This is a genomic window from Streptococcus sp. 1453, from assembly GCF_013276955.1.
Lineage (GTDB): Bacteria > Bacillota > Bacilli > Lactobacillales > Streptococcaceae > Streptococcus.
In genome coordinates, this window is record NZ_VMLZ01000003.1 from 1 (window position 1) to 57,671 (window position 57,671).

General features: G+C 39.8%; 50 protein-coding genes, 1 tRNA gene and 2 pseudogenes (1 of these 53 running past the window's edge). 43 read left to right on the forward strand and 10 right to left on the reverse strand.

The genetic code is table 11. The features are described from left to right. From HW098_RS02000 to ftsY, 26 genes are all read left to right on the forward strand, one after another. On the forward strand, positions 1-1,205 hold a 1,205-nt coding region (locus HW098_RS02000; protein WP_176139122.1), incomplete at its 5' end, for a DUF1542 domain-containing protein. A gap of 211 nt (positions 1,206-1,416) precedes the next feature. Then, positions 1,417-2,265 carry a DNA-processing protein DprA gene (dprA, locus tag HW098_RS02005; protein WP_176139123.1) on the forward strand — a complete coding sequence of 283 codons (849 nt, stop codon included), beginning with the start codon at positions 1,417-1,419 and terminating at the stop codon, positions 2,263-2,265. Between the two features lie 596 nt (positions 2,266-2,861). Further along, positions 2,862-2,987, forward strand: coding sequence for a hypothetical protein (locus tag HW098_RS10710; RefSeq protein ID WP_002892731.1), 126 nt, complete (start codon positions 2,862-2,864; stop codon positions 2,985-2,987). A 52-nt stretch (positions 2,988-3,039) separates the two neighbouring features. Beyond that, positions 3,040-4,083 (forward strand): TIGR00341 family protein, encoded by a 1,044-nt coding sequence (locus HW098_RS02010; protein WP_176139124.1) that lies wholly within the window; start codon positions 3,040-3,042, stop codon positions 4,081-4,083. 166 nt (positions 4,084-4,249) lie between these two features. Next, entirely contained in the window at positions 4,250-6,337 is a 2,088-nt protein-coding gene (gene topA, locus HW098_RS02015; protein WP_176139125.1) for a type I DNA topoisomerase, read from the forward strand. 104 nt (positions 6,338-6,441) lie between these two features. Further along, on the forward strand, positions 6,442-6,801 hold the full coding sequence (locus HW098_RS02020) for a YbaN family protein (protein ID WP_173252891.1): 360 nt from the start codon (positions 6,442-6,444) through the stop codon (positions 6,799-6,801). Positions 6,802-6,891: 90 nt separating this feature from the next. Then, the gene (locus tag HW098_RS02025) at positions 6,892-7,524 is read left to right on the forward strand and encodes a copper homeostasis protein CutC (RefSeq protein ID WP_176139126.1); all 633 of its coding nucleotides are present in this window, start codon (positions 6,892-6,894) and stop codon (positions 7,522-7,524) included. A gap of 43 nt (positions 7,525-7,567) precedes the next feature. Continuing rightward, complete coding sequence (locus HW098_RS02030) at positions 7,568-8,221, forward strand: MmcQ/YjbR family DNA-binding protein (protein WP_176139127.1); 654 nt, start codon at positions 7,568-7,570, stop codon at positions 8,219-8,221. 317 nt (positions 8,222-8,538) lie between these two features. Then, entirely contained in the window at positions 8,539-10,101 is a 1,563-nt protein-coding gene (locus HW098_RS02035) for a 2-isopropylmalate synthase (protein ID WP_176139128.1), read from the forward strand. 11 nt (positions 10,102-10,112) lie between these two features. Continuing rightward, positions 10,113-11,150: a 3-isopropylmalate dehydrogenase gene (gene leuB / locus HW098_RS02040; RefSeq protein WP_176139129.1), complete on the forward strand. Its 1,038-nt coding sequence runs from the start codon at positions 10,113-10,115 to the stop codon at positions 11,148-11,150. Then, on the forward strand, positions 11,147-11,416 hold the full coding sequence (locus HW098_RS02045; protein ID WP_049539794.1) for a DUF1294 domain-containing protein: 270 nt from the start codon (positions 11,147-11,149) through the stop codon (positions 11,414-11,416). Before leuB ends, HW098_RS02045 begins: the two co-directional genes overlap by 4 nt. 3 nt (positions 11,417-11,419) lie before the next feature. Continuing rightward, positions 11,420-12,802: a 3-isopropylmalate dehydratase large subunit gene (gene leuC / locus HW098_RS02050; RefSeq protein ID WP_176139130.1), complete on the forward strand. Its 1,383-nt coding sequence runs from the start codon at positions 11,420-11,422 to the stop codon at positions 12,800-12,802. A gap of 9 nt (positions 12,803-12,811) precedes the next feature. Further along, a complete protein-coding gene (gene leuD / locus HW098_RS02055) occupies positions 12,812-13,405 on the forward strand; it encodes a 3-isopropylmalate dehydratase small subunit (protein ID WP_176139131.1) in 594 nt (197 codons plus the stop codon). Between the two features lie 27 nt (positions 13,406-13,432). Then, complete coding sequence (locus HW098_RS02060) at positions 13,433-14,212, forward strand: Sua5/YciO/YrdC/YwlC family protein (RefSeq protein WP_176139132.1); 780 nt, start codon at positions 13,433-13,435, stop codon at positions 14,210-14,212. A gap of 198 nt (positions 14,213-14,410) precedes the next feature. Next, complete coding sequence (locus HW098_RS02065) at positions 14,411-15,397, forward strand: GMP reductase (protein WP_176139133.1); 987 nt, start codon at positions 14,411-14,413, stop codon at positions 15,395-15,397. A 66-nt stretch (positions 15,398-15,463) separates the two neighbouring features. After that, positions 15,464-15,535: transfer RNA gene (locus HW098_RS02070), tRNA-Arg, on the forward strand. 326 nt (positions 15,536-15,861) lie between these two features. Continuing rightward, positions 15,862-21,288 carry an LPXTG cell wall anchor domain-containing protein gene (locus HW098_RS02075; protein ID WP_205403003.1) on the forward strand — a complete coding sequence of 1,809 codons (5,427 nt, stop codon included), beginning with the start codon at positions 15,862-15,864 and terminating at the stop codon, positions 21,286-21,288. Positions 21,289-21,608: 320 nt separating this feature from the next. Further along, a complete protein-coding gene (locus HW098_RS02080) occupies positions 21,609-22,940 on the forward strand; it encodes a glycosyltransferase (RefSeq protein ID WP_112443765.1) in 1,332 nt (443 codons plus the stop codon). 1 nt (position 22,941) lies between these two features. Continuing rightward, positions 22,942-24,297 (forward strand): sodium:solute symporter, encoded by a 1,356-nt coding sequence (locus tag HW098_RS02085; RefSeq protein WP_176139134.1) that lies wholly within the window; start codon positions 22,942-22,944, stop codon positions 24,295-24,297. Next, complete coding sequence (locus HW098_RS02090; protein ID WP_176139135.1) at positions 24,281-24,985, forward strand: acylneuraminate cytidylyltransferase family protein; 705 nt, start codon at positions 24,281-24,283, stop codon at positions 24,983-24,985. Before HW098_RS02085 ends, HW098_RS02090 begins: the two co-directional genes overlap by 17 nt. Further along, positions 24,982-25,860 (forward strand): glycosyltransferase family 52, encoded by an 879-nt coding sequence (locus tag HW098_RS02095; protein WP_176139136.1) that lies wholly within the window; start codon positions 24,982-24,984, stop codon positions 25,858-25,860. Before HW098_RS02090 ends, HW098_RS02095 begins: the two co-directional genes overlap by 4 nt. A 160-nt stretch (positions 25,861-26,020) precedes the next feature. Beyond that, positions 26,021-26,719 carry a ribonuclease III gene (gene rnc / locus HW098_RS02100; RefSeq protein ID WP_000661480.1) on the forward strand — a complete coding sequence of 233 codons (699 nt, stop codon included), beginning with the start codon at positions 26,021-26,023 and terminating at the stop codon, positions 26,717-26,719. Next, positions 26,710-30,249: a chromosome segregation protein SMC gene (gene smc, locus HW098_RS02105; RefSeq protein ID WP_176139137.1), complete on the forward strand. Its 3,540-nt coding sequence runs from the start codon at positions 26,710-26,712 to the stop codon at positions 30,247-30,249. Before rnc ends, smc begins: the two co-directional genes overlap by 10 nt. Then, positions 30,246-31,040, forward strand: coding sequence for an HAD family hydrolase (locus HW098_RS02110; RefSeq protein ID WP_176139138.1), 795 nt, complete (start codon positions 30,246-30,248; stop codon positions 31,038-31,040). Before smc ends, HW098_RS02110 begins: the two co-directional genes overlap by 4 nt. Next, entirely contained in the window at positions 31,040-31,858 is an 819-nt protein-coding gene (locus HW098_RS02115; protein WP_176139139.1) for a Cof-type HAD-IIB family hydrolase, read from the forward strand. The genes HW098_RS02110 and HW098_RS02115 overlap by 1 nt, the downstream gene beginning before the upstream one ends. Before the next feature lie 3 nt (positions 31,859-31,861). Next, the gene (gene ftsY / locus HW098_RS02120) at positions 31,862-33,151 is read left to right on the forward strand and encodes a signal recognition particle-docking protein FtsY (RefSeq protein ID WP_176139140.1); all 1,290 of its coding nucleotides are present in this window, start codon (positions 31,862-31,864) and stop codon (positions 33,149-33,151) included. A gap of 45 nt (positions 33,152-33,196) precedes the next feature. Here the strand turns inward: ftsY and zwf are convergent, their stop codons facing one another. The 3 genes from zwf to HW098_RS02135 all read right to left on the reverse strand — a co-directional run bounded on the left by zwf (position 33,197) and on the right by HW098_RS02135 (position 37,741). Further along, the gene (gene zwf / locus HW098_RS02125; RefSeq protein ID WP_055386919.1) at positions 33,197-34,684 is read right to left on the reverse strand and encodes a glucose-6-phosphate dehydrogenase; all 1,488 of its coding nucleotides are present in this window, start codon (positions 34,682-34,684) and stop codon (positions 33,197-33,199) included. Positions 34,685-34,835: 151 nt separating this feature from the next. Next, complete coding sequence (locus HW098_RS02130) at positions 34,836-35,576, reverse strand: amino acid ABC transporter ATP-binding protein (RefSeq protein ID WP_023936216.1); 741 nt, start codon at positions 35,574-35,576, stop codon at positions 34,836-34,838. Next, positions 35,576-37,741 carry an ABC transporter substrate-binding protein/permease gene (locus HW098_RS02135; protein ID WP_176139141.1) on the reverse strand — a complete coding sequence of 722 codons (2,166 nt, stop codon included), beginning with the start codon at positions 37,739-37,741 and terminating at the stop codon, positions 35,576-35,578. Before HW098_RS02135 ends, HW098_RS02130 begins: the two co-directional genes overlap by 1 nt. Before the next feature lie 172 nt (positions 37,742-37,913). On the opposite strand from HW098_RS02135, the gene HW098_RS02140 reads away from it, so the two are divergent. The 5 genes from HW098_RS02140 to HW098_RS02160 all read left to right on the forward strand — a co-directional run bounded on the left by HW098_RS02140 (position 37,914) and on the right by HW098_RS02160 (position 42,607). Further along, complete coding sequence (locus HW098_RS02140; RefSeq protein WP_176139142.1) at positions 37,914-38,867, forward strand: CPBP family intramembrane glutamic endopeptidase; 954 nt, start codon at positions 37,914-37,916, stop codon at positions 38,865-38,867. Between the two features lie 76 nt (positions 38,868-38,943). After that, positions 38,944-40,932, forward strand: coding sequence for an excinuclease ABC subunit UvrB (gene uvrB, locus HW098_RS02145; protein WP_176139143.1), 1,989 nt, complete (start codon positions 38,944-38,946; stop codon positions 40,930-40,932). Between the two features lie 9 nt (positions 40,933-40,941). Further along, positions 40,942-41,568, forward strand: coding sequence for an NAD(P)H-dependent oxidoreductase (locus tag HW098_RS02150; RefSeq protein ID WP_176139144.1), 627 nt, complete (start codon positions 40,942-40,944; stop codon positions 41,566-41,568). 14 nt (positions 41,569-41,582) lie between these two features. Continuing rightward, complete coding sequence (locus HW098_RS02155) at positions 41,583-42,071, forward strand: GNAT family N-acetyltransferase (RefSeq protein ID WP_176139145.1); 489 nt, start codon at positions 41,583-41,585, stop codon at positions 42,069-42,071. Between the two features lie 68 nt (positions 42,072-42,139). Further along, complete coding sequence (locus HW098_RS02160; RefSeq protein WP_042751248.1) at positions 42,140-42,607, forward strand: 8-oxo-dGTP diphosphatase; 468 nt, start codon at positions 42,140-42,142, stop codon at positions 42,605-42,607. On the opposite strand, the pseudogene HW098_RS02165 reads toward HW098_RS02160, so the two are convergent. Next, positions 42,604-42,672 (reverse strand): annotated as a pseudogene (locus HW098_RS02165) (DNA-binding transcriptional regulator); the annotation flags it as partial. The gene HW098_RS02160 and the pseudogene HW098_RS02165 overlap by 4 nt on opposite strands. Before the next feature lie 144 nt (positions 42,673-42,816). Here HW098_RS02165 and HW098_RS02170 point away from each other — a divergent pair. The 7 genes and pseudogenes from HW098_RS02170 to HW098_RS10420 all read left to right on the forward strand — a co-directional run. Beyond that, the gene (locus tag HW098_RS02170) at positions 42,817-43,791 is read left to right on the forward strand and encodes a LacI family DNA-binding transcriptional regulator (protein WP_000207600.1); all 975 of its coding nucleotides are present in this window, start codon (positions 42,817-42,819) and stop codon (positions 43,789-43,791) included. After that, on the forward strand, positions 43,791-44,702 hold the full coding sequence (gene rbsK / locus HW098_RS02175; RefSeq protein WP_176139146.1) for a ribokinase: 912 nt from the start codon (positions 43,791-43,793) through the stop codon (positions 44,700-44,702). The genes HW098_RS02170 and rbsK overlap by 1 nt, the downstream gene beginning before the upstream one ends. Next, positions 44,677-45,075, forward strand: coding sequence for a D-ribose pyranase (gene rbsD, locus HW098_RS02180; protein WP_000759835.1), 399 nt, complete (start codon positions 44,677-44,679; stop codon positions 45,073-45,075). Before rbsK ends, rbsD begins: the two co-directional genes overlap by 26 nt. A gap of 13 nt (positions 45,076-45,088) precedes the next feature. Continuing rightward, entirely contained in the window at positions 45,089-46,567 is a 1,479-nt protein-coding gene (locus tag HW098_RS02185) for a sugar ABC transporter ATP-binding protein (RefSeq protein WP_176139147.1), read from the forward strand. 1 nt (position 46,568) lies between these two features. Beyond that, positions 46,569-47,513 carry a ribose ABC transporter permease gene (rbsC, locus tag HW098_RS02190; RefSeq protein WP_004248623.1) on the forward strand — a complete coding sequence of 315 codons (945 nt, stop codon included), beginning with the start codon at positions 46,569-46,571 and terminating at the stop codon, positions 47,511-47,513. Positions 47,514-47,616: 103 nt separating this feature from the next. Beyond that, entirely contained in the window at positions 47,617-48,582 is a 966-nt protein-coding gene (locus tag HW098_RS02195; protein WP_049544192.1) for a substrate-binding domain-containing protein, read from the forward strand. Positions 48,583-48,795: 213 nt separating this feature from the next. After that, positions 48,796-48,903 (forward strand): annotated as a pseudogene (locus HW098_RS10420) (NUDIX hydrolase); the annotation flags it as partial. On the opposite strand, the gene HW098_RS02200 reads toward HW098_RS10420, so the two are convergent. From HW098_RS02200 to coaB, 5 genes are all read right to left on the reverse strand, one after another. Further along, positions 48,900-49,415 carry a transcription repressor NadR gene (locus HW098_RS02200; protein WP_176139148.1) on the reverse strand — a complete coding sequence of 172 codons (516 nt, stop codon included), beginning with the start codon at positions 49,413-49,415 and terminating at the stop codon, positions 48,900-48,902. The pseudogene HW098_RS10420 and the gene HW098_RS02200 overlap by 4 nt on opposite strands. A gap of 16 nt (positions 49,416-49,431) precedes the next feature. Further along, on the reverse strand, positions 49,432-49,959 hold the full coding sequence (locus HW098_RS02205) for an ECF transporter S component (RefSeq protein WP_176139149.1): 528 nt from the start codon (positions 49,957-49,959) through the stop codon (positions 49,432-49,434). 177 nt (positions 49,960-50,136) lie between these two features. Beyond that, a complete protein-coding gene (locus HW098_RS02210) occupies positions 50,137-50,700 on the reverse strand; it encodes an ECF transporter S component (RefSeq protein WP_000747412.1) in 564 nt (187 codons plus the stop codon). Then, positions 50,684-51,235, reverse strand: coding sequence for a phosphopantothenoylcysteine decarboxylase (gene coaC / locus HW098_RS02215; RefSeq protein ID WP_176139150.1), 552 nt, complete (start codon positions 51,233-51,235; stop codon positions 50,684-50,686). Before coaC ends, HW098_RS02210 begins: the two co-directional genes overlap by 17 nt. Positions 51,236-51,246: 11 nt before the next feature. Beyond that, a complete protein-coding gene (gene coaB / locus HW098_RS02220) occupies positions 51,247-51,936 on the reverse strand; it encodes a phosphopantothenate--cysteine ligase (RefSeq protein ID WP_176139151.1) in 690 nt (229 codons plus the stop codon). Between the two features lie 234 nt (positions 51,937-52,170). Between coaB and HW098_RS02225 the strand changes: the two genes are divergently transcribed. Further along, on the forward strand, positions 52,171-53,841 hold the full coding sequence (locus HW098_RS02225) for a formate--tetrahydrofolate ligase (RefSeq protein WP_176139152.1): 1,671 nt from the start codon (positions 52,171-52,173) through the stop codon (positions 53,839-53,841). Between the two features lie 118 nt (positions 53,842-53,959). Here HW098_RS02225 and HW098_RS10425 read toward each other — a convergent pair whose 3' ends face one another. Further along, the gene (locus HW098_RS10425) at positions 53,960-54,112 is read right to left on the reverse strand and encodes a chlorohydrolase (RefSeq protein WP_240149444.1); all 153 of its coding nucleotides are present in this window, start codon (positions 54,110-54,112) and stop codon (positions 53,960-53,962) included. An 84-nt stretch (positions 54,113-54,196) separates the two neighbouring features. Here HW098_RS10425 and mutY point away from each other — a divergent pair, with 84 nt between their 5' ends. The 4 genes in view from mutY to HW098_RS02250 are tightly spaced (at most 55 nt apart) and all read left to right on the forward strand, a layout consistent with a single transcriptional unit that may run on beyond the window. Then, on the forward strand, positions 54,197-55,372 hold the full coding sequence (gene mutY, locus HW098_RS02235; RefSeq protein WP_176139153.1) for an A/G-specific adenine glycosylase: 1,176 nt from the start codon (positions 54,197-54,199) through the stop codon (positions 55,370-55,372). Between the two features lie 55 nt (positions 55,373-55,427). Further along, on the forward strand, positions 55,428-56,132 hold the full coding sequence (gene yycF, locus HW098_RS02240) for a response regulator YycF (protein WP_176139154.1): 705 nt from the start codon (positions 55,428-55,430) through the stop codon (positions 56,130-56,132). After that, positions 56,125-57,474 carry a cell wall metabolism sensor histidine kinase VicK gene (vicK, locus tag HW098_RS02245; protein WP_176139155.1) on the forward strand — a complete coding sequence of 450 codons (1,350 nt, stop codon included), beginning with the start codon at positions 56,125-56,127 and terminating at the stop codon, positions 57,472-57,474. The genes yycF and vicK overlap by 8 nt, the downstream gene beginning before the upstream one ends. A gap of 1 nt (position 57,475) precedes the next feature. After that, on the forward strand, positions 57,476-57,671 hold the start of the coding sequence (locus HW098_RS02250; protein ID WP_054384038.1) for an MBL fold metallo-hydrolase. It continues 614 nt past the right edge of the window; 196 of the gene's 810 nt are visible here — the first part of the coding sequence; the start codon lies at positions 57,476-57,478; its stop codon lies off the right edge, out of view.

The window sequence follows — 57,671 nt, forward strand, 5'->3', positions numbered from 1 at the left end:
ACGAGAAGAAGGCTACGATTAATGGTATCCAACATCTTACGAAAGAGGAGAGGGATGCGGCAATCAACAAAGTTGAAGCAGCCTTACGTGATGCGAAATCTAAAGTTGATGCGGCAACCAATCAAACAGGTGTTGAACAAGCTAAGCAGAATGGTCTGACTGCGATTGATAGTGTTGATAATCCAACCCCAGCAACGCATACAGCAGCCTACGAAAAACTTGATCAAAAAGCTAATCTTACCCTTGCTCTTATTGACGAAAATGCGAATCTCTCTCTATTTGAAAAAGAGGAAGCTAAAAACCAAGTAAGACAGGTTCTTCAAGACGCGCTTAAGAGAATTGATCAAGCCAAAACACAAGATGAAATCGATCGAGCGAAGCAAGCAGCTTTATCTAGCATGGATCAGATTCTAGCCGAGGCTATTGCTAAAGCTAATAGTAGAAGACTGTCTGGCCAAGATAAGGATGGTAGTCAAACACCGGCTTCTCCTTCGGATACAGATCAGTCTGGGACAAGTCCTGTGAATCCGCCATCTGCTACAAGAAATCGAAGAACTCCTCCACGTCGCGCTCGTAGAAGCGTTGGATTTGTAGGGAATTCCCAAACAGGTACAAACCCATCGGCTGTGGACAAGTCAGAACTTCGTACTCTAGTAGAGGATCTGGAACGTCGCTTGCAAGACTTGGCAGGTCTATCTCCTGAAGTACTTGAAGAAGCACAGCGTATTTTGGGAGAGGCGCAAGCAGCTCTTGATAATGAAAACTTAACAGCTCAAGAATTGGCAGACCTCCTTGCTAAAGTTAGACAGGTTCTCAATTCTCTACAAACTGGCACATCAGCTGATAAGAGTCAGTCTGCGTCAAACTTAAATAAAGAAGCAGAAAGTACCAAGGAACCTACAAATGCGACAGATGTCCCTCTATATGGTGTCTTTGGAGCTGCAGTGCTCTCTCTTCTAGGAGCTCTCCTCTTTGCGTTGGCTCGTAAGAAAAATTCTCAACTAGATAAGCTTTTAAGAGAATTGAATCAACTTCTAGTTGAGCTAGAGGCTAGCGACAAGGATAAAAAAGTTCTAAACAAGGCTAAGAAATTAGCTGATGAAGCACGACTCTTTGTAGATAGCCATCAAAAAGATTCTCAAAAAGAAGCAGAACTAATTTCTGAAATCAAGACTGTTCTCAGTCAACTCAAAGAAGAAGTCTAGTTTTGAAGAAAACACTACTTTCAGGAACTGAGTGAGTAGCTTTGTAGCTATGATGAGGAAATAATAAAATCTCCAGATTAGGAACCGTCAATGAGTTCTCTAGTCTGGAGATTTTTCAATATACTTCATTATTGGGGGATTACAAATAGTCGGATGTTTTTTGATTTTTTTACGAATAAATAGATGACTAGAAAAAGAAATGGAGTTATTTATGAAAATCACAAACTATGAAATCTATAAGTTAAAAAAATCGGGTTTGACCAATCAACAGATTTTGACAGTCCTAGAATACGGTGAAAATGTTGATCAAGAACTGTTGTTAGGTGATATTGCAGATATATCAGGTTGCCGAAATCCAGCTGTTTTTATGGAACGTTATTTTCAGATAGATGATGCGCATTTGGAGAAGGAGTTTCAAAAATTTCCATCTTTCTCTATTTTAGATGACTGTTACCCTTGGGATTTGAGTGAAATATATGATGCGCCTGTACTTTTATTTTACAAGGGAAATCTTGACCTCTTGAAATTCCCGAAGGTAGCAGTCGTAGGAAGTCGTGCTTGTAGCAAACAGGGAGCTAAGTCAGTTGAAAAAATTATTCAAGGCTTGGAAAATGAACTGGTTATTGTCAGTGGCTTAGCCAAGGGTATCGATACAGCAGCTCATATGGCAGTTCTTCAAAATGGTGGAAAAACCATTGCAGTGATTGGAACAGGTCTGGATGTGTTTTATCCTAAAGCCAATAAACGCTTGCAAGACTACATCGGCAATGATCATCTGATTCTCAGTGAGTATGGACCTGGTGAACAACCTCTGAAATTTCATTTTCCTGCCCGTAATCGCATCATCGCTGGACTTTGCCGTGGTGTGATTGTAGCAGAGGCTAAGATGCGCTCAGGTAGTCTTATTACCTGTGAGAGGGCAATGGAAGAAGGACGCGATGTTTTTGCTATACCTGGTAGCATTTTAGATGGACTATCAGATGGTTGCCATCATTTGATTCAAGAAGGAGCAAAATTGGTCACCAGCGGGCAAGATGTGCTTGCAGAATTTGAATTTTAAAAATGACTTAAGCTAGAATTCTGAGAAAAAATCAATTTTTAATAGAAAATGAAGTAAATATTCCCACAATAAAACGCATAGTATCAGGTTTTTTCATCACTTGATCTTATGCGTTTTTTCTAAGTGAATCAGTAGAGTGGAGGACTTTTCCCAGAGGAAGGAAAGCAATTTAGTGTAATTGAGAAAGGAGAGTTGCTTGTGACTAATCTTGGTCAGCTTCCTGTCAGGGGGGCGTATCATCTAAAATCTTATCAGTAAGGAAAAATAAATTCTTCAAAAGTAGAGATTACAAGGCTTGTTTAAGAAAGAATTCAAAGACCTTGACAGATAAAAATAAAATGGTTATTATAAAAAATGGTCTGAAATTGATGATGATACTCTTCGAAAATCTTTTTACGTCAGTTCAGCTTTGCCTTGCTGTGTTTTGAGCAAGCTACGGTGAGATTTTGAGTTTGATTTTCATTTACTAGAAATGAAGTTGATGAGAGATAGCAATAGATAGTTGCGTCAGGATATGATGGAAAATGATAAAAATACCTCATGAGATTGGCATGTCAGACTACTAAAGCATTGAGTTTGTTAGAATTTTATACTCAATGAAAATCAAAGAGCAAACTAGGAAGCTAGCCGCAGGTTGCTCAAAGCACTGCTTTGAGGTTGTAGATAAGACTGACGAAGTCAGTTACATATATCTACGGCAAGGTGAAGCTGACGTGGTTTGAAGAGATTTTCGAAGAGTATTAGTGACTAGTTAGCTAGGAAAGGAAGATATTTGTGACAAATAATAAACTGTATTCGTTGGTAGAATTTAGAAATAAAATATATGAAGAATTAGAACTTTCCAGAAGTGATTTAGCGATTTTGCTATGTGCCATGCTTATCGCCTCTATCGGATTAAATATGGATTCGACTCCCGTGATTATTGGAGCCATGTTAATCTCTCCTTTGATGACACCTATTCTGGGAGTGGGGCTTTCTCTAGCTATATTTGATTTTAAATTGTTAAGAAAATCTTTTAAAATATTAGCTATTCAAATTCTTGCCAGTTTAATAGCTTCAACACTTTATTTTTATCTTTCTCCCATTTCGTATGCTAGTTCGGAGATTGTTGCTAGAACCTCTCCGACTATTTGGGATGTTCTCATTGCTTTTGTAGGAGGGATAGCTGGTATTATTGGTGCTAGGAAAAAAGAGACCAATAATATTGTCCCTGGTGTCGCTATTGCAACCGCCTTGATGCCTCCTCTTTGTACGGTAGGTTATGCTATTGCTTCTGCTAATCTAAAATTTATCATAGGCTCCTCTTACCTATTCCTCATCAATTGTAGCTTTATTGTCATTGCGACTTATATAGGTGTCAGGTTGATGATGGTTAAGAAGCACTATTTTAGAGATAATGAAGAAGATTATAAAATGCGCAGGATTTTGCTTTTAGTTGCTGTTTTGCTGATGATTCCGAGTTTCATCTCTGCAACGACTTTAGTCAGAGAAACGTTTAAAAAAGAGTCCCTTAATAAATTTATATCAGAGCAGTTTCAGGGACATAATATTTTGAAAAAAACCTATTCTAAAAAGAATCATACCCTAAAGCTAACCATTTCAGGAAATTATTTGACAGAAGAAGAGCTTGATATGATTTCCAGTAAGAGGGGGGACTATGGTTTAAGTGATGTTTCTGTTCAAGTTTCCCAATTGTCTGATTCAGAACAACTTAGCAAGGAAGAACTGGTAGAATATTTCTTCCAGTATATCAAGGATAAGGAAGCGAAAGAAAAGGAAAAAGCCAAGAAATTTGATACAGAGTCTGAGGAACAATAATTTCTTGAGAATAGCTGGTTTTTCTCGTGAGTCTTCTATGTATATCAAAGGAAGACTGAGGTCTTAAGTATAAAACTTTTCTTCTATTATAGTAGCTAAGTCTTGACAGTTATGGCAAAATGGTTTACACTTTATAAAGTTTATTACTTTGAAAAGGTGTGATACTGTGGCTACGGCAACAAAAAAGAAAAAATCAACAGTTAAAAAAAATCTAGTCATCGTGGAGTCGCCTGCTAAGGCGAAAACGATTGAAAAATATCTAGGCAGAAACTACAAGGTTTTAGCCAGTGTCGGGCATATACGTGATTTGAAGAAATCCAGTATGTCCGTCGATATTGAAAATAATTATGAACCGCAATATATCAATATCCGAGGAAAAGGTCCTCTTATCAATGACTTGAAAAAAGAAGCCAAAAAAGCTAATAAAGTCTTTCTCGCAAGTGACCCGGACCGTGAAGGAGAAGCGATTTCTTGGCATTTGTCCCATATTCTCAATTTGGATGAAAATGATGCCAACCGTGTGGTCTTCAATGAAATCACCAAGGATGCGGTCAAAAATGCTTTTAAAGAACCTCGCAAGATTGATATGGACTTGGTCAATGCCCAACAGGCTCGTCGTGTCCTAGACCGCTTGGTGGGCTATTCGATTTCGCCTATTTTGTGGAAAAAGGTCAAGAAGGGCTTGTCAGCAGGTCGCGTTCAGTCTATTGCGCTTAAGTTAATCATTGACCGTGAAAATGAAATCAATTCTTTCCAGCCAGAAGAATACTGGACAATTGATGCTGTCTTTAAAAAGGGAACCAAGCAATTTCAGGCTTCCTTCTATGGAGTAGATGGCAAAAAGCTGAAACTGACTAGTAATGACGAGGTCAAGGAAGTTATGTCTCGTCTGACTAGTAAAGACTTTTCAGTGGATCAGGTAGATAAGAAAGAGCGCAAGCGCAATGCTCCATTACCCTATACTACTTCATCTATGCAGATGGATGCTGCCAATAAAATTAACTTCCGTACTCGAAAGACCATGATGGTTGCCCAACAGCTCTATGAAGGGATCAATATCGGTTCTGGTGTGCAAGGTTTGATTACCTATATGCGTACCGATTCGACTCGTATCAGTCCAGTAGCGCAGAACGAAGCAGCAAGTTTCATTACGGACCGTTTTGGTAGCAAATATTCTAAGCATGGTAGCAAGGTCAAAAATGCATCAGGTGCTCAGGATGCCCATGAGGCTATTCGTCCGTCAAGTGTCTTTAATACACCGGAAAGCATCGCTAAGTATCTGGACAAGGATCAACTCAAGCTTTATACTCTTATTTGGAATCGTTTTGTAGCAAGCCAGATGACAGCTGCTGTCTTTGATACCATGGCCGTTAAATTGTCTCAAAATGGGGTTCAATTTGCTGCCAATGGTAGTCAGGTTAAGTTTGATGGTTATCTTGCCATTTATAATGATTCTGACAAGAATAAGATGTTACCGGACATGGCTGTTGGAGATGTGGTGAAACAGGTTAATAGCAAACCAGAGCAACATTTCACCCAACCGCCTGCTCGTTATTCTGAAGCGACACTGATCAAGACCTTGGAGGAAAATGGGGTTGGACGTCCGTCCACCTATGCGCCCACCATTGAAACTATTCAGAAACGTTATTATGTTCGCCTTGCAGCCAAACGTTTTGAACCGACAGAGTTGGGAGAAATTGTTAATAAGCTCATCGTTGAATATTTCCCAGATATCGTAAACGTGACCTTCACAGCTGAAATGGAAGGCAAACTGGATGATGTCGAAGTCGGAAAAGAGCAGTGGCAACGTGTCATTGATGCCTTTTACAAACCATTCTCTAAAGAGGTTGCCAAGGCTGAAGAAGAAATGGAGAAAATCCAAATCAAGGATGAACCAGCTGGATTTGATTGTGAAGTGTGTGGTAGCCCAATGGTCATTAAACTTGGTCGATTTGGTAAGTTCTACGCTTGTAGCAATTTTCCAGATTGCCGTCATACCCAAGCAATCGTGAAAGAGATTGGTGTTGAGTGTCCAAGTTGTCATCAGGGACAAATCATTGAGCGTAAAACAAAACGTAACCGCCTTTTCTATGGTTGCAATCGCTATCCAGACTGTGAATTTACATCTTGGGACAAGCCTGTTGGTCGTGACTGTCCAAAATGTGGCAACTTCCTCATGGAGAAAAAAGTCCGTGGTGGTGGCAAGCAGGTTGTTTGTAGCAAGGGTGACTACGAAGAAGAAAAGATTAAATAAGAAGAGAGTCCTGAAAGTGAATTTCAGGCTCTTTTGGTTGGAACTTGACAAAATTCATCATTTTATGCGAAACTAGAAGAAGATTATTTTAATTAGGAGTAGTTATGCGTCTTATCTATCTGATAATTGGTTTTTTATCACTGGCCTTGGCAATTGTTGGGGTTGTTTTACCCTTGTTGCCTACAACGCCTTTCCTTTTGTTGTCTATTGCTTGTTTCTCCAGAAGTTCCAAGCGTTTCGAAGATTGGCTTTATCATACCAAGCTCTATCAAGCATATGTTGCTGATTTTCGCGAGACTAGGTCTATTGCGCGTGAACGTAAGAAAAAAATCATCGTATCTATCTACATCTTGATGGGAATTTCCATTTATTTTGCCCCTCTTTTACCAGTCAAAATCGGTCTGGGAGCCTTGACCATCTTTATCACTTATTATCTCTTCAAGGTCATTCCGGACAAAGAATAAAAAATAGTAACAGTTTTCCTTGATATAAATGAAAGCATATTCACAACAATATGATATAATAAATTTAAAGTAATACTCAAGGAGAATCAAATGATTTACGAATTTTGTGCTGAAAATGTGACCTTGCTTGAAAAAGCTATGCAGGCTGGAGCTCGTCGAATCGAACTCTGTGATAATCTAGCAGTGGGAGGAACAACACCCAGCTATGGAGTGACCAAGGCGGCGGTTGAATTGGCAGCTAACTACGATACGACCATCATGACCATGATTCGTCCACGTGGTGGCGACTTTGTCTATAATGACCTAGAAATTGCAATCATGCTAGAAGACATTCGTTTGACTGCTCAGGCTGGAAGTCAAGGGGTTGTTTTTGGGGCTTTAACTGCTGATAAGAAGTTGGATAAAGCTAATCTTGAAAAGTTGATAGCTGCATCAAAAGGAATGGAAATTGTCTTCCACATGGCCTTTGATGAATTGAGCGAAGAAGACCAGTTGGAAGCTATTGACTGGCTCAGCCAAGCTGGTGTTACTCGTATCCTAACTCGTGCTGGTGTGTCTGGTGACTCCTTAGAAAAACGTTTTGCCCACTATCACAGAATTTTGGAGCATGCTAAAGGTAAAATTGAAATTCTACCAGGTGGGGGGATTGACTTGGACAACCGTCAAACCTTTATCGACCAGCTAGGCGTGACACAATTACATGGAACCAAGGTTGTCTTTTAAAAAATAGAAAGGAACTGCTAGCTTTTGGTAGCAGTTTTCACTTATGTTTGAAATTTTTAAATCCTATCAATTTAATCAAGAAAAGGCTCATGCTTATGGTTTTATAGAAAATAGTGGAGTTTGGACCTATAGTTGCCAGATTTTGCAGGGTGACTTTGTCATGACAGTCTCCATCACTACTGAAAATGTGCGTTTTCAGGTCTTTGATCAGGAAATGGGTGACCTCTATCCTCAAGTTCATATGGAAAGTATGACAGGAAGTTTTGTTGGAAATGTCCGTGAGGCTTGTCTGGAGATTCTCTACCAGATTCGGAAGGCTTGTTTTGATGTGCAAGATTTTGTCTGTCCTCAGACTAAGCGTATCATGGCTCAAGTTCAGGAAAAATATGGTAATCAGTTGGAATATCTGTGGGAGAAATCTCCTGATACGGCAGTGTTAAGACATGAAGGCAACAAAAAGTGGTATGCCGTCTTGATGAAAATCTCTTGGAATAAGTTGGAAAAGGGCAGAGAAGGACAAGTGGAAGCAGTCAATCTCAAGCATGACCAAGTAGCTGATTTGCTTTCAAAAAAGGGCATTTATCCAGCTTTTCATATGAACAAACGCTACTGGATTAGTGTGACGCTTGATGATACTTTGGTAGATGAAGAAGTACTGGAATTGATAGAAAGAAGTTGGAAGTTAACCTCTAAATAATGAAACATTTCAAGATTTTTTCAATAACTTTCAATTAGCAAAATATTCTCTACTGAAGAAATTTTCAGAAAATATTGGATTTTTTCTTGACAAGCGCTTTTGTCTATGCTAAAATACTAAACAAGATATCAAACGAAGGAGAAAGTCAAACATGAAAACAGCTAAGTTTAATCAATTTGCTTTGTTGTTGAGGTACTCGGGCTAGTGCAAAAAGCATTAGTCCTGTTTGGCTTACCAAGCGGGAGTAAATCAACATCTCGCTTGGGTTTCTGAGCGAGATGTTTTTTTAAAATCACATTTGGAAAAGGGGAAATCTTATGCGAACAGTTGAATTTCTAGATACCAGTCTTCGGGATGGAGAGCAGACACCCGGTGTTAACTTTTCAATCAAGGAAAAAATTGCCATAGCAAGACAGCTGGAGAAATGGGGCATTTCGGCCATTGAAGCTGGTTTTCCAGCGGCTAGCCCAGACTCATTTACGGCAGTGCAGGAGATTGCTAAGGCCTTGAAGAAAACAGCGGTGACTGGTTTGGCACGTTCGGTCAAGTCTGATATTGATGCTTGTTATGAAGCCCTCAAGGACGCCAAGTATCCACAAGTTCACGTCTTTATTGCTACCAGTCCGATTCATCGTAAGTATAAACTCAATAAGAGCAAGGAAGAGATTTTGGAAGCAATCAGTGAGCATGTTTCTTATGCCCGTTCTAAGTTTGAAGTGGTAGAATTCTCTCCAGAAGATGCAACTAGAACAGAGTTGGATTTCCTCTTGCAAGTTGTTCAAACAGCGGTTGATGCAGGTGCGACTTATATCAATATTCCTGATACGGTTGGATTTACCACGCCAGAGGAGTACGGAGCTATCTTCAAATACTTGATTGAGAATGTCAAGACGGATCGTCAGATCATCTATTCGCCTCACTGTCACGATGACCTTGGAATGGCAGTGGCTAATAGCCTTGCTGCTGTCAAGAATGGGGCAGGACGTGTTGAAGGAACTATCAACGGTATTGGTGAGAGAGCTGGAAATGCTGCTTTGGAAGAAATAGCAGTTGCTCTCAATATTCGCCAAGACTACTACCAAGCAGAAACCAGTATTGTCCTAAATGAGACCATCAATACGTCAGAAATGGTTTCTCGCTTCTCAGGAATTCCAGTTCCTAAAAACAAGGCCGTTGTTGGTGGCAATGCCTTTTCTCACGAATCTGGTATTCACCAAGATGGAGTCCTTAAAAATCCTCTTACTTATGAGATTATCACCCCTGAATTGGTCGGTGTCAAGAGTAATAGCCTCCCACTTGGAAAATTGTCTGGTCGCCATGCCTTTGTCGAGAAACTGAGAGAATTGGCCCTAGACTTTACAGAAGAGGACATCAAACCACTCTTCGCCAAGTTCAAGGCACTGGCCGACAAGAAACAAGAAATCACAGATGCAGATATTCGAGCGCTGGTCGCTGGAACTATGATTGAAAATCCAGAAGGATTCCACTTTGATGATTTACAACTGCAAACCCATGCGAATAATGACATCGAAGCACTCGTTAGCCTGGCTAATATGGATGGTGAGAAGGTCGAATTTAATGCGACAGGTCAAGGTTCCGTTGAAGCGATCTTTAACGCTATCGACAAGTTCTTTAATCAATCCGTCCGCTTGGTGTCCTATACCATTGATGCGGTAACAGATGGTATTGATGCCCAGGCTCGGGTCTTGGTCACTGTTGAAAACAGAGATACAGAAACCATCTTTAACGCAGCAGGTCTTGATTTCGATGTGTTGAAGGCTTCAGCAATTGCCTATATCAATGCCAATACCTTTGTTCAAAAAGAGAATGCTGGTGAAATGGGACGCAGTGTTTCTTACCGCGATATGCCTAGTGTGTAAAGGAGAAGGCTATGACAAAGAAAATAGTAGCTCTAGCAGGGGACGGAATTGGCCCAGAAATCATGGAGGCTGGTTTAGAAGTTCTGGAGGCTCTAGCTGAAAAAACAGATTTTGACTATGAGGTTGACAGACGACCCTTCGGAGGTGCAGGTATTGATGCAGCAGGGCATCCCTTACCTGATGAAACCCTCAAGGCATGTAGAGAAGCAGATGCCATTCTCCTAGCGGCTATCGGTAGTCCTCAGTATGATGGGGCAGCGATTCGGCCTGAACAAGGCTTGCTGGCTCTCCGTAAGAAACTCAATCTCTATGCTAATATTCGCCCTGTAAAAATCTTTGACAGTCTTAAGCATTTGTCACCACTCAAACCGGAACGAATTGCTGGTGTAGACTTTGTCGTGGTACGTGAGTTGACAGGTGGGATTTATTTTGGGGATCATATCCTTGAAGAAAGAAAAGCGCGTGATATCAACGACTATAGTTATGAGGAAGTGGAGCGGATTATTCGTAAGGCCTTTGAAATTGCAAGAAATCGCAGAAAAATCGTTACTAGCATCGATAAGCAAAATGTATTAGCTACATCAAAACTCTGGCGTAGAGTGGCTGAGGAGGTCGCACAGGATTTTCCAGATGTAACATTGGAACACCAATTGGTCGACTCAGCTGCTATGCTTATGATTACCAATCCTGCCAAGTTTGATGTTATCGTGACAGAGAATCTTTTCGGAGATATTCTCTCTGATGAATCAAGCGTTCTATCTGGCACGCTTGGCGTCATGCCATCAGCTAGTCATTCTGAAAAGGGTCCAAGCCTCTATGAGCCCATTCACGGTTCAGCACCTGATATTGCAGGTCAAGGAATTGCTAATCCTATTTCCATGATTTTATCAGTTGCCATGATGTTGAGAGACAGTTTTGGACGTTATGAGGATGCGGAACGTATCGAGCGTGCTGTTGAGGCAAGTTTAGCGGCTGGCATTTTAACGAGAGATATAGGTGGACAGGCTTCGACCAATGAAATGACGGAAGCTATTATTGCAAGGTTATGAAGTTAGACGAAAAAATTACTCTAGTCCTTTTGATTTGGAATGTCATGGTTTTCTTGATTTATGGTATTGACAAATCCAAGGCAAGGAGAAGAGCTTGGCGCATCCCAGAGAAAATCTTACTCATTTTAGCCTTTACTTGTGGTGGTTTTGGAGCTTGGTTAGCAGGAATTACTTTTCATCACAAGACTAGAAAATGGTACTTTAAGACAGTTTGGTTTCTCGGGATGGTGACCACACTAGTAGCCTTATATTTTATTTGGAGGTAATGGATGGCAGGAAAATCGATTTTTGATAAATTATGGGACCGTCATGTCATCACAGGAGAAGAGGGGCAGCCGCAACTCATGTATGTGGATCAGCACTATATTCATGAAGTGACCAGCCCTCAAGCCTTTCAAGGTTTGCGAGATGCAGGTCGCAGATTGAGACGACCAGACTTGACATTTGGAACCTTTGACCACAATGTTCCGACAGTCAATATCTACGATATTCGAGATGTGATTTCTAAGGCTCAAATTGATAAGCTTGCTGAAAATGTTGAGGAATTTGGGATTGAACATGCGGCCCACGGTTCTGAAAAACAGGGGATCGTTCACATGGTTGGTCCAGAAACAGGACGAACCCAACCAGGGAAATTTATCGTCTGTGGGGATAGCCATACAGCAACTCACGGTGCTTTCGGAGCTATCGCCTTTGGAATTGGGACCAGTGAGGTCGAACATGTCTTCGCTACCCAGACACTCTGGCAGGTCAAACCCAAGAAAATGCTGGTGGAATTTACAGGTGTTCCTCAAAAAGGAGTTTATTCCAAGGATTACATTTTAGCCTTGATTGCCAAGTACGGCGTTGCCTGTGGTGTTGGTTATGTCGTGGAATATCGGGGTCAAGCTATTGATGCACTGAGCATGGAAGAGCGAATGACCATCTGCAATATGTCCATCGAGTTTGGATCTAAGATGGGAATCATGAATCCGGACCAAACCACCTATGATTATCTCAAGGGTCGCGAGTGTGTTCCAGAGAATTTCGAAGAGGCTGTGGCGGATTGGAAAACAATTGTCAGTGATGAGGATGCCGTTTACGATAAGGTTATCCGGATGGATGTCTCAGACTTGGCTCCCATGGTGACTTGGGGCACCAATCCTGCTATGGGGGTTGACTTTGACAGTAGCTTCCCAGAAATTAAGGATATGAATGATGAGCGAGCCTACAATTACATGGACTTGGAGCCTGGTCAAAAGCCAGCTGATATTGAACTAGGCTATATCTTTATCGGTTCTTGTACCAATGCTCGTCTCAGTGACTTGCAACTAGCTGCTCGATTTGTTAAAGGAAAGAAGATTGCTCCTAACCTAACGGCTATCGTGGTTCCGGGCTCTCGTCCTGTCAAACGAGCTGCTGAGAAGTTGGGCTTGGACAAGGTCTTTCTAGATGCTGGTTTTGAGTGGAGAGACCCAGGTTGTTCTATGTGCCTAGGGATGAATCCTGACAAGGTACCTGATGGTGTTCACTGCGCCTCAACCAGCAATCGAAACTTTGAAGACAGGCAGGGATTTGGAGCTAAGACCCATCTCTGCAGTCCAGCCATGGCAGCTGCGGCAGCTATTGCAGGGCGCTTCGTAGATGTTCGACAAATGCCAGAAGCCCAGTAAGGAGAGGATATGGAGAAATTTACAGTTTATACAGGAACGACCGTTCCTCTCATGAATGATAACATCGACACCGACCAAATCCTACCCAAGCAGTTTCTCAAGTTAATTGATAAAAAAGGCTTTGGTAAGTACCTCATGTATGCTTGGCGTTATCTGGACGATCTCTATACTGAGGACCCAGACTTTGTATTTAACCGACCTGAATATCGCAAAGCCAGTATTCTCATTTCAGGGGATAACTTCGGCGCAGGGTCTTCGAGGGAACACGCAGCTTGGGCTCTAGCAGACTACGGTTTTAAAGTCGTGATTGCAGGGTCTTTTGGGGATATTCATTACAATAATGAACTCAATAATGGCATGTTGCCTATTGTTCAACCCAGAGAGGTTCGAGAGAAACTAGCCCAGCTACAACCGACTGACCAGATAACTGTGGACTTGGAACAACAGAAAATCATCTCACCAGTTGGAGAATTCACTTTCGAAATCGATAGCGAGTGGAAACACAAGCTCTTAAATGGTTTGGATGATATCGGAATTACCTTGCAGTACGAAGATTTGATTGCTGCTTATGAAAAACAACGACCAGCCTACTGGCAGGGTTAGAAGAAAAATAGAAAAGGAAATAGAACTATGACAAAACACATTCAATGGAACGGAACACTTTCACAAGAAGGCTATGACATTTTAAAAGGTGAGGGCGGATGTATCGTTTGCCCTACAAAAGTTGGTTACATCATCATGACCAGTGATAAGGCAGGACTCGAACGCAAGTTCGCAGCTAAAGAACGTAACCGTAATAAACCAGGTGTGGTTCTCTGTGGTAGCATGGATGAGCTTCGTGCTTTAGCACAACTCAACCCAGAAATTGAAGCCTTCTACCAAAAACATTGGGATGAAGATATTCTTCTTGGTTGTATCCTTCCTTGGAAACCAGAAGCCTTTGAAAAACTCAAAGCATACGGTGATGGCCGTGAAGAACTGATGACTGATGTGCGTGGTACTAGCTGTTTCGTTATCAAGTTTGGGAAAGCTGGTGAACAATTGGCTGCCAAACTTTGGGAAGAAGGCAAGATGGTTTATGCCTCATCAGCTAACCCATCTGGAAAAGGAAATCGTGGTAAGGTAGAGGGTATCGGAGAACGCATCGAAGGGGCAGTTGACCTTGTTATCGAGGCGGACGACTATGTGGCATCTATCCAGCCTGACAAAACGATTGAAACACGCTACGAGCAAGGTGTGATGGTCTCTATGGTCGATAAAGACGGTAAACTCATCCCAGAACAAGGAGGAGCACGTTCAACTTCACCAGCTCCAGTTGTAATCCGCAAAGGGCTTGACATTGATAAGATTATGATGCACCTGTCAGACTCCTTTAACTCATGGGACTACCGCCAAGGCGAGTATTATTAGGATAGAGAAGAAGTGGGGAGAAAATAATCTCTCCTTTCTTTTGTTATTTACACAATAAAATCCGAACAATATAATTTAATTTATAACGTTATTTGACAAAAACTGTACTTTAGTTTATAATAAATTAAGGAAACGTCGGAAAAGGCGTAGTGATGCGAGAGCATAGGTAGGTCATTACAAAAGAAACGAGACATCGATATGTTAAATGAATTTCCAATTTTCGATTACGAAGATATTCAATTGATTCCAAATAAATGTGTGATTAAAAGCCGTGCAGAAGCGGACACAAGTGTCACTCTAGGAAAGCACACCTTTAAACTACCTGTTGTGCCAGCTAATATGCAGACGATTTTGGATGAAAATGTAGCAGAGCAACTGGCTAAAGGTGGGTACTTCTACATTATGCACCGTTTTGATGAGGCAGGACGTATTCCTTTTATTAAACGCATGCACGATCAAGGGCTCATTGCTTCTATCTCTGTCGGCGTTAAGGACTATGAGTATGATTTTGTTAGCCAGCTCAAGGCTGATGCTCCTGAGTACATCACGATTGACATTGCTCATGGTCATGCGGATAGCGTGATTTCTATGATTCAACACATCAAGAAAGAATTGCCAGATACCTTTGTCATTGCTGGAAATGTGGGAACGCCAGAAGCTGTGCGTGAATTGGAAAATGCTGGTGCGGATGCCACTAAGGTCGGAATTGGTCCTGGTAAGGTTTGTATCACCAAGGTCAAGACTGGTTTTGGTACAGGTGGTTGGCAGTTGGCTGCTCTCCGTTGGTGTGCCAAGGCTGCCCGTAAACCGATTATCGCTGATGGAGGAATTCGTACTCACGGCGACATTGCCAAGTCTATCCGTTTCGGTGCCAGCATGGTCATGATTGGTTCCCTCTTTGCAGGACACGTCGAAAGTCCAGGAAAAACGATTGAAGTCGATGGTGAACAGTTCAAAGAGTACTATGGTTCAGCCTCACAATATCAAAAAGGTGCTTACAAAAATGTGGAAGGCAAACGTATCTTGCTTCCTGCTAAAGGTCATCTGCAAGACACTTTAACTGAGATGGAACAAGACCTTCAAAGTGCTATTTCCTATGCAGGTGGACGTCAGGTTGCTGACCTTAAACACGTTGATTATGTTATCGTGAAAAACTCGATCTGGAATGGGGATGCTTCCCACTAAGACGGGCCATCTGACCAGAAAAAAACTTGTTATTAGAGCAAATTTCTGTTATAATAAAACAAGTTTCCACCCTTAGTGTAATGGATATCACGTAAGATTCCGGTTCTTGAGATGGGGGTTCGATTCCCTCAGGGTGGATGTAAATAGCTCAGGAGTCTGAGTATAAATAGAACAAATCATAAAACACATCATATCATGTCTAGTAAAACCTTGATACGATGTGTTTTATTTTTTTATAATGCACAGATTTTCTAAATTCTTAACAATGTAATAAATGATTCAACAATCCTCTTTCTGATATTAGAAGTTAGTGGAAGTAATATACAGAAGAGATAAAATATTTTGTACGTCAAAGTTGTCTAATTATGAACAAAATGATATACTAAAATCAACAATTTAGATTTCTTTCTCAATAAGTTACTAGGTTGATATATATATATATATATATATGGAGGCTTGATATTTTGTCAAATAAAAAGGAAATTTTTTCCATTCGTAAATTAAAAAATGGTCGTTCAGACTCAGTAAAAATAGGTACTCTCGGACTCATTATGGGTGCTGCTATCGCTTTGTCTGTCAACACTCAGTCTGTAGAAGCTGCTATTATCGATAACAAAGATGGAACTACTACTATATTAAATAGCAAGGGTTCTATCACAGTAGATACAGCACATGTGAAAATTGAGAGTGATGATGATGATTCAAAAGATTTTGATCCTAATCCAAAACCGAATGAAACAGGTACAGATAAAATTACTAAAATAGGTAAGGTAGACTACAAATATGTATCAACTGATGGAACTGTTTTAGAAGAAGATCAAAATCAAGATGCAGGCTTTGAAAAACAAATTTCTGTAGATTATGAAGTATACGGAAAATATGGAAAAGTCTTCAAATCATTAACAGGTAACGAAATTACCGATACTGATTTAACCAAGGCAAAAGAGCACGGTGCCGTAGGAAAAGATACTATTGTAAAAAACAATACTACCTATCATAAGATTGGGGATCCAGCTGTAGAAATTACAGGTGATGGAGGAGGGGTATACTCTGACTCTACTCTTGGAAATGTGACTGCAAAACTAACTTCTGAAGGTCTTGTTCAAAATGATGGGAAAATTAACCACAGTGGGGTTAAACCAGGAGGTCGTAGCTGGATTGTCGAAGAAACTGGCAAGGGGACTTATGGCAAATATGTATTAGCCGATACACCAGCCACTACATCTGATAAATGGCTAGAAGATACATTCAAGGCAGGAGAAGCCACAGCAAAAGATTATACTTCTACGAATATCGCTGCAGATGGTGGTGTCAAGGAAGGTGATTATGTTTTCGTATTAGAAAAAAATACCTTTGTAACAGCTAGTCGGACTAACATTTCCTATACACAGGTTTATGATATGCAAATTCCTGAAGGTATAGATGATATGAAGGGATTTTATAGCTATATTTCGCAGCACAAAGATAATCCAGATACTGTTACTATCCCAGAAACGAAAACCCTTTTAAATAACTATGTGAAATATTTAAAAAGGTATAACTTGGCAGATACCGAAGCCAATTTTAAGAGTTTTTTTATTTTCGGGAACGGAGAAGACTCATATTCACAAGATATGGCTGCTAAAGTATTTCGAAGTAGTACTCTTGATTCCGAAAAACGCCCTGCAGATGATGTTGAATTCAGCGGTGATAATATTGACTTTCAAAACTTATCCATTGGAGGTGGCTATTTCGGCACAAATGCAACCGTTGGCCAGGGTTATTATGAAGACTATAGTTATACGATAAAATATACTCCTCTTAGAGCTTATCGTTTAGGTAGTGGTCATACTACTATCACTTACACTTATAGTCCAGAAGTAACGAGTAGAGTTGAAAAGAAAGGCTCGGTTACCGTACATTATCAAACAGAAGACGGGACAACTCTTAAAGATTCATATAATGATACTGTAGATGCGGTAGTAGAAGTTGAAACAAAAACTTACTATCTTGATGCCAATAATCAAGAAGTAGTTGTTAATACAAGCAAAAATACAGAAAACGTTACATATAATACTAAAGAAAACGATACTGAAAAGCCTCAAAGATTAGAAGCGAATGGTTCTGTTTACTATATAAAAGAGAATGGAACAAAAACTACGGTAAATGGTGTTCCCCAAACGTCACCAGCAGAAGAAGGTCCCGTTGTAGAAGGAACTACAGAAGTAACCTATGTTTATGAAAAAGCTGGATCAGTCATCGTTAACTACAAAACAGAAGATGGAACAGCTCTTACAGGTACAGTAGTTGGAGACGAAAGCAAAACTGTAGCTTCAGGTACGAAAGATGTTGATAATGGTAAACCAGGAGAACCATACAACACTGCAGATAACGGAATGAAACCAACTCGTGTTAAAACTGCAGAAGGGAAAGTATACAAATTGGTTGAAGGTTCAACTGAAGGTGAAGAAACAGGTACAGTAGTAGCTGGAGAAACGAAACAAGTAACATACGTTTATAAAGAAGTTACTGGCGACGTAGTCGTTCACTATGTTGACACAGAAGGTCACACAATCGCAGCTGATAAAGATGACCTTAAAGGTGCATCTCTAAGCGAAAAATATGATACTGCTGTTGATAACAAACCAGAAAAAATCACTGCAGAAGACGGAACTGTTTACTACATTACAAAAGCTGGTCTTAAAGACGGTTCTAAACCAGAAACTGGAGATGTTGTTGAAGGTACAACAGAAGTAACTTACGTTTATGAAAAAGCAGGTTCAGTTCTGGTTCATTACGTTGATACAGAAGGCAATCCACTCCAAGGAACCAATGAAAATCAACAACCAGTGACTCAAACGGTTACAGATACTGATAATGCCAAAGCCGGTTCAGACTACGATACACAAGATCATAAACCAGCAAGCATTACTACAGCAGAAGGTAAAGTTTATAAACTGGTTCCTCAAAGTACTAGAGGAAATGAAATAGGCAAGGTTGTCGCAGGCCAAACTCTTGAAGTGACCTATGTATACCAAGAAGCTAAAGGAAATGTCATCGTTAAATTCCAAGATACAGAAGGAAATCCTATTGCGGATGATGAAAATGATGAAACAAACGCTTCTCTTAATACAAACTACAACACGTCAGAACATAAGAAAGCGACTATCGTAAAAGATGGTGTCACTTACTATCTAACTGATAAAGCTCTCAAAGACGGCTCTAAACCAGAAGAAGGACCTGTTGTAGAAGGAACAACAGAAGTAACCTATGTCTATGAAAAAGCCGGTTCAGTAGTAGTTCATTATACAGATCAAGAAGGGAATCCAATATCAGGAACAGATCCAGAAGGAAATAATGTCCCTGAAACTAATAATGATACAACAGATGGCAGACCAGGTTCTGATTATGATACTTCTGACAACGGAATGAAACCAAACCGTATTAAAACTGCAGAAGGAAAAGTATACGAATTAGTACCTGCTTCTACAATCGGAGAAGAAACTGGTAAAGTAGTAGCTGGAGATACTGTAGAAGTAACATACGTTTATAAAGAAGTTAAAGGGAATGTAGTTGTTAAGTATGAAGACACAGAAGGTAACCCACTTGCTGCTGACGAACAAGATGAAACAGATGCTTCTCTAAACGTTAAATACGATACAGCTGACCACAAAAAAGATGAAATCACTAAAGATGGTGTTAAATACTACCTAACAGCTAAAGCACTTAAAGACGGTTCTAAAGAAACTGGAGATGTTGTTGAAGGTACAACAGAAGTAACTTACGTTTACGAAAAAGCAGGATCAGTTCTTGTTCATTACGTTGATACAGAAGGCAATCCACTCCAAGGAACTAACGAAAATCAACAACCAGTGACTCAAACGGTTACGGATACTGATAATGCCAAAGCCGGTTCAGACTATGATACACAAGATCATAAACCAGCAAGCATTACTACAGCAGATGGTAAAGTTTATAAACTGGTTTCTCAAAGTACTAGAGGAAATGAAACAGGCAAGGTTGTTGCAGGGCAAACTCTTGAAGTAACTTATGTATATCAAGAAGCTAAAGGAAATGTCATCGTTAAATTCCAAGATACAGAAGGCAATCCTATTGCGGATGATGAAAATGATGAAACAAACGCTTCTCTTAATACAAACTACAACACGTCAGAACATAAGAAAGCGACTATCGTAAAAGATGGTATCACTTACTATCTAACTGATAAAGCCCTAAAAGACGGCTCTAAACCAGAAGAAGGACCTGTTGTAGAAGGAACTACAGAAGTAACCTACGTCTATGAAAAAGCAGGTTCAGTTCTTGTTCATTATGTTGATACAGAAGGCAATCCACTCCAAGGAACCAACGAAAATCAACAACCAGTGACTCAAACGGTTACAGATACTGATAATGCCAAAGCCGGTTCAGACTACGATACAAGAGATTATAAACCAACAAGTATTACTACAGCAGAAGGTAAAGTTTATAAACTGGTTCCTCAAAGTACTAGAGGAAATGAAATAGGCAAGGTTGTCGCAGGCCAAACTCTTGAAGTGACCTATGTATACCAAGAAGCTAAAGGAAATGTCATCGTTAAATTCCAAGATACAGAAGGAAATCCTATTGCGGATGATGAAAATGATGAAACAAACGCTTCTCTTAATACAAACTACAATACGTCAGAACATAAGAAAGCGACTATCGTAAAAGATGGTGTCACTTACTATCTAACTGATAAAGCTCTCAAAGACGGTTCTAAACCAGAAACTGGAGATGTTGTAGAAGGAACTACAGAAGTAACCTACGTCTATGAAAAAGCAGGTTCAGTTCTTGTTCATTATGTTGATACAGAAGGCAATCCACTCCAAGGAACCAACGAAAATCAACAACCAGTGACTCAAACGGTTACAGATACTGATAATGCCAAAGCCGGTTCAGACTACGATACAAGAGATCATAAACCAACAAGTATTACTACAGCAGAAGGTAAAGTTTATAAACTGGTTCCTCAAAGTACTAGAGGAAATGAAACAGGAAAGGTTGTCGCAGACCAAACTCTTGAAGTGACTTATGTATATCAAGAAGCTAAAGGAAATGTCATCGTTAAATTCCAAGATACAGAAGGAAATCCTATTGCGGATGATGAAAATGATGAAACAAACGCTTCTCTTAATACAAACTACAACACGTCAGAACATAAGAAAGCGACTATCGTAAAAGATGGTGTCACTTACTATCTAACTGATAAAGTCCTAAAAGACGGCTCTAAACCAGAAGAAGGAACTGTTGTAGAAGGAACTACAGAAGTAACCTATGTCTATGAAAAAGCCGGTTCAGTTCTTGTTCATTACGTTGATACAGAAGGCAATCCACTCCAAGGAACCAATGAAAATCAACAACCAGTAACTCAAACAGTTACGGATACTGATAATGCCAAAGCCGGTTCAGACTACGATACACAAGATCATAAACCAACAAGTATTACTACAGCAGAAGGTAAAGTTTATAAACTGGTTCCTCAAAGTACTAGAGGAAATGAAACAGGCAAGGTTGTTGCAGGGCAAACTCTTGAAGTAACTTATGTATACATTCTGGAAAACGCCGTACCAGAGCCTAAGCCAGAGCCTAAACCAGAGCCTAAGCCGGAACCTAAGCCAGAGCCTAAGCCGGAACCTAAACCAGAGCCTAATCCGGAACCTAAACCAGAGCCTAAGCCAGAGCCTAAGCCGGAACCTAAACCAGAGCCTAATCCAGAAAAATCAAATAGTATCCAGCCGGAATCAAAGAAATCAGAAGAAAAACTACCGAATACTGGTACAGAAAAAAATACGAACGTATCAACTATGGGATTACTAGCTATGGTAACAGGATTGGCATTAGGGTTATTTAAGAAAAAAGAAGAATCAGAATAACTCAATCTTTTGATTAGTTATTAGCTGAACTTATAATAACTAAATAGTGACTTCAATCAAATGTCTTAATTATTAAATTAAAATTGATGATTCTGAGCACTTCAAAAAACGCAATGTTAAAATTGAAAACATTGATTTACCAATCTTTTCCGGCTATGTATTTTGATGAACAGGTCGTTTTCAGAGGTGCTTTTGAATTATTGATTGATAAAAACTATTTTAGTGTCATTCTAGCTTCCACGATATGAGATGGAAAATCTTTTCTCCTTTTTGTGAGAGGAGATTTTTCAATTTTTATACTGAAAATAAGAGAGGGAAATATGTCAAGAATTATTACACTGCATTCTTTTACAAAAATACAGCGATATGGTTTTGAAAGTACCCAGTTTTATCGAGCGCGTATCGCAAGATATCTGGGAGTAGATTATCTCCATATTCTGACAAACCCACAAGTTAGACCTGACTGGAAGGTGGTTTTAAAAAAGCTAGGATTTTTAGAAAAAGAACTAATCTGTGTTCCTCATAGTTTTTCTGATATAGGACATGATTCCTTATCGGTTAAGCCTGAAACTCTCAATTTATCAGATAGTGATACGGTTGAACTCACTGCAGATGGTTTTGTCTCTTCTCTTACGTTAGGAGATGGCTCGGGTCGTTACTATTATACAAGTGGCCCTTTCCTTTTTGAAGATTTTAAGGCAAAAGAATTACGCTGGTTTCATAAAGATGGAAATCTAGCACTTGAAGGGCGTTTTATCAATCCATTCAAAGAACCTTCTCCTGTTTCTTTATTTTATCCTGAATATATTTTTCGAAAAGATGGAGTTATTTACTCTGAAGAAGATTTACTTGTCAAATTTTTGGTTGATATAGCTCAGGATACAGACTTAATTATTCGCGATCAACAAAGTATACCAAAGCCTAGTCTATGGAGATATATGGAAAACACGGGTAAGAATTACTATGAAGTGATTCATTCAAATGTTTTAATGAATATGTCACATGCTAATTTAAGGAAAAAAAATAAGTATCTTGTGGCTAGTGAGAAATTAACAGAATCATTACAAACAAAGGGCTATCATTCCACATTCTTAGCTCCTATGTTTTCAGAAAAGTTAGGAGAATTAAGACATATAGGCCCAATACGAGACTATTGCTTGGTGGGGCATATGGGGGAAATAAAAAATGTTGGACTAGTTATTGAAGCATTTATTGAGTTGTATAAAAAGGGTTCAAATGTTGAGATTACATTTTATGGTGGATCGGAAACAAGAATACAAGAACTTCGTAATCAGTATGATATCCCTCCCACAATTCATCTAAGAGGAGTGGTAGATAATGTTCCTTATAATCTACATCAATGCTATCTATCAGCCAGTTACACTGAATTGTTTGCAAATGCCTGTGTAGAAGCTTTGAGTCATGGCTTGCTAGCTTTGTTATCAGATGTGGACATTGCTCATCGTTTCTATGCAGAACAATCCAGTGCAATCACCTTATTTAGAACAAAGGAAGAGTTAATAGAAAAGATAGAAGAAATGGAACAAGTGGATTTTTGTAAATCAAATGCAGAAAATATCGCCCTAGCATCTCACTATTCACTAGAGACAGTAGCTCAAATATACCGAAAATTACTAGATAGGAATTTCTAGGATGTTGGGAATTCTAGCTATCCTATTGCTCTATTTCTGCTTGATTTCCTGGATTGCCTATCGGCAAAAAGGGAGTGAGGGGGACTATTATCAGGTTAAGAAAGCTGTTCCAGTGACAGTTTTGGGCTTCTCAGTCTTTGCCACCTTGCTCAGCCCCATTTCCTTTTTGACTTTGGTGGGGAATGCCTATACAGGTAGATCCTATCTCTGGTTTGCCCAGTGCGGGATTTTTCTAGCCATTCCACTAGCTCATCGCTATTTTCTGCCCCTCTATCAAAAGGGAAACTACGAGACAGCTTATCATCTTTTAGAGGACAAGTTTCAATCTCCTAGCATTCGTTCACTGGCTTCAGGACTCTTCATCCTCTATCAGTTGGGGCGAATAGCAGTGGTGACCTACTTGTTGTCTCAGGCCTTAGCGCCCTTTATCCCTCTCAATCAGCTGGTCTTGTCAGGTCTACTCCTTCTTTTGACGGTCTATTATCTGGCAAGGGGTGGTCTCTTGGTTGTGCTGTGGACGGACTTCTTTCAGGGCTTGGTCCTGCTGGCTATATTAGCTCTCTTTCTACCAAGAATTGCCCAATCAGGTCTTGTCATGAATAGCAGTCAACAGCTATCTCACTTTGCAGAGACGCTGGATGGGAAGATGGTCTTGATCTTAGTTGCAGGAGCAGGTTTTAGTAGCTTGTTTTCCTACGTTTCCTCACAGGATAACGTCCAACGTTTTAATAGTAAAATGGGGCGTCAGAAGATTGGAAAAATCTTATGGCTACAGGGACTTTTGTCCTTTGGGATTGCCAGTTTACTGTATCTGATTGGTCGCTTGATTCGTCAGGAAAATTTTGCCACCACATCGCCCAATCCTGTTCTCATTGCTTACGCTCGAGAAGGTCTGGCACCTTGGTTTGGCGGTTTTATCATGCTAGCTCTCTTGGTAGCAGGCCAATCCACAGTTTCATCCAGTATGAATGCAATTGTGACCTGCTTGAAGTTGGATTTTGCTTGGTCAAATATTCGCTGGTCGCCAAGTATCCTATCCTTTGCCTTAGCAGGTTTGTCTTGGTCCCTCTGCCTCTTACTCATGAATGCAGAAATCTACTCCATATACGAATGGATTAACGGCTTTATGGGGCTGACACTAGGCGTGATAGGTGGTTTGTATCTCTTGGTTTTGCTCCTCGAAAGACCGAGTTTACAACTAGCCAAAATCTATCTGTTCTTTAGTTTAGGAGCCTTGTTTCTCTATCATTACAGTGGTTTATTTGCCAACCCCAATCCTTGGTTAAATAGCATCATCACTACCCTATCTGCCCTGTTTATCTCAATTCTAGGAAGACTATATGAAAGCACAATCTAAACCCATAGCCGTCATTTTGATCCGTTCGGGTTCACGCGGCTTAGTGGATAAAAATATCAAACCACTTGCAGGCAAACCTTTGGTTTTCTACACCATAGAAGTCGCTCTAGCCTCCAAGCTATTTAGTGATATCTGGGTTTCTTCAGACTCACTAGCCTATCTGGAACTTTGTCGTCAAGCCTATCCAGAGATTAGTTGTGTCCACAGACCAAAAGAATTGGCCTTGTCAACAACCTCTAGCTTAGAAACCTTGCGAGACTTTTTACAGCCCTTTGAGGAAGAGCAGATCTTTGTGAATCTACAGGTGACCTCACCCTTGAGAGAGGTGGAGCACCTTGTCGAGTCCTACCAACTCTACTGTCAGTCTGGCGCCGACCATCTGATTTCCTGTGTCAAGGCAGATAAGAGTCGTAGTCTTTTCTTGCAGTTAGAGGAGTCACCTTTTATCCGTCCGCCTCAGGTTTCCAAGCACTATGCTCGGCAGAAAGAGCCTGTCTATTACTATCCCAACGGTAGTATCTGGATTTCTCGCAAGGATCGTTACCTACGAGATGAGACCTTTTACACAGATAAGACAGTAGCCTATGAAATGCCTAAACTCTATTCTTATGATATCGACGATGCATTGGATTTTGAAGTCGTTGAGACCTTGCTACAACATCACCACCTAGGAGAATCAAAGAGATGAAACACCTCATCATTGCTACAACGCCCTTACAGGCTAAAATTGCCCATCATATCAAGGGATTTTATCCTGATCAGGACTTTGTCAGTCTTTATGTCAGTCCTGTCAAAAATGCCCGTCAGGAGTATTATGCTAAGGATTTTGACCATGTTTACTATCCTCAGAACGTAGAGGACTTGACTCAGATTTGTCAGGAACTGGCGGGAGACTATGACACTATCTTTTATGCTAGTTTTGACAATAGCTTGATTCTGGACTTGGTTGCTAGTTCCTCCTACCAGCATCTCATGAGTTTTGATGATGGCTATGCGGATATTTACCCCTTGGGCATGTATGCTTGCCCTCTCCATCCTAGTCAGGTAGGCTCTTTGGGCTTGACCAGAGATGACTTGATTGAGCGGACGGAAAAGCACTATACCCTCTATCGCAGTGACTACCATATCGTAGCTAGAGAAAAGCTTGTTTATCTGGAGCATTTTTTTGACCTGCCACAAGCACCCGTCTCAAATGGTAAGACGGTCAAGGTCCTGCTGGGACAAAAGTTCTCTGAGGAGGATGACCAAATCTCCATCCGTTTTATCAGTACCTATGCTAAGGCTTTGGCAATTGACCTCTATCTCCCCCATCCCAAGGAAACCTTCCATATTCCAGATGTAACTTACTTGGCTACAGATTTAATCTTTGAAGATGTCCTAGCCCATCTTTTTCAAGAATACGAGTTTGTTCAGGTCTACCATTTTACTTCATCAGTCAGTCTCCACTTACAAGACCTGCCTCATGTGACTATCATAGGCATTTCCCTCCCCTACTATGAGGCCCGTCAAAATGAATTACGCCGATTGGGTTGTCAGTTTGAAACGATTCCACTTGGCTGGTAACTTAAAGTAAATAACTTGCACCCCTTATTCTAATATTTTCCCATTTTAATAGTAGTCGATAAGTTCCCTTGGGTCACTTGTTTTCTCCCGTTTTAAAGTGACTCAGGGGGCTTTTTTTGATATAATAAAAAGGACTGTTATCAGTTAGAAAGAGGTTGGTATGAAAGAATTACAAACTGTACTAAAGAACCATTTTGCAATCGAATTTGCAGACAAAAAGTTACTGGAAACTGCTTTTACTCATACGAGTTATGCCAATGAGCATCGCCTCTTAAAAATTTCACACAATGAACGCTTGGAATTTTTAGGAGACGCTGTTCTACAGTTATTGATTTCAGAATATCTGTATAAAAAATATCCTAAAAAGCCTGAGGGTGATTTGTCTAAACTCCGTGCCATGATTGTTCGCGAGGAGAGTTTGGCTGGTTTTGCGCGTGATTGCCAGTTTGATCAGTTTATCAAGCTGGGTAAGGGGGAAGAAAAGTCTGGTGGACGCAATCGTGACACCATTCTTGGTGATGCCTTCGAAGCCTTTCTTGGTGCTCTCCTTTTGGACAAGGATGTGGCCAAGGTCAAGGAATTTATCTATCAAGTCATGATTCCTAAGGTTGAAGCAGGCGAATTTGAGATGATTACAGACTACAAAACCCATCTCCAAGAGTTACTTCAGGTCAATGGCGATGTGGCTATTCGTTATCAGGTGATTTCTGAAACGGGTCCTGCCCACGATAAGGTCTTTGATGTAGAAGTTCTGGTTGAAGGTAAGAGCATTGGTCAAGGTCAAGGTCGTTCTAAGAAATTAGCAGAGCAGGAAGCTGCCAAAAATGCCGTTGAGAAAGGGCTGGATTCATGTATTTAAAGGAAATCGAAATTCAGGGATTCAAGTCTTTTGCTGACAAGACCAAGGTCGTCTTTGATCAAGGTGTGACGGCAGTTGTTGGACCCAATGGATCTGGAAAGTCCAATATTACTGAAAGTCTGCGTTGGGCCTTGGGGGAGTCAAGTGTTAAGAGTCTCCGTGGGGGCAAGATGCCGGATGTCATTTTTGCTGGAACTGAAAGTCGCAAACCGCTCAATTATGCTTCTGTAGTTGTGACTTTGGATAATCATGACGGATTTATCAAGGATGCAGGTCAAGAAATCAGGGTAGAACGTCATATCTATCGCAGTGGAGATAGCGAATACAAGATTGACGGCAAGAAAGTCCGTCTGCGTGATATTCATGACCTTTTCTTGGATACAGGTTTGGGACGAGATTCCTTCTCTATCATTTCCCAAGGGAAGGTTGAGGAGATTTTCAATTCCAAGCCTGAAGAACGTCGTGCCATTTTCGAAGAAGCTGCTGGAGTTTTAAAATACAAGACTCGCAGAAAAGAAACTGAGAGCAAACTGCAACAAACTCAGGATAATCTAGACCGCTTAGAGGACATTATCTACGAGTTGGATAATCAAATCAAACCTCTTGAGAAGCAAGCTGAAAATGCCCGTAAGTTTTTAAACTTGGAAGGCCAACGCAAGGCTATTTATTTAGACGTGCTGGTTGCTCAAATCAAGGAAAATAAGGCTGAACTAGATTCGACAGAAGAAGAGTTGACTCAGGTTCAGGAACTTTTGACAAGCTACTACCAAAAGCGTGAAAAATTAGAAGAAGAAAATCAGAATCTCAAGAAGCAACGCCAAGATTTACAGGCTGAAATGGCTAAAGACCAAGGCAGTTTGATGGATTTGACCAGTCTGATTAGTGATTTAGAGAGAAAATTAGCCCTATCGAAATTAGAATCTGAGCAAGTAGCCCTGAATCAACAGGAGGCACAAGCCCGTTTGGCTACTTTGGAGGAGAAGAAAAGTTCACTCAGCCAAGAAAAATCTGATAAAGAAAGCTCTTTAACTCTGTTAGAGGAAAATCTAGTCCAAAATAATCAAAAACTCAATCGTTTAGAAGCTGAATTGCTAGCTTTTTCAGATGATCCTGATCAAATGATTGAGCTCTTACGCGAACGCTTTGTAGCTCTTTTACAAGAAGAAGCAGATGTCTCAAACCAGCTGACCCGTATCGAAAACGAGTTGGAAAATAGTCGTCAGCTTTCTCAAAAACAAGCAGATCAACTACAAAAGCTGAAAGAACAACTGGCTACAGCTAAAGAGAAGGCTAGTCAGCAAAAGGCTGAGCTTGAAACTGCCAAGGAGCAGGTTCAAAAATTATTGGCCGACTACCAAGCTATTGCCAAGGAGCAAGAGGAGCAGAAAACTTCCTATCAAGCTCAACAAAGTCAACTCTTTGACCGTCTGGATAATCTCAAAAACAAGCAGGCCAGAGCTCAAAGTTTGGAAAATATCCTGAGGAATCATAGTAACTTTTATGCAGGTGTTAAGAGTGTTCTTCAAGAAAAAGACCGCCTTGGTGGGATTATTGGTGCAGTCAGTGAGCACCTGACTTTTGATGTGCATTATCAAACTGCCCTAGAGATTGCCTTAGGGGCAAGTAGCCAGCATATCATCGTAGAAGATGAAGAGTCGGCAACCAAGGCCATTGATTTCCTTAAACGAAACAGAGCCGGTCGTGCAACCTTCCTTCCTTTGACCACTATTAAGGCGCGTACGATTTCTAGTCAGAACCAAGGTGCTATTGCTGCAAGTCCAGGATTTTTGGGCATGGCAGATGAGTTAGTTACTTTCGATACTAGACTGGAAGCCATTTTCAAGAACTTACTAGCAACAACAGCTATTTTTGATACTGTAGAGCATGCGCGTGCAGCAGCGCGCCAGGTTCGTTATCAGGTTCGCATGGTGACACTGGATGGGACAGAGCTGCGCACAGGTGGTTCCTATGCAGGTGGAGCTAATCGCCAGAATAACAGTATTTTTATCAAGCCAGAACTGGAGCAATTGCAAAAAGAAATTGCTGAAGAAGAAGCAAGCTTGCGTTCTGAAGAAGCGAGTTTGAAGACCTTGCAAGATGAGATGGCTAGATTGACCGAATCATTAGAAGCTATTAAATCTCAGGGAGAGCAGGCTCGTATCCAGGAGCAAGGCTTATCGCTCGCTTATCAGCAGACCAGTCAGCAAGTTGAAGAACTGGAAACTCTTTGGAAACTTCAAGAAGAAGAATTAAATCGTCTTTCTGAGGGAGATTGGCAAACGGATAAGGAAAAATGCCAAGAGCGCCTTACTACTATCGCTAGCGACAAGCAAAATCTGGAAGCTGAGATTGAAGAGATTAAGTCTAACAAAAATGCCATCCAAGAACGCTATCAAAACTTGCAGGAAGAGCTAGCACAAGCACGCTTGCTTAAGACAGAACTACAAGGGCAAAAACGTTACGAAGTTGCTGATATTGAGCGTTTAGGCAAGGAATTGGACAATTTAGATATCGAACGAGAGGAAATCCAGCGCCTTCTTCAAGAAAAGGTTGACAATCTTGAGAAAGTTGATACGGATTTGCTCAGTCAGCAGGCCGAAGAAGCCAAAATGCAGAAAACAAACCTCCAACAAGGTTTGATTCGTAAGCAGTTTGAATTAGATGATATTGAAGGTCAGCTGGATGATATTTCCAGTCATTTGGATCAGGCTCGCCAGCAGAATGAAGAGTGGATTCGCAAGCAAACACGTGCTGAAGCCAAGAAAGAAAAGGTCAGCGAGCGTTTGCGTCATTTACAAAGTCAATTAACAGACCAGTACCAGATTAGCTATACTGAAGCTTTAGAAAAGTCTCATGAGTTGGAAAATCTCAATCTGGCAGAGCAGGAAGTTAAGGATTTAGAGAAGGCTATTCGCTCACTGGGTCCTGTCAATATAGAAGCTATTGACCAGTACGAAGAAGTGCACAGCCGTCTGGACTTTCTAAATAGTCAGCGAGATGATATTTTGTCAGCGAAAAATTTGCTCCTTGAAACCATTACAGAGATGAATGATGAGGTTAAGGAACGCTTTAAAACCACTTTTGAAGCTATTCGTGAGTCCTTTAAAGTGACCTTTAAGCAGATGTTTGGCGGAGGTCAGGCAGATTTGATCTTGACTGAAGGAGACTTGCTGACAGCTGGGGTTGAGATTTCTGTTCAACCACCAGGCAAGAAAATCCAGTCTCTCAACCTCATGAGTGGTGGTGAAAAAGCCTTATCGGCTCTTGCTTTGCTTTTCTCCATTATCCGTGTCAAGACCATTCCATTTGTCATCTTGGATGAGGTGGAAGCTGCGCTGGATGAAGCCAATGTAAAACGTTTTGGGGATTACCTCAACCGCTTTGATAAGGACAGCCAGTTTATCGTCGTAACCCACCGTAAGGGAACCATGGCAGCGGCTGATTCTATCTATGGAGTGACCATGCAAGAATCAGGTGTCTCAAAAATTGTTTCAGTTAAGTTAAAAGATTTAGAAAGTATTGAAGGATGACAATTAAACTAGTAGCAACGGATATGGACGGAACCTTCCTAGATGGGAATGGGCGCTTTGATATGGACCGCCTCAAGTCTCTTTTGGCTTCCTATAAGGAAAAAGGGATTTACTTTGCGGTGGCTTCGGGTCGGGGATTTCTGTCTCTAGAAAAATTATTTGCTGATGTTCGTGATGACATTATTTTTATCGCGGAAAATGGCAGTTTGGTCGAATATCAAGGTCAGGACTTGTATGAAGCGACTATGTCTCGTGACTTTTATCTGACGACTTTTGAAAAGCTGAAAACGTCACCTTATGTAGATATCAATAAACTGCTCTTGACAGGAAAAAAGGGCTCTTATGTGCTAGATACGGTTGATGAGACCTATTTGAAAGAGAGCCAGCACTATAATGAAAATATTCAAAAAGTAGCAAGTTTGGAAGATATCACAGATGACATTTTCAAATTTACAACCAACTTCACAGAAGAAACGCTAGAAGCTGGGGAAGCTTGGGTCAATGAAAATGTGCCTGGTGTTAAGGCCATGACAACTGGCTTTGAATCCATTGATATTGTTCTGGACTATGTTGATAAGGGTGTGGCTATTGTTGAATTAGCTAAAAAACTTGGTATCACAATGGATCAGGTTATAGCTTTTGGAGACAATCTAAATGACTTGCATATGATGCAGGTTGTGGGACATCCTGTAGCTCCTGAAAATGCACGACCAGAAATTTTAGAATTAGCAGAGACTGTGATTGGTCACCATAAGGACCAGTCGGTTATAGCTTATATGGAGGGCTTATAATGGCAGATATAAAATTGATTGCATTGGACTTGGATGGGACCTTGCTGACTACTGATAAAAGGCTGACGGATCGCACCAAGGCAACCTTGAAAGCTGCGCGTGATCGTGGTATTAAGGTAGTATTGACAACAGGTCGCCCTTTAAAAGCTATGGATTTCTTTCTCCATGAGCTAGGGACTGATGGCCACGAGGATGAGTATACGATTACCTTTAATGGTGGATTAGTTCAGAAAAATACAGGTGAAATCCTTGATAAAACAGTCTTTTCATATGATGATGTGGCACGCTTGTATGAGGAAACAGAGAAATTGTCACTGCCTCTTGATGCTATCTCAGAAGGAACTGTTTATCAAATCCAATCGGACCAAGAAAGTCTTTATGCCAAATTCAATCCAGCTTTGACCTTTGTTCCAGTGGACTTTGAAGACCTGTCTAGTCAAATGACCTACAACAAATGCGTGACTGCCTTTGCTCAAGAACCCTTGGATGCAGCCATTCAGAAGATTTCTCCAGAATTGTTTGACCAATATGAAATCTTTAAATCACGTGAAATGTTGCTAGAATGGTCACCAAAGAATGTTCATAAAGCAACAGGTTTGGCAAAACTAATCAGCCATCTAGGAATCGACCAAAGTCAAGTCGTGGCTTGTGGTGACGAGGCCAATGACCTTTCTATGATTGAGTGGGCAGGACTCGGTGTTGCAATGAAAAATGCTGTTCCTGAAGTCAAGGCAGTCGCAAATGTGGTGACGCCAATGACCAACGATGAAGAGGCTGTCGCCTGGGCTATCGAAGAATATGTGCTAAAGGAGAACTAAGATATGGGATTATTTGACCGTCTATTCGGAAAAAAAGAAGAACCTAAAATCGAAGAAGTTGTAAAAGAAGCTCTGGAAAATCTTGATTTGTCTGAAGATGCTGAGCCTGCCTTAACAGAAGCTGAGAAAGTTCCTCAAGAAGATGCAGAGGTTGAAAGTTCTGAAGAAGATCTGCTCCAAGAAGAGGAAAATCAAGAGACAGTTGAAGAGAGTCAGGATTCAGAGCCAGTTGTAGAAGTTTCTCAAGAAGAAGTTGAAGAATTGCCAAACTCAGAAGAAGTCCCAGAGGAAGAGAATACTGAGCTTCTAGAAACTGTAGAAGAAAATAGTTCTGAAGTTCTTGAAGTAGAAAGGCCTCAGGTAGAAGAAACTGTTCAGGAAAAATATGACCGAAGTCTCAAGAAAACTCGTACAGGATTTGGTGCTCGTTTGAATGCCTTCTTTGCCAATTTCCGCTCTGTTGATGAGGAATTTTTCGAGGAACTGGAAGAACTACTGATCATGAGCGACGTCGGTGTGCAGGTAGCTTCAAACTTAACAGAGGAGCTCCGCTACGAAGCCAAGCTTGAAAACGCCAAAAAACCTGATGCACTACGCCGTGTCATTATTGAGAAATTGGTTGAGCTTTATGAAAAGGATGGTAGCTACGATGAAAGCATCCACTTCCAAGATGGCTTGACAGTCATGCTCTTCGTTGGTGTTAATGGTGTTGGGAAAACAACTTCTATCGGAAAACTAGCCCACCGCTACAAACAAGCTGGCAAGAAAGTCATGCTGGTTGCGGCAGATACCTTCCGTGCAGGAGCAGTAGCCCAGCTAGCTGAATGGGGTCGTCGTGTGGACGTTCCAGTTGTGACTGGACCTGAGAAAGCTGACCCAGCCAGTGTGGTCTTTGATGGCATGGAACGTGCCGTAGCTGAAGGTATTGATATTCTCATGATTGATACCGCTGGTCGTTTGCAAAACAAGGACAACCTCATGGCTGAGTTGGAGAAGATTGGACGCATCATCAAGCGTGTTGTGCCAGAGGCACCCCATGAAACCTTCTTGGCACTTGATGCATCAACAGGTCAAAATGCCCTGGTACAGGCCAAAGAATTTTCGAAAATTACCCCTTTGACAGGAATAGTCTTGACTAAGATTGATGGAACTGCTCGAGGTGGTGTTGTTCTAGCTATCCGAGAAGAGCTCAATATTCCTGTAAAATTGATTGGTTTTGGTGAAAAAATCGATGATATTGGAGAGTTTAACTCAGAAAACTTTATGAAGGGTCTCTTGGAAGGCTTAATCTAATCAGAAGCAAAAATCCTGCAAGGTACAAACTTGCAGGAAATTTTTTTATTCTAAACGACCATCTTGACGATAGGCGATATCTGGTTGCCAAGTCCATTTGGCACCAAATTTTTCAAGTAAGTCAAAGCTGGCTTGAGGTCCCATACTTCCAGCTTTATAGTCATGAAGTGGGGCACCATTTTCAGCCCAGAGCTCTTCGATACGGTCAATCAATTTCCATGACGCACCAACTTCATCCCAGTGGCTAAAGTTAGTTGAGTTGTTATTTAAGACATCATAAATCAATTTCTCGTATGGTTCTGGAGAAGCACCAGTTGCGGTCGCATCTGTACGGTAATCAAGTGAGTTAGGAGCCAAGTTGAATTCTTCTCCTACTTGTTTCCCATTTAGGCTAAGAGAGAAACCTTCTGTTGGTTGGATATAGATGGTCAAAATATTTGGAGCAAGTGGTTCACCAAAGATAGAATCCATTTGTTTAAAGACGATGTTGACATGAGTTCCTTTCTCAGTCAGACGTTTACCAGTACGGAAGAAGAAAGGAACACCACGGAAACGATCGCTGTCTACAAAGAAGGCACCAGATGCAAAGGTTTCAGTTGTTGATTCTGGATTAACATTTGGCTCGCTACGATAAGAGATGTATTTCATGCCATCAATCTTACCAGAACGATATTGACCACGGATAAAGTGTTCTTTGAGTTCTTCATCAGTTGGATGATAGAGGTTTTTAAAGACCTTAATCTTCTCAGCACGAATCTCGTCCTTTGTGAAGCTTGCTGGTTTGTCCATGGCGAGAAGGGAAAGGAGTTGTAGTGTATGGTTTTGTACCATGTCGCGGAGGGCACCAGATTGGTCATAGTAGCCACCACGTTCTTCTACACCCAAGCGCTCCGCAAAGGTAATTTGAACATTATCGATAAAGTCCTTGTTCCAAACGTTTTCAAAAATCAAGTTTGCAAAGCGAACTGCAAAGATACTTTGAATCATTTCCTTACCAAGATAATGGTCGATACGGAAAATTTGTTCTTCGTCAAATGTTGCTAGGAGTTCGTCATTCAACTTGCTTGCGCTTGCGTAATCTGTACCAAATGGTTTCTCAACGATTAAGCGCTCAAAGCCTTTACCGTCTACAATGTTTTCAGACTTAAGATGTTTGGCAATGGTTCCAAAGAATTGAGGAGCCATAGACAAGAAGAAGAGCTTGTTGTGTTCAGCTTGGTACTTGTCATTTAGTTCAGCCTGCAATTGACGCAAAGCAATGTAGTGCTCTGTATCATTGACATCATGGCTTTGATAGTAGAAGTGACTAGCGAATTCCTGAGCCTGTTCGGTACTATCTGCCAAATCAAGGATAGATTCGACTACAACAGATTCAAAATATTCCTTGCTCCAAGGACGACGGGCAGTTCCAATAACGGCAAAGTGCTTGGAAAGATTGCCGGATTTATATAGTCTAAAAAGGGAAGGGTAGAGCTTGCGTTTAGCCAGGTCTCCACTCGCACCGAAAATTGTAACAATAACCTTAGATGACATCTAGCTACCTAATTTCTATTTTTATTCCTAGTTTTGCTAGGTATGAGGAAACCTCATTTCATAAACTTAATTCTAACATAATTTTCCGAAAAATCAAAAATTCCAATACGAGATAGAAAAAAACTGCAAGGAAATCCTTACAGTTTGAGTATTAGACGTTTAAGACCTTGTCCAAGAAATCTTTCAGACGTGGGTGTTGAGGGTTATCAAAGATTTGATCAGGTGTTCCGTCTTCTAGGAACTCGCCATCTGCAGTAAAGATAACTCGGTTGGCAACCTGACGAGCAAATCCCATCTCATGGGTTACGATAATCATGGTCATACCTTGCTCAGCCAATTCCTTCATAACGTTTAGTACGTCTCCGACCATTTCAGGGTCAAGGGCAGAAGTTGGTTCATCAAAGAGCATGATGTCTGGATTCATTGCAAGTCCACGAGCGATGGCTACACGTTGTTTTTGACCACCTGATAGGCTATCTGGACAGGCCTTAGCCTTATCTGCTAGCCCAACCTTGTCAAGCAACTCCATTCCCAATTTTTCAGCTTCTTCCTTAGTCATCAACTTGTGCTCAATAGGAGCAAAGGTGATGTTGTCCAATACAGACATGTGTGGGAAGAGATTGAAGTGTTGGAACACCATTCCGATATTTTCACGGACGTGGTCAACGTTGGTTGTTTTTTCAGTTAAGTCATAACCGTTCACAGTGATGTGACCGCTAGTAACTTCTTCTAAAAGATTTAGGCTACGAAGGAAAGTTGACTTACCAGAACCTGAAGGACCGATGATACAAACAACATCTCCTTCATAGAACTTGGTCGTAATTCCTTTTAAAACTTCATTTTTTCCGTAGCTTTTGTGTAAATCATTTACATCAATTTTTAATTTTGCCATTAACGAATCCTCTTTTCTAAGCGTTTCGCTAGTTTAGTCAAAAGCGTGATAATTACAAGATAGAAGATAGCAAGGATTGCATACATCTTGAAACTTTGGTAGTTACGGGCGATGATAATCTTACCAGTTTGGAAGAGTTCAACCAAACCGATAGCAGATACGATAGTTGTATCTTTAAGAGCGATAACGAATTGGTTAACAAAGTTTGGCAACATCAATTTAGTTGCTTGTGGCAAGATAATCTTACGCATGGTTTTTCCATAAGAGATACCCAAGCTTCGGCTGGCTTCCATTTGTCCAACTGGAACGGCCTGAATACCACCACGAACGATCTCAGCGATATAAGCCGCTGCATTGAGTGAGAGGGCAATAGTACCGGCTACGAAGTCGTTAATTGGACTTTGTTGGCCTGTGATAGACTCGATGAAGTTTGGAATTCCCCAGAAAATGAAGGCTGCAAGAATCATCAATGGAATACCACGGATAACGTCAACGAAAATCTCAGAGATTACACGAAGAGATTTATATGGGCTGACACTGAACATACCGAAGATAATCCCGATGACAATGGCAATAGCAAATGAGATAAGAGCTAGAGCAAGAGTGATACCAAGACCGCTAAGGAGCTGTTTGTAGTTGTTTTGAAGCAAGCCCCAAATAGTTGTCTCATCAACAGTGCTTGTTGAAGCAGTTGAAGATTCGCTAGCTAGGTATTTGTCAAGAATCTTTTGGAATTCACCGTTTGCTTTAAGGTTTGCAAGTCCGTTGTTGAACATTTCAATCAATTCAGGATTTGTGCCTTTTTTAACGGCAAAGGCTGTTTCACCGATTGGAGTTCCAGCGATTGGTGTTTTCAATTTTTGTCCTTGGCTGATAGAATATTTGAGGACAGGCTCATCATCCATAACGGCATCAATGGCACCAGTGTTTAAACTGTCATACATTGATGAACCATCAGCGAAGGTTTTGATTTTGTAGCCGTATTTGCTTTGATTTTCTGTTAGGAAGGTTTGAGAAGCAGTTCCGTTTTTAACACCAACTGTCTTCCCTTTCAAATCTTCATAAGAAGCAATGGTACTTGATTCTTTGACACCAAGGATTGTATTAGCAGTGTAGTATGATTCTGAGAAGTCAAAAGTTGCCTTACGAGCATCTGTGACAGACATACCAGCAATGATACCGTCAGCTTGTCCAGCTTGAACAGCACTGATAGCAGCATCGAAACCAGGGTTGGTGATTTCAATTTCAAAACCTTGGTCTTTAGCGATGGCCTTAATCAATTCCATATCAATACCAGTGTATTGGTTGCTTGAATTTTGGAAAACAAAAGGTGCAAAAGAAGAATCGCTGGCAATGATATATTTAGCCTTAACGGGAATAGCTTTTAAGCCTGCAAGAGTAGTTGTAGTTGGCACTGCTGAAGACGATGAAGCAGTCCATTTTTTGATGATTTTATCAAGGCTACCATCTTTTTTCATTTCAGCCAAGGCTTGGTTAAATTCAGTAACTAGGTGCTCGTATTTGCTTCCTTTCTTCACACCGAAAGCAAAACTTCCTACAGCTTCCCCATCCATTTCAATATGGAGGTCTTGACCTTGGTTGATGGCATATTCGATAACAGGTTTGTCATCCATCATGGCATCAATGGCACCAGCACTCAAGCTGTTGTTCATCAAATCACTAGTGTCAAATGTTTTAATAGTAAAGCCGTATTTATCTTTGATTGTTTCAAGAAAACGTTGAGCAGCAGTTCCGTTTTTAACACCAACGGTTTTGCCAGTTAATTGGTCGTACTTGCTAATATTGTGTGCCTTTGTAGTTGCAATGACAACTTTTGTATCATAGTAAGTATCAGACATGGTGAAAACTTTTTCACGTTCTTTCGTCTTTGTCATCCCTGCCATGATAGCGTCAGCTTGACCAGCTTGAACCGCATTGACCGCTGCGTCAAATCCAGGATAGGACATCTGAATGTTCCATCCTTTAATCTCAGCGACTTTGTTGATAATGTCAACATCAATTCCTTTATAAGTTTGATCTGAATCTTTAAACTCAAAAGGTGCATAGGCGGTATCAGAAACAATCTTAATCGTTTCAGCTTTGGCAATACCTAATGAGAAAATTGGGAATAAAATTAGCAAAAATGCTAGAAATTTTTTCTTCATTTTTAGTCTCCTTTTCCGAATATTTTCCCATTATATCAGAAAAAGTAAAAAAAGGCAAATTTTTATATTTTTGTGTCAGAAAATATAACATCCATAATTCTTGTTTTGTCTTGAATCACACAACAGAAGTGCTATAATAAAGGTATATCATATAGTAAAAGAGGATAAAGTTATGAAAGACAAAAGAATCTTAAAAGACTTTGAAACTTCTAAAATGAGTTTAAACATTTACACAAGCCCCTTGTTAGCTCTATTTTTCGTCTATATATCTGAGTTCATATCTTCTCTATTTTTTGGCCTTAGTTTTTTAGCATTGATCGGGCTATTTAGCAATCTTGGTATGGGTGGTCAAAGAATTGCAGATTTCCTTCAAATGTTATTTCAGAATTTATCTGATAAAACAAGTGACATCCATTTAATATTTGAATTATTGTCCTTTGGTTTTATCATCTTAACTGTGTTTAGATGGACTAGAAAAGTAGAGAAAAGACCGATTCGAACCTTGGGATTCTATAAAGAAAATTTTTTAAGTGCCTTATTTAAAGGATACGGTCTTGGTCTATCCCTCTTTATACTTGCTTTGGCTGGACTAGTAGTGTTGGGGCAGTATCAATTTGACTCCATTCACTTGAATCCTTATTCGCTTATCTTTGTCATTTTTACCATTCCATTTTGGATTTTACAAGGAACGGCAGAAGAATTGGTTACTCGTGCTTGGCTGATTCCACAATTGGCTAAGAGAACCAATCTTAAAGTCGCTATTATCATATCTAGTAGTCTCTTTACCTTACTTCATTTAGGAAATCCAGGCATAACTTTCTTATCTGCAATTGATCTCTTTTTATTCGGAGTTGCCATGTCCCTATATCTTCTTAAAACAGATACTATATGGGGTATAGGTGGTATTCATGGAGCTTGGAATTTCGCACAGGGAAACCTCTTTGGAGTATTAGTTAGTGGCCAGTCTTCAGGAACATCAATCATGAAATTTACTCCACAAGGCAATCAAGACTGGCTTTCTGGTGGGTCTTTTGGTATTGAGGGTTCCATCGTGTCCAGTATTATTTTGTTTCTGCTGATTCTTTATCTCGCTTATCAATTAAAGAAAGAAAATGAAAGGATGTGACTTCGGTCCGTCCTTTTCTTCGTGAAAATGCTATAAGTATGCTAAAATAGGAATAGCATATGGAGAGAGGATTCTTATGATCAATCGCATTACAGACAATCAATTTAAACTAGTATCAAAATATGAACCATCAGGAGACCAACCACAAGCTATCGAGCAGTTGGTTGATAATATCGAGGGTGGAGAAAAAGCTCAGATTCTGATGGGGGCGACTGGAACAGGGAAGACCTATACCATGAGTCAGGTCATTTCCAAAGTCAATAAACCAACTCTGGTCATCGCCCACAATAAAACTCTAGCAGGCCAGCTATATGGAGAGTTTAAGGAGTTTTTTCCTGAAAATGCCGTTGAGTATTTTGTGTCTTACTATGATTATTACCAGCCAGAGGCCTATGTGCCTTCTAGTGATACCTATATTGAAAAGGATAGTTCTGTCAATGACGAGATTGACAAACTTCGTCACTCAGCGACTTCGGCCCTTTTGGAGCGCAATGATGTTATTGTCGTGGCCTCAGTCTCTTGTATCTATGGTCTGGGTTCGCCAAAAGAATACGCTGATAGTGTCGTTAGTCTGCGTCCAGGTCTTGAAATTTCTCGTGATAAACTCTTGAATGACTTGGTTGATATTCAGTTTGAGCGAAATGATATTGATTTCCAACGGGGGAGATTTCGTGTGCGTGGGGATGTAGTGGAGATTTTCCCAGCCTCTCGTGATGAACACGCTTTTCGAGTAGAATTTTTTGGAGACGAAATTGACCGTATTCGTGAGGTTGAGGCTCTGACAGGTCAGGTCTTGGGAGAAGTGGATCATTTGGCGATTTTCCCAGCTACTCACTTTGTGACCAATGACGACCACATGGAAGTGGCCATTGCCAAGATTCAGGCCGAGTTGGAAGAGCAGTTAGCTGTCTTTGAGAAGGAAGGCAAACTGCTTGAAGCCCAACGTTTGAAACAGCGGACAGAGTATGATATCGAAATGCTCCGTGAGATGGGATATACCAACGGGGTTGAGAACTACTCACGCCACATGGATGGGCGGAGTGAGGGTGAGCCTCCTTATACCCTTCTCGACTTCTTCCCAGATGATTTCTTGATCATGATTGATGAGAGCCACATGACCATGGGACAAATCAAGGGCATGTACAATGGAGACCGTTCGCGTAAAGAAATGCTAGTAAATTATGGTTTTCGTTTGCCGTCTGCTCTGGACAATCGTCCTTTACGTCGTGAAGAGTTTGAAAGCCATGTGCACCAGATTGTTTACGTTTCAGCGACACCAGGTGACTATGAAAATGAACAGACAGAGACAGTGATTGAGCAAATCATTCGTCCGACAGGGCTATTGGATCCTGAGGTGGAAGTACGTCCGACAATGGGACAGATTGATGACCTCTTAGGTGAAATCAATGCCCGTTTAGAAAAGAATGAGCGTACCTTTATTACCACTTTAACCAAGAAAATGGCAGAGGACTTGACCGACTATTTCAAGGAAATGGGCATCAAGGTCAAGTACATGCACTCGGATATCAAGACCTTGGAACGGACGGAGATTATCCGTGATCTCCGCTTGGGTGTCTTTGATGTCTTGGTTGGAATCAATCTCCTTCGTGAAGGGATTGACGTTCCTGAGGTTAGCTTGGTTGGCATTCTCGATGCTGACAAGGAAGGTTTCCTCCGTAACGAACGTGGACTCATCCAGACCATTGGACGTGCCGCCCGTAACAGTGAAGGTCATGTCATCATGTATGCGGACACCGTTACCCAGTCTATGCAACGTGCTATCGATGAAACTGCCCGCCGTCGGAAAATCCAGATGGCCTATAATGAAGAACACGGTATCGTTCCACAAACCATCAAGAAAGAAATTCGAGACCTGATTGCCGTGACCAAGGCAGTTGCTAAGGAAGAAGACAAGGAAGTTGACATCAACAGCCTCAACAAACAAGAGCGCAAAGAGCTTGTCAAGAAACTTGAAAAACAAATGCAAGAAGCCGTTGAAGTGCTTGACTTTGAACTAGCAGCTCAGATTCGAGATATGATGCTGGAAGTTAGGGCGTTGGATTAGGGGAATTTTATGAATATTTTAGTTATCAATGGACATCCTGATAAAGAAAGCTACTGTCAAGCAATTTTTCAAACGATTGTAGAAAGTATAGACTCAAAGAGACATGAACTTGAAGTGATTAATCTTAATGAGGAAGAGTTTGATCCTGTTTTACGTTATGGTTATCGGCAAAGGATGGAGGACGATCCGTTTATTCTACGCTCTCAATCATTAATCCAGTGGGCAGATCATTTCATTTTTGTTTATCCTATTTGGTGGAGTAGTATGCCTAGTCTATTGAAGGGGTGGATTGATCGTGTTTTTACGCCAGGCATTGCATACTCTGCAAATAATCGAGGAAGCTTTATTTTGAACTACTTGAGAGGTAATCAGTTTAAAAAGTTACTAAAAGGCAAAACAGCTAGTATCTATGCAACCTCCATGGCACCAACTTGGTGGTACAAAGTATTTTCAGGTCCAGTTAACATTCCAGACAGTTATGGGATATCAGTATTAAAGAATGCTGTATTAAATCATTGTGGCATAAAAACAAAGAGGGTTTCAATCTTAGGAGAGTTAGGACGTGAAGTGAATACAAGTTCAACAAGAGAAAAATTTCTACAAAAAGTAGCAAAGGAAGTCAGACTGTTGGATTAAGGAGAAGAAAATAAATGACGGTTATTATCAAATCAATGGAAACTCCTGAAGAGATAGAAGGTAAATCCCTTGTTCACTGGCAAACGTGGAGAGAGGCTTATGACGATCTTTTGCCTGCAGAATTTCAGGAGACGATGACATTAGAAAGATGTCGATTCTTTAGTCAAAAGTATCCAGAAAATACATTGATTGCGATAGATGGCGTGAAGGTAGTTGGTTTTATCAGTTATGGGAACTTTCGTGATGAGACTATTCAAGCTGGTGAAATTATTGCTTTATATGTTTTAAAAGATTATTATGGAAAAGGAATCGCACAAAAGTTAGTGAGAGCAGCTTTGACTGCTCTTGATCATTTTTCTGAAATTTTCTTATGGGTATTGAAAGATAATAAGCGCGCCATTGCTTTCTATCAAAAAATGGGTTTTACTTTTGATGGCCAAGAAAAAATCCTTGAACTTGGAAAGCCTATAAAGGAAAAACGGATGGTGTTCTATTCTAAATAATTCTCAAAAGTAAAAGCTAATATGGTACCAAGTCTGAAAATTTAATAACTTAGAAAGCGAGTAAATCCATGTCCCGTTCCCAATTAACGATTTTAACAAATATTTGTCTGATTGAAGACCTCGAAACGCAGCGCGTGGTTATGCAGTATCGCTCTCCTGAAACCAATCGCTGGTCAGGTTATGCCTTTCCAGGAGGTCATGTAGAAAACGGCGAGTCTTTCGCGGAGTCTGTCATTCGTGAAATCTATGAAGAAACAGGGTTGACTATCCAAAATCCTCAACTGGTCGGCATTAAAAATTGGCCACTAGATACAGGTGGGCGCTATATTGTCGTTTGTTATAAGGCGACTGAGTTCTCTGGTACCCTTCGCTCTTCAGATGAAGGAGAAGTTTCTTGGGTACAAAAAGACCAGATTCCAAACTTGGATCTGGCCTATGATATGTTACCCTTGATGGAGATGATGGAAGCTCCTGACAAATCTGAATTTTTCTACCCTCGCCGTACAGAAGACGATTGGGAGAAGAAAATCTTCTAATCCCTTACTAAATAACCTAGCTGATCCAAGGCCTCCTCGATATAGTTGAGGTCTTGTTGTGTTTCCTGTCTAATAGTAATAGAAGATGTGGAAAAAATATATGTACTCTGAAATAAATTTAAAATATTTTTAGAAAAGTATTGACAAATCAAAAGAAAACGTTTACTATAGAATAAGGGAACGGTTCCACAATGTAAGAAGGAGGAATGATGACTACAATAAAACAGGTTGCTGAAGAAGCTGGAGTATCAAAATCAACGGTTTCAAGATATATATCAAAAAAAGGTTATGTCGGAGATGATGCGAGAGAGAAAATAAAAAATGCGATTAAAAAATTAAATTACACACCAAATGTATTAGCACAATCTTTGAAAACCAAAAAAAACCAAATGGTGGGACTCTTATTGCCAGATATTTCAAATCCCTTCTTCCCAAGATTGGTTCGAGGAGCTGAATCATATTTGAAAGATAAAGGTTATAGAATTATGGTTGGTACGATTTCAGACCAAGAATCTTTGAGTGAATATGTTAATTTACTGTTGAAAACAAATGCTGCTGGCATTATTACTACACATGATTTCACAAAAGAATATCCAGATTTATCATTACCTGTTGTTGTGGTTGACCGAATTAGTAAAGATACAGGTTACGGTGTTTTTTCTGATAATCAGTCAGGTGGTCGTTTGGCTGCTGAAGCAATCTGTAATGCAGGTGCTAAACAAGTTCTGATTATTAAAGTTTTAGATGATAAAGCCGAGAATATCGCGGAACGGTTTGAAGCAAGTTTAAACTATTTGAGGAATAAATCTTTAGAAATTTGTATTGAAGAAAGTGAAACGTTTGACTTTGAAAAAATTCAAAAAGAAGCTAAAGAGAATCTAAAAAGAAATCCAAATATCGATAGTATTATAGCACCTTCTGATATTCATGCGATAGCTTATATTCATGAAATTTTAGCAATTGGTAAAAAAATTCCAGATGATATTCAAATCATTGGTTATGATGATATTGTACTTAGTCAATTTATTTACCCTTCTTTATCAACTATTCACCAATCATCATATAAAATGGGAGAACAGGCTGCAAAACTAATCTATAATATGGCAAATAAGTTCTCTATAGATGAAGCTAAAATTAAACTACCTGTTAGATACGTAGAAAGAAATACATTAAGGAGAAAGTAATGAGTAAAATTGTTGTTGTTGGAAGTATTTCAATGGACTTAGTTATGAGAACAAAAAGGATTCCAGAAGGAGGTGAAACGATTTTTGGGGATTCATTTAATATAGTTCCAGGTGGAAAAGGTGCAAATCAAGCTGTAGCTATTGGTAGATTATCCAGTGTAGAAGATAATATTTACATATTTGGAAACGTCGGAGAAGATATTTTTTCAGCAGATTTACTAAGTAATCTGCAAAATAATAATATTTCTATAGAACATGTGGGAACGGTACCACAATCTACAGGAGTTGCACAAATTACTTTATATGGAGGTGATAATAGAATTATTTATTATCCAGGAGCGAATAATTTAGTTAAAACAAATGATTGGAAAAATGAGTGGGAATTGATTAGTGATGCAAGTATTGTTGTATTACAGAATGAAATACCACATGAAGCCAACCTATCTATAGCTAAATTTTGTCAAGAAAATCAAGTTAAGGTGCTTTACAATCCTGCACCAGCTAGAGAAACAGATATAGAGATGATTCCTTTTTGTGATTTTATTACTCCTAATGAGCATGAATGTTCAGAGCTTTTTCCAGATAAGAAATTAGAAGAAATTATTAAAATTTATCCTAATAAAATGATTGTGACATTAGGAGTTGAAGGTTCCATTTATTATGATGGGGCAGTAGTTCAGAAGATTCCTGCTATAAAAGCAGAAGTAGTTGATACTACAGGAGCAGGAGATACATTTAATGGTGCTTTTGCTTATGCTATCTCAAAAGGAAAAGAGATGAATGTTGCATTGTCCTTTGCAACAATTGCTTCACATCTTTCTGTTCAAAGATTTGGAGCGCAAGGAGGCATGCCGAGTTTGAAAGAAATAAAGGAGCATTCAGGATATGAAGAAATATGGGATTTTAAATAGTAATATAGCAAAACTAGCTGATGATTTAGGTCATATGGATTTGGTTTGTATCGGAGATTTAGGATTGCCAGTTCCAAAAGGTGTTGATAAAATTGATTTAGCATTAAGAAAAGGTAGTCCAAGTTTTTTAGAAGTTTTAAAAGAATATTCAGATCATGTACTTATTGAAAAAATTTTCTTAGCAGAAGAAATTAAGGAAAAAAACAAAGAACAGTGGCAAGCAGTTCTAGATCTTTTAGGATCGAATATAATTATTGAATATATTAGTCATGAAGAATTGAAAGCTATGAATACTAAAGTTAAGGCAGTTATTCGCACTGGGGAAGATACACCATATTCGAATATAATCTTGCAATCAGGAGTTATTATTTAGAAGGGGGTTGCCTATGAAAATTGAAATGAAGAACATTTCAAAATCTTTTGGGAATAATCGTGTTTTAGAAAGTATTGATTTGGTTCTTAATTCAGGAGAAGTTCATGCTTTAATGGGAGAGAATGGTGCAGGCAAATCAACCTTAATGAATATTTTAACTGGACTTTTTCCAGCTACTTCAGGAACTATTTTTATTGATGGAAAAGAAAAAACATTTTCTAATCCTCAAGAGGCAGAACGGTTTGGACTGAGTTTTATTCATCAAGAAATGAATACTTGGCCAGATATGACTGTACTTGATAATCTTTTTTTAGGAAGAGAAATAAAAAATTCGATTGGGTTTTTAGATAAAGCTAGTATGGAAAGGAAAGCTAAAGAAGCATTTAAACGTCTTAATATCTCTATTCCTCTTGATGCAATCATTGGTCAATTATCAGTCGGACAACAACAAATGATAGAAATAGCAAAATGTTTATTATCAGAAGTTTCCTTGTTAATTATGGATGAACCCACAGCAGCTTTAACTGATCGTGAAACTGAAACACTTTTTAAAGTGATAGAAGGATTAAAATCTGATGGTGTAGGTATTGTGTATATTTCACATCGGATGGAAGAAATCTTTAAGATTACAGATCTTATAACTGTTATGAGGGATGGGTTTGTAATTGATACCAAGAAAACGAAGTTAACCAATGCGGATGAATTAGTTCAGAAGATGGTAGGTCGTGAATTAGAAGATTATTATCCAGAAAAAAAGGCTGAGATTGGGAATATTGTTTTTCAAGCTAAGAATCTTTCTGGTGATGCTTTTACGGATATTTCTTTCTATGTACGTCAAGGGGAAATTCTTGGTTTTTCTGGTTTGATGGGTGCTGGTCGTACTGAAATAATGCGAGCAATTTTTGGAATTGATTCTTTAAAATCTGGTCAAATTATAATAAATGAAGATGAACTGATAATTAAAAATCCTTTTGAAGCAATTAAGCATGGAATTGGTTTCTTAACAGAAGATCGTAAAGATGAGGGATTGATTTTAGATTTTTCTATTAAAGATAATATGACTTTACCTAGTACTCGTGATTTTGTTAAAAATGGCATTTTTGATAATAAAACAAGTGATATATTTGTACAACGTTTAATTGATAGGCTACGAATTAAATCAGGTTATCCAGATAAGGAAGTTGGGACACTTTCTGGTGGTAATCAACAGAAAGTAGTTTTAGCAAAATGGATAGGTATTGCTCCAAAAGTACTGATTCTAGATGAGCCAACTCGTGGGGTAGATGTTGGTGCTAAGCGTGAAATTTACCAATTAATGAATGAATTGGCTGAACGAGGTGTGCCGATTATTATGGTATCTTCAGATTTACCAGAAGTGATCGGAGTCAGTGATCGCATTATGGTCATGCATGAAGGAAGAATTAGTGGAGAATTAACACGTCAAGAAGCTACACAAGAAAAAGTTATGCAACTAGCTACAGGAGGACAATAGTGTGAAAAATACTATGAAGTATATGTCAGAATTGACAACAGTAATAGCATTGATAATTTTAATGGCTGTCATCACTATTATCAATTCAAATTTTTTAACAGCAAATAATCTGTTAAATTTACTATTGCAAGTAACATCAAATGCACTGATCGCTTTTGGAATGACCTTTGTTATTCTAACAGGTGGAATTGATTTATCAGTTGGATCAATTTTAGCCTTATCCAGTGCGCTCACAGCTGGCCTATTAGGATCTGGAATGCCTGTTACATTAGCAATTCTCATCTCTTTAATTTTGGGTTGCATTCTGGGGATGATGAATGGTTTATTGATTTCCTACGGGAAATTAGCTCCATTTATCGTTACTTTAGCAACTATGACTATTTTTAGAGGCGCAACACTTGTTTATACAAATGGGAATCCTATTACAAAAGGATTAAGTGATACATTCTTATTTCAATTTTTGGGGCAAGGTTACATAGTCGGAATTCCATTTCCTGTAATTATTATGTTTATTGTATTTATTGTTTTATATGTTTTACTTCATAAAACAGCATTTGGTAAATCTGTGTATGCTATAGGGGGGAATGAAAAAGCAGCATATATATCAGGTGTGAAACTAAATAAAGTGAAAATTATCATTTATTCAATTTCAGGTATTATGGCTTCAATTTCTGGATTGATTATAACATCACGCTTAAGTTCTGCTCAACCAACAGCAGGTGCTAGTTATGAAATGGATGCTATTGCAGCTGTTGTTCTTGGGGGAACCTCATTATCAGGAGGTAAAGGTCGCATACTGGGGACCTTAATAGGTGCTTTAATTATTGGGGTTTTGAATAATGGACTTAATATTATCGGTGTTTCAGCATTTTGGCAACAAGTAGTAAAAGGAGTTGTAATCTTAATTGCTGTTCTGATTGATCGTTTTAAAGTTGTAAAACAGTAGAATAATTTTCAATTTTTTTGGAAATAGTAACAATTTATTAGATGACGTACAATAATCGGGATTGAAACTATCCCTATAGATATATATTACGAGGAGTAATAACATGAAAATTATTAAAAAAATTAGCATTTTTGCTTTGTTTGTAACATTTATTTTTGCTTTAGTAGCTTGTGGAAAAACTGGTTTAGGAAATTCATCAAATGATAATAAATCTACGACTCAAAAGTCAGCAAAAGAATTAAAATTAGGAGTTTCTATTTCGACTACTAACAATCCCTATTTTGTAGCTATGAAAGATGGTCTTGAAAAAGCCGCAAGAGAAAAAGAAGTAACTTTGAAGATAGCAGATGCACAAGATGATGCTGCTAGACAAGCAGATGATATTCAAAATTTTATTAGTCAAAATGTAGATGCTTTACTAATTAATCCAGTTGATTCTGATGCAATTGTTACATCTATTAAAGCTGCTAATAATGCAAATATTCCAGTAATCTTAATTGACCGCGGTAGTAATGGCGGTGAAGTCTTGACAACTGTTGCTTCTGATAACGTAGAAGCAGGTAAAATGGCTGCAGAATTTATTACCAAGCAATTGGGAGAAAAAGCAAAAACTTTTGAATTATCAGGAGTCCCTGGCGCTTCTGCAACTGTAGATAGAGGTAAAGGATTTGAACAAATTTCAAAGACAAATTTAGATGTTCTTTCTAGTCAATCCGCTAATTTTGATCGCGCAAAAGCTTTGAATACAGCGCAAAATATGATTCAAGGAAACAAAGAAGTACAAGCAATCTTTGCACAGAATGATGAGATGGCGTTAGGAGCTGCACAAGCAGTAAAAGCAGCTGGTCTTAGCAATGTATTAATTGTTGGTATTGATGGTCAACCAGATGCACATGATGCTATTGCAAAAGGTGATATTACTGCCACTATTGCTCAGCAACCAGCTAAGATGGGTGAAATTGCTATTCAATCAGCAATTGATCATTATCAAGGGAAAAAACTGGAAAAAGAAACAGTTTCTCCAATTTATCTTGTGACTAAGGATAATGTTGATCAACATAACTGGTGATATATTTTTAGTAAGTAGGTAGTTGTTAATTTTCATTCAATGTAGTTTTTAAATATTATTGTTAGTATTTGAGCTTTTGGGTGTAAAAAGTGGCTGGAGAAAAACTCAGTTTCAGGAGAAAATGAAGTAAATATCCCCACAATAAAACGCATAGTATCGAGGTTTGTCAACACTTGATATTATGCGTTTTGTAATTTTAAAGGCTTCTTCCCCATCCTCTATGATATGTTACCCTTGATGGAAATGATGGAAGCTCCTGACAAGTCGGAGTTTTTCTACCGACACCGTACAGAAGATGGCTGGGAGAAGAAAATCTTCTAGTCTTTTACTAAATAACCAAGCTGATCCAAGGCCTCCTCGATATAGTGGAGGTCTTGTTGTGTTTCGGCTTCGACTAGGTGGTAATGGATACCATCTGTCAATTCAGATAGAGGTCTAAAGTCTGAACGCTCGACTTGTTCTAGAAAATGTTGAACATCTCGGCGACAAGACAATTTCAGCAAGGTTTCAATTTCTCCATAAACGGGATGGTCAATCAAGGTATTCTGGACACGCCCTCCATTATCGACGATAGCAAGGAGTTCCTGACCGATTTCTTCAACTTCATGTTTCACTTTGAAAAGTTTGTGAACATAAGGATTGGTATCAATTTGCTTATAGATGTAGCCACGATTAGTGGATAGGATAGGAGCGCCATCGGCTCTCAAAATTGCGATGTCCTGTACAATGACCTGACGTGTGACATGAAAATGTTCCGCCAAACTTTGGCCATTGAGGGCTTTAGGAGCTTCTTTCAAGAGTTGGAGCAGGGCTTGTTTGCGATCTTTTGTCATAGTTCTTCCTTTTAACTTAACGGCGTTTTCGAAGCACTTTATAGACAGCTAGTGCTAATGTATAGTCTACCATACTATGGATAATTGTGCCAAATCCAACTAGAACTAAGAGAACATAAAACATATTTTCTACATTGGTACCAGAAGTAGCGTAAAAAACGACACAGGCTAATACTTCAGCAAGGGCATGGACAAGCGCTAACACAAAGTTGAAAATCCAGGAAGATTTTGGTTTATCAAGAGTATCGGGGAATTTTTGTAGGTAAAGAGCTCCCAAAGTCCCAAAAAAGATATGGGAAAAAGCCCTAAAAACGATTACCATGGGATAGCCAGCCATCAAGAATCCAAAACTAGAGGCTAGGATGACAAAAACTGCCATCAAGGGAGACAAGAGCATAGCGATAAAAATAGCGATGTGGCTCCCTAGAGTGTAAGAAGCAGGAGGAATGACGATCTTGAAAGGCATAACAATTGGAATCAAAATCGCAATAGCCGTTAAAAGGGCTGTCATTGTCATAAATTGTGTCTTTTTCCGTGTATTCATAAGAATCTCCTTTTTTGTCTGTATATACACTAGTATAGTACAATAAAGAAGACAATAAAGCAAGGATTTACTTGAGTTTATAGGTCGTTTTTTAGTTAAAAGTTAGTAAAGATTTCACTAAAAAGAAACTGTATAGAGCAAAATCTCCACCTTCAAGTTTGAAAGCGGAGATTGTTTTTATTTCTTCAAAGTCTGTAGTCTTGGAACAATAGCAAGGGTTAGAACTGCGGAAATGACTAATTCGGCAATTGAATTTGTTGAGATAACAGTTGCTAGGAGTTTTTGGATATTACCATCAAAAACATTTCCAAAAAGGTAGAAAATTCCACCAAGGACAAAGACTGTGTTGGTAAGTGAACCAAGGGCACCAGCTAAAATCAGACCAGTCTTGTTTTTCATTAGTTTATAGACTAGATACGGAGTTAAACCAATCAAAATACGTGGGACGATAGCAATGATAGCTGAGTAGATGTTTCCGTTTGGTACAAATGGGGAGAAGAGGTAGCTTGTCGGTAGAATTGTAATCGTGTTAACCGTTAAGCTAAGCAGCCCCATCAAAAATCCAAGTGTAACCCCAACGCGTGGACCGTAAATAATGCTGGCAATAATGACAGGAATATGAACGATGGTCGGTTTGATTGGAAATGGGAAAAGGTTAAAGATAAGTGAACTCAGAAAGTGTATCACGAGCATGGTTGCAAAAAAGATAGCAATAGGTGCAATATTAGAGCGTTTTTTCATCGAGAGTTTCCTTTATTCTTTCTAAAATAATTGTGAGGTCAGCTAAAGCTCCTCTTCCGTGGTCTCCACAAGCTAGTAGGGATTCCTTAGGAGCAATCAGCTGATAGCCGTATGTTTCTAATGTTTTCAGATTAGTCTGAGTTGCCGGATGGTCATACATTTTTGTATTCATAGCAGGAGCTATTAGTTTAGGAATATTTTTGGGCAAGGCTAGAGCTATGCTGGTTACCATGTTGTCAGCATAGCCGTGGGCTAGCTTTGCAATTGTGTTAGCTGTTGCAGGGACTACGATAAATAAATCTGCCTTTTTTCCAAGTTCGATATGATTAATCTGATTAGGATAGGGTTCCTTCATGACATCAAGGTGGACAGGATTCTGTGATAAGACCTGTAGTGTCAAAGGTTGGATAAACTCTGTAGCGGCCTGAGTCATTAAAACCGTGACTTGATGACCTTGTTTTTTTAGAGAACTGACTAAATCTGCCGACTTGTAAGAGGCGATTGACCCTGTTACAGCCAAGAGAATATGTGCCATATCTTTCCTTTCTAAGAATGGTAGGCTTGAATTTTTTCAAGGAGGAGTTCTGCAATTTCTTCCTTAGTATTAACTGATTGAAGTTGATTTTTCTCAACAAAGATAGCACGATGCTTGTCTGTTGAAATTTGAGTCTGGTCATTTGCAATGATTAAGTCTGCTTGGTTCTTGATAAGACTGTTTCTAGCAGTGTCAATTAGATGATTTTCAGAGACATCAACTAGTAGTTTAAAACCAATCAGATGAATAGCAGGATTCCATTCCTTGACTAGAGAGATGATTTTGGGTGTTTTTTTCAGGAATAAGACCTGAACCTCGTCAGTTGAAGAAATCTTAGCCTGATGATTCTGCTTGCTTAAAAATTCTTCCAGATTGGAGCTAGCCTGAACTTCCTCCAGACCTGTCATATAAACAGGAGTGTAGTCGGACACAGCCATTGAATGAACCAAGACCTGATAATCTTTAACCCGTTCTTCCATTTCTAGTAGAAGGTCCTTGGTATTGGTAATTTCTCGAATGCTTAGATTAGGGTGAGCTTCTGGCTTCTGAGCTCGTTTTGTCGTAATTAAACAAACTTCATGCCCTGCAGCAAGCAAGGTTTCTGTGATGATTTTCCCCAAGCGACCTGTAGAATGGTTAGTGATAGAGCGGACGCTATCGATAGCTTCACTGGTACCGCCCGATGTAACTAAAATTTTCATAGCACTATTGTACCAAAAAAAAAAAATAATAAGCAAAAGAAAGCGCTTGAATATATATAAAAAATAATAAGAATCTACTATAGTTTAAAACTATAAAGCCATATAAAATTTAAGAAAGGGCTCCAAAAACCTTAAAAATAGGAATAATTACGAACGTTTAGAGAGTTTAAGGATGTTAAAAATCTTGTTTTGTGTTATAATGAATTATCATATAAGAGGTTAGAGGAGTTTTGAATGAAAACAGATATTGAAATCGCACAGAGTATTGAGTTGAAGCCCATTGTTGATGTTGTAGAGAAGCTTGGAATTTCTTACGACGATTTGGAATTGTATGGAAAGTACAAGGCTAAGCTTAGTTTTGATAAAATTCGTACAGTTGAGAGCAATCCAGTTGGGAAATTGATTTTGGTTACTGCCATCAACCCAACACCTGCAGGTGAAGGAAAATCAACCATTACCATTGGTCTTGCGGATGCCTTGAACAAGATTGGCAAGAAAACGATGATTGCTATTCGCGAACCATCTCTTGGTCCAGTAATGGGAATTAAGGGTGGTGCTGCAGGAGGTGGTTACGCTCAAGTTCTGCCAATGGAAGACATCAATCTCCACTTTACTGGAGACATGCATGCCATTACAACTGCCAACAATGCTCTTTCTGCTTTGATTGACAACCACTTACACCAAGGAAATGAGTTGGGAATTGACCAACGTCGTATACTCTGGAAACGTGTTGTGGACTTGAACGACCGTGCTCTTCGCCATGTGACCGTTGGACTTGGTGGCCCTCTAAATGGTATTCCACGTGAGGATGGCTTTGACATTACCGTCGCTTCTGAAATCATGGCTATTCTTTGCTTGGCGACGGACATCGAGGACTTGAAACGTCGTTTGGCGAATATCGTTATTGGTTATCGTTACGACCGTACACCAGTTTCTGTAGGTGATTTACAGGTTGAAGGTGCCTTGGCTTTGATTTTGAAGGATGCTATTAAACCGAACCTGGTTCAGACAATTTACGGTACACCTGCCTTTGTACATGGTGGTCCATTTGCCAATATTGCTCACGGATGTAACTCTGTCTTGGCAACGACTACAGCCCTTCACTTGGCTGATTACACAGTTACTGAAGCTGGTTTTGGTGCAGACCTTGGTGCCGAGAAATTCCTTGATATTAAGACACCAAACTTACCAACATCTCCAGATGCAGTTGTCATTGTCGCAACCCTTCGAGCCCTTAAGATGAATGGTGGCGTGGCTAAGGATGCTCTGACAGAGGAAAATGTAGAAGCAGTTCGTGCCGGTTTTGCTAACTTGAAACGCCACGTAGAAAATATCCGTAAGTTTGGTATTCCAGCAGTTGTAGCTATCAATGAATTTGTTTCTGATACAGAAGCTGAAATCGCAGCCTTGAAAGAACTCTGTGCCTCAATTGATGTTCCAGTTGAGCTGGCTAGTGTCTGGGCTGATGGTGCAGAAGGTGGAGTAGCACTTGCCGAAACAGTTGTCAAAACTATCGCTGAAACCCCAGCTAACTATAAACGTTTGTATGACAATGACCTTTCTGTCCAAGAAAAGATTGAAAAGATTGTTACTGAAATCTACCGTGGTAGCAAAGTGAACTTTGAGAAGAAAGCTCAAACACAAATCGCTCAAATCGTTCAAAACGGTTGGGACAAATTGCCAATCTGTATGGCTAAGACCCAGTATAGCTTCTCAGACAATCCAAATGCACTTGGAGCACCTGAAAACTTTGAAATTACCATTCGTGAATTGGTGCCAAAATTAGGTGCAGGCTTCATCGTTGCCTTAACTGGTGATGTCATGACCATGCCAGGACTTCCAAAACGACCAGCAGCCCTCAACATGGATGTTGAAAGCGATGGAACAGTATTAGGCTTGTTCTAATAGTTAAATTGAATTCAAATGAGTTTGGAAATAATATCCAAGCTCATTTTTCTCAGACTGCAAGCAGTTTATCAATAAGATTTATACTCTTCGAAAATCTCTTCAAACTACGTCAGATTCACCTTGCCGTATAGATGTTACTGACTACGTCAGTTCTATCTGCAACCTCAAAACGGTGTTTTGAGCTGACTACGTTAGTTCTATCCACAACCTCAAAACAGTGTTTTGAGCAACCTGCGGCTAGCTTCCTAGTTTTCTCTTTGATTTTCATTGAGTATCAGTCCTTTTCCCTTGGGAAGAGGCTTTTTAATACTAGGAAAAGGACAGTTAGAATCTTCTGTGTTATACTAGAGATATGTTAGATTTGAAAGAATACGGTATCGTCATGTGGCCGGAGGAGAAGATTGTTTCTTTTCGTCAGAAACTCCTCAACTGGTATGATGAAAACAAAAGAGATTTACCGTGGCGTAGAAGTAAAAATCCTTATCATATCTGGGTCTCTGAAATTATGCTCCAGCAGACCAGGGTGGATACGGTTATCCCTTACTATGAACGATTCTTGGACTGGTTTCCAACAGTGGAAAGTTTGGCAACTGCACCTGAAGAGCGTTTGTTGAAGGCTTGGGAGGGACTGGGATATTATTCTCGAGTTCGCAATATGCAGGCTGCAGCCCAGCAGATTATGACTGACTTTGGTGGTCAATTTCCAAACACCTATGAAGGAATTTCCAGCTTGAAAGGAATTGGACCTTACACTGCAGGAGCGATTTCCAGTATTGCTTTTAACTTGCCTGAGCCAGCTGTAGATGGTAATGTCATGCGAGTTTTGGCGCGTCTATTTGAAGTCAACCACGATATTGGGATTCCAAGTAATCGTAAAATTTTTCAGGCAATGATGGAAATCTTGATTGACCCAGAAAGGCCTGGTGACTTTAATCAAGCTTTGATGGACTTGGGGTCAGATATTGAGGCGCCTGTAAATCCTAGGCCAGAAGAGAGTCCGGTGAAGGACTTTAGTGCTGCATATCAGAATGGAACCATGGACCGTTATCCAATTAAGGCACCAAAGAAAAAGCCAGTTCCCATTTATCTTAAAGTCTTAGTTGTGAAAAATTCTCAAGGACAATTTTTGCTTGAAAAAAATGAAAGTGAAAAGCTCTTGGCAGGTTTTTGGCATTTCCCCTTGATAGAAGTTGATAACTTTTCGCAAGAAGAGCAGTTTGACCTCTTTCATCAGGTTGCAGAAGAAAGCGTGAACTTTGGCCCAAGTCCAGAAGAGAGTTTCCAGCAGGACTATGACCTAGATGTTGATTGGCTTGATATTTATTTTGAGACTGTTAAGCATGTCTTTAGTCATCGTAAATGGCATGTTCAAATTGTAGCAGGTCAAGTGAGTGACTTCCATGATTTTTCAGATAGGGAAGTTCGCTGGCTTTCACCAGAAGGGTTCAAGGATGTTCCACTTGCCAAACCCCAACAAAAAATCTGGCAGGCTTATGCAAAAGCCAACTTAGACAGTAACCAAGACTAGCTATTGTGTCTTCTGACTATTTTTTTGGTATAATAGTAGAGAAAAAGGTGAACATATGAAAAAAATACTAATTGTAGATGATGAGAAACCAATCTCGGATATTATCAAGTTTAATATGACCAAGGAAGGTTACGAAGTTGTAACTGCTTTTAACGGTCGTGAAGCGCTAGAGCAATTTGAAGCAGAGCAACCAGATATTATTATTCTGGATTTGATGCTTCCGGAAATTGATGGTTTAGAAGTTGCTAAGACCATTCGCAAGACAAGTAGTGTACCTATTATCATGCTGTCGGCTAAAGACAGTGAATTTGATAAGGTTATCGGTTTAGAGCTTGGAGCAGATGACTATGTGACAAAACCCTTCTCAAATCGTGAGTTGCAGGCGCGTGTCAAAGCTTTGCTGCGTCGTTCTCAACCTATGCCAGTAGATGGGCAGGAAGTAGATAGCAAACCTCAACCTATACAAATTGGGGATTTAGAAATTGTGCCAGATGCCTACGTGGCTAAAAAATATGGCGAAGAACTAGACTTAACCCACCGTGAGTTTGAGCTTTTGTATCATTTGGCATCGCATACAGGTCAAGTCATTACGCGCGAACACTTGCTTGAGACTGTCTGGGGTTATGACTATTTTGGTGATGTCCGTACAGTTGATGTGACTGTCCGACGTCTGCGTGAGAAGATTGAAGATACGCCCAGCCGACCAGAGTATATCTTGACACGCCGTGGTGTAGGGTATTACATGAGAAATAATGCTTGATTTACTGAAACAAACCATTTTTACCAGAGATTTTATCTTTATCCTGATTTTGTTAGGTTTCATCCTTGTTGTGACCCTCTTATTACTGGAGAATAGACGTGATAATATTCGGTTGAAGCAAATCAATCAAAAGGTTAAAGATTTGATTGCAGGAGATTATTCCAAGGTTCTTGATATGCAAGGCGGGTCTGAAATCACCAACATTACCAATAATTTGAATGACTTGTCGGAGGTTATTCGTCTCACTCAGGAAAATCTAGAACAAGAGAGTAAGAGGCTAAATAGTATCCTGTTTTATATGACAGATGGGGTTCTTGCGACCAATCGTCGGGGTCAGATTATCATGATTAACGATACAGCCAAGAAGCAACTGGGGCTGGTTAAAGAAGATGTTCTGAATAGAAGCATTTTGGAATTGCTCAAGATAGAAGAAGACTATGAATTGCGTGATTTGATTACCCAAAGTCCAGAATTGTTGCTAGATTCCCAAGATGTCAATGGTGAATATCTGAGCCTTCGAGTTCGCTTTGCCTTGATTCGTCGAGAGTCTGGCTTTATTTCAGGTTTGGTGGCTGTTTTGCATGATACGACGGAGCAGGAGAAGGAAGAACGCGAACGAAGACTCTTTGTTTCCAATGTTAGCCATGAGTTACGGACTCCTTTAACCAGCGTGAAATCTTATCTTGAAGCCTTGGATGAGGGGGCTTTGTGTGAAACTGTAGCACCAGACTTCATCAAGGTGTCTCTGGACGAAACCAACCGTATGATGCGCATGGTGACGGATCTCCTCCATCTCTCACGGATTGATAATGCTACCAGTCATCTGGATGTGGAACTGATTAACTTCACTGCCTTTATTACCTTTATCCTCAATCGTTTTGACAAGATGAAAGGACAGGAAAAGGAGAAAAAATATGAGTTGGTGAGAGATTATCCTATCAATTCTATCTGGATGGAAATTGATACAGATAAGATGACGCAGGTTGTCGACAATATTTTAAATAATGCTATTAAGTATTCGCCAGATGGGGGTAAAATCACTGTCAGAATGAAGACAACTGAAGACCAGATGATTTTATCCATTTCTGACCATGGTTTAGGAATTCCTAAGCAGGACTTACCACGTATCTTTGACCGTTTCTATCGTGTGGATCGTGCTAGAAGTCGTGCCCAAGGTGGTACAGGTTTGGGACTGTCTATTGCCAAAGAAATTATCAAACAACATAAGGGCTTTATTTGGGCCAAGAGTGAATACGGTAAGGGATCAACCTTTACCATTGTGCTCCCTTATGATAAGGATGCAGTGAAAGAAGAAGTATGGGAGGATGAAGTAGAAGACTAGAATGAGTGAAATAGGCTTTAAATATAGTATTTTAGCGTCAGGTTCCAGTGGAAATTCCTTTTATCTGGAAACCCCAAAAAAGAAGCTTTTAGTGGATGCAGGCTTATCTGGTAAGAAAATCACCAGCCTACTTGCTGAAATAAACCGCAAGCCAGAAGACCTGGATGCCATCTTGATTACCCATGAGCATTCAGATC

Bases quoted from the DNA above. Each gene is read 5' to 3' on its own strand.
- HW098_RS02115 (WP_176139139.1), top strand. From the start codon at position 31,040: ATGGCAGATATAAAATTGATTGCATTGGACTTGGATGGGACCTTGCTG.
- HW098_RS02065 (WP_176139133.1), top strand. From the start codon at position 14,411: ATGTTAAATGAATTTCCAATTTTCGATTACGAAGATATTCAATTGATT.
- HW098_RS02170 (WP_000207600.1), top strand. From the start codon at position 42,817: ATGACTACAATAAAACAGGTTGCTGAAGAAGCTGGAGTATCAAAATCA.
- ftsY (WP_176139140.1), top strand. From the start codon at position 31,862: ATGGGATTATTTGACCGTCTATTCGGAAAAAAAGAAGAACCTAAAATC.
- zwf (WP_055386919.1), bottom strand. From the start codon at position 34,684: ATGTCATCTAAGGTTATTGTTACAATTTTCGGTGCGAGTGGAGACCTG.
- HW098_RS02140 (WP_176139142.1), top strand. From the start codon at position 37,914: ATGAAAGACAAAAGAATCTTAAAAGACTTTGAAACTTCTAAAATGAGT.
- HW098_RS02185 (WP_176139147.1), top strand. From the start codon at position 45,089: ATGAAAATTGAAATGAAGAACATTTCAAAATCTTTTGGGAATAATCGT.
- HW098_RS02045 (WP_049539794.1), top strand. From the start codon at position 11,147: ATGAAGTTAGACGAAAAAATTACTCTAGTCCTTTTGATTTGGAATGTC.
- yycF (WP_176139154.1), top strand. From the start codon at position 55,428: ATGAAAAAAATACTAATTGTAGATGATGAGAAACCAATCTCGGATATT.
- leuD (WP_176139131.1), top strand. From the start codon at position 12,812: ATGGAGAAATTTACAGTTTATACAGGAACGACCGTTCCTCTCATGAAT.
- coaC (WP_176139150.1), bottom strand. From the start codon at position 51,235: ATGGCACATATTCTCTTGGCTGTAACAGGGTCAATCGCCTCTTACAAG.
- coaB (WP_176139151.1), bottom strand. From the start codon at position 51,936: ATGAAAATTTTAGTTACATCGGGCGGTACCAGTGAAGCTATCGATAGC.
- rbsK (WP_176139146.1), top strand. From the start codon at position 43,791: ATGAGTAAAATTGTTGTTGTTGGAAGTATTTCAATGGACTTAGTTATG.
- HW098_RS02205 (WP_176139149.1), bottom strand. From the start codon at position 49,959: ATGAATACACGGAAAAAGACACAATTTATGACAATGACAGCCCTTTTA.
- rbsD (WP_000759835.1), top strand. From the start codon at position 44,677: ATGAAGAAATATGGGATTTTAAATAGTAATATAGCAAAACTAGCTGAT.
- HW098_RS02130 (WP_023936216.1), bottom strand. From the start codon at position 35,576: ATGGCAAAATTAAAAATTGATGTAAATGATTTACACAAAAGCTACGGA.
- HW098_RS02095 (WP_176139136.1), top strand. From the start codon at position 24,982: ATGAAACACCTCATCATTGCTACAACGCCCTTACAGGCTAAAATTGCC.
- HW098_RS02225 (WP_176139152.1), top strand. From the start codon at position 52,171: ATGAAAACAGATATTGAAATCGCACAGAGTATTGAGTTGAAGCCCATT.
- HW098_RS10425 (WP_240149444.1), bottom strand. From the start codon at position 54,112: ATGAAAATCAAAGAGAAAACTAGGAAGCTAGCCGCAGGTTGCTCAAAA.
- HW098_RS02135 (WP_176139141.1), bottom strand. From the start codon at position 37,741: ATGAAGAAAAAATTTCTAGCATTTTTGCTAATTTTATTCCCAATTTTC.
- HW098_RS02155 (WP_176139145.1), top strand. From the start codon at position 41,583: ATGACGGTTATTATCAAATCAATGGAAACTCCTGAAGAGATAGAAGGT.
- HW098_RS02210 (WP_000747412.1), bottom strand. From the start codon at position 50,700: ATGAAAAAACGCTCTAATATTGCACCTATTGCTATCTTTTTTGCAACC.
- uvrB (WP_176139143.1), top strand. From the start codon at position 38,944: ATGATCAATCGCATTACAGACAATCAATTTAAACTAGTATCAAAATAT.
- HW098_RS02060 (WP_176139132.1), top strand. From the start codon at position 13,433: ATGACAAAACACATTCAATGGAACGGAACACTTTCACAAGAAGGCTAT.
- HW098_RS02110 (WP_176139138.1), top strand. From the start codon at position 30,246: ATGACAATTAAACTAGTAGCAACGGATATGGACGGAACCTTCCTAGAT.
- HW098_RS02035 (WP_176139128.1), top strand. From the start codon at position 8,539: ATGCGAACAGTTGAATTTCTAGATACCAGTCTTCGGGATGGAGAGCAG.
- HW098_RS02090 (WP_176139135.1), top strand. From the start codon at position 24,281: ATGAAAGCACAATCTAAACCCATAGCCGTCATTTTGATCCGTTCGGGT.
- mutY (WP_176139153.1), top strand. From the start codon at position 54,197: ATGTTAGATTTGAAAGAATACGGTATCGTCATGTGGCCGGAGGAGAAG.
- HW098_RS02200 (WP_176139148.1), bottom strand. From the start codon at position 49,415: ATGACAAAAGATCGCAAACAAGCCCTGCTCCAACTCTTGAAAGAAGCT.
- HW098_RS02080 (WP_112443765.1), top strand. From the start codon at position 21,609: ATGTCAAGAATTATTACACTGCATTCTTTTACAAAAATACAGCGATAT.
- HW098_RS02160 (WP_042751248.1), top strand. From the start codon at position 42,140: ATGTCCCGTTCCCAATTAACGATTTTAACAAATATTTGTCTGATTGAA.
- HW098_RS02085 (WP_176139134.1), top strand. From the start codon at position 22,942: ATGTTGGGAATTCTAGCTATCCTATTGCTCTATTTCTGCTTGATTTCC.
- HW098_RS02030 (WP_176139127.1), top strand. From the start codon at position 7,568: ATGTTTGAAATTTTTAAATCCTATCAATTTAATCAAGAAAAGGCTCAT.
- HW098_RS02150 (WP_176139144.1), top strand. From the start codon at position 40,942: ATGAATATTTTAGTTATCAATGGACATCCTGATAAAGAAAGCTACTGT.
- HW098_RS02020 (WP_173252891.1), top strand. From the start codon at position 6,442: ATGCGTCTTATCTATCTGATAATTGGTTTTTTATCACTGGCCTTGGCA.
- vicK (WP_176139155.1), top strand. From the start codon at position 56,125: ATGCTTGATTTACTGAAACAAACCATTTTTACCAGAGATTTTATCTTT.
- rnc (WP_000661480.1), top strand. From the start codon at position 26,021: ATGAAAGAATTACAAACTGTACTAAAGAACCATTTTGCAATCGAATTT.
- HW098_RS10710 (WP_002892731.1), top strand. From the start codon at position 2,862: ATGAAAATCAAAGAGCAAACTAGGAAGCTAGCCGCAGGTTGCTCAAAG.
- leuC (WP_176139130.1), top strand. From the start codon at position 11,420: ATGGCAGGAAAATCGATTTTTGATAAATTATGGGACCGTCATGTCATC.
- dprA (WP_176139123.1), top strand. From the start codon at position 1,417: ATGAAAATCACAAACTATGAAATCTATAAGTTAAAAAAATCGGGTTTG.
- HW098_RS02025 (WP_176139126.1), top strand. From the start codon at position 6,892: ATGATTTACGAATTTTGTGCTGAAAATGTGACCTTGCTTGAAAAAGCT.
- HW098_RS02195 (WP_049544192.1), top strand. From the start codon at position 47,617: ATGAAAATTATTAAAAAAATTAGCATTTTTGCTTTGTTTGTAACATTT.
- smc (WP_176139137.1), top strand. From the start codon at position 26,710: ATGTATTTAAAGGAAATCGAAATTCAGGGATTCAAGTCTTTTGCTGAC.
- leuB (WP_176139129.1), top strand. From the start codon at position 10,113: ATGACAAAGAAAATAGTAGCTCTAGCAGGGGACGGAATTGGCCCAGAA.